At 31.0% G+C, this 57,671-nt stretch carries 53 protein-coding genes and 1 riboswitch (2 of these 54 cut by a window edge); of the genes, 9 read left to right on the forward strand and 44 right to left on the reverse strand.

The window, feature by feature from the left end; all coding sequences use genetic code 11:
* The 18 genes from P3X86_RS19000 to hpf form a co-directional block, all read right to left on the reverse strand.
* On the reverse strand, nt 1-399 hold the 5' portion of the coding sequence (locus P3X86_RS19000; protein ID WP_483294314.1) for a cytidylyltransferase domain-containing protein. Its footprint begins 342 nt before the window's first position; the window shows 399 of its 741 coding nt (coding positions 1-399); it begins with the start codon at nt 397-399; the stop codon falls past the left edge of the window.
* Nucleotides 400-412: 13 nt separating this feature from the next.
* Nucleotides 413-1,375 carry an N-acetylneuraminate synthase family protein gene (locus tag P3X86_RS19005; RefSeq protein WP_483294315.1) on the reverse strand — a complete coding sequence of 321 codons (963 nt, stop codon included), beginning with the start codon at nt 1,373-1,375 and terminating at the stop codon, nt 413-415.
* A 97-nt stretch (nt 1,376-1,472) separates the two neighbouring features.
* Nucleotides 1,473-2,147 carry a class I SAM-dependent methyltransferase gene (locus P3X86_RS19010; protein ID WP_483294316.1) on the reverse strand — a complete coding sequence of 225 codons (675 nt, stop codon included), beginning with the start codon at nt 2,145-2,147 and terminating at the stop codon, nt 1,473-1,475.
* A 2-nt stretch (nt 2,148-2,149) separates the two neighbouring features.
* The gene (locus P3X86_RS19015; RefSeq protein WP_483294317.1) at nt 2,150-3,337 is read right to left on the reverse strand and encodes an ATP-grasp domain-containing protein; all 1,188 of its coding nucleotides are present in this window, start codon (nt 3,335-3,337) and stop codon (nt 2,150-2,152) included.
* Between the two features lie 14 nt (nt 3,338-3,351).
* On the reverse strand, nt 3,352-4,353 hold the full coding sequence (gene pseB / locus P3X86_RS19020) for a UDP-N-acetylglucosamine 4,6-dehydratase (inverting) (RefSeq protein WP_483294318.1): 1,002 nt from the start codon (nt 4,351-4,353) through the stop codon (nt 3,352-3,354).
* A 14-nt stretch (nt 4,354-4,367) separates the two neighbouring features.
* A complete protein-coding gene (locus tag P3X86_RS19025) occupies nt 4,368-4,724 on the reverse strand; it encodes a DUF8042 domain-containing protein (RefSeq protein ID WP_483294319.1) in 357 nt (118 codons plus the stop codon).
* 14 nt (nt 4,725-4,738) lie between these two features.
* Entirely contained in the window at nt 4,739-6,616 is a 1,878-nt protein-coding gene (locus P3X86_RS19030) for a motility associated factor glycosyltransferase family protein (RefSeq protein WP_483294320.1), read from the reverse strand.
* Nucleotides 6,617-6,765: 149 nt separating this feature from the next.
* A complete protein-coding gene (locus P3X86_RS19035) occupies nt 6,766-7,914 on the reverse strand; it encodes a flagellin N-terminal helical domain-containing protein (protein WP_483294321.1) in 1,149 nt (382 codons plus the stop codon).
* A gap of 142 nt (nt 7,915-8,056) precedes the next feature.
* Nucleotides 8,057-9,178, reverse strand: a complete 1,122-nt coding sequence (locus P3X86_RS19040) for a cohesin domain-containing protein (RefSeq protein ID WP_483294322.1) — start codon at nt 9,176-9,178, stop codon at nt 8,057-8,059.
* 115 nt (nt 9,179-9,293) lie between these two features.
* Entirely contained in the window at nt 9,294-10,463 is a 1,170-nt protein-coding gene (locus P3X86_RS19045; RefSeq protein ID WP_483294323.1) for a trans-sulfuration enzyme family protein, read from the reverse strand.
* Nucleotides 10,464-10,479: 16 nt separating this feature from the next.
* Nucleotides 10,480-11,253 carry an MTAP family purine nucleoside phosphorylase gene (locus P3X86_RS19050; RefSeq protein WP_483294324.1) on the reverse strand — a complete coding sequence of 258 codons (774 nt, stop codon included), beginning with the start codon at nt 11,251-11,253 and terminating at the stop codon, nt 10,480-10,482.
* A 17-nt stretch (nt 11,254-11,270) separates the two neighbouring features.
* A complete protein-coding gene (mtnA, locus tag P3X86_RS19055) occupies nt 11,271-12,305 on the reverse strand; it encodes an S-methyl-5-thioribose-1-phosphate isomerase (RefSeq protein WP_483294325.1) in 1,035 nt (344 codons plus the stop codon).
* 13 nt (nt 12,306-12,318) lie between these two features.
* Nucleotides 12,319-13,602 carry an amidohydrolase gene (locus P3X86_RS19060; RefSeq protein ID WP_483294326.1) on the reverse strand — a complete coding sequence of 428 codons (1,284 nt, stop codon included), beginning with the start codon at nt 13,600-13,602 and terminating at the stop codon, nt 12,319-12,321.
* Nucleotides 13,603-13,803: 201 nt separating this feature from the next.
* Complete coding sequence (locus tag P3X86_RS19065; RefSeq protein WP_483294327.1) at nt 13,804-16,080, reverse strand: Tex family protein; 2,277 nt, start codon at nt 16,078-16,080, stop codon at nt 13,804-13,806.
* A 236-nt stretch (nt 16,081-16,316) separates the two neighbouring features.
* A protein-coding gene (gene prfB, locus P3X86_RS19070; protein ID WP_483294328.1) for a peptide chain release factor 2 occupies nt 16,317-17,430 on the reverse strand; the annotation gives its coding sequence in 2 pieces (ribosomal slippage) (nt 16,317-17,354 and nt 17,356-17,430; 1,113 coding nt in all).
* A 24-nt stretch (nt 17,431-17,454) separates the two neighbouring features.
* Complete coding sequence (secA, locus tag P3X86_RS19075) at nt 17,455-20,187, reverse strand: preprotein translocase subunit SecA (RefSeq protein ID WP_483294329.1); 2,733 nt, start codon at nt 20,185-20,187, stop codon at nt 17,455-17,457.
* 359 nt (nt 20,188-20,546) lie between these two features.
* On the reverse strand, nt 20,547-21,128 hold the full coding sequence (locus tag P3X86_RS19080) for a DUF5317 family protein (protein ID WP_483294330.1): 582 nt from the start codon (nt 21,126-21,128) through the stop codon (nt 20,547-20,549).
* Between the two features lie 237 nt (nt 21,129-21,365).
* Nucleotides 21,366-21,893: a ribosome hibernation-promoting factor, HPF/YfiA family gene (gene hpf, locus P3X86_RS19085; RefSeq protein ID WP_483294331.1), complete on the reverse strand. Its 528-nt coding sequence runs from the start codon at nt 21,891-21,893 to the stop codon at nt 21,366-21,368.
* A gap of 636 nt (nt 21,894-22,529) precedes the next feature.
* Here hpf and P3X86_RS19090 point away from each other — a divergent pair.
* Nucleotides 22,530-24,278, forward strand: coding sequence for an RCC1 domain-containing protein (locus P3X86_RS19090; RefSeq protein WP_483294332.1), 1,749 nt, complete (start codon nt 22,530-22,532; stop codon nt 24,276-24,278).
* A 101-nt stretch (nt 24,279-24,379) separates the two neighbouring features.
* On the opposite strand, the gene fabF is transcribed toward P3X86_RS19090, so the two are convergent.
* Together fabF and P3X86_RS19100 are read right to left on the reverse strand one after the other, a co-directional pair.
* A complete protein-coding gene (gene fabF / locus P3X86_RS19095) occupies nt 24,380-25,615 on the reverse strand; it encodes a beta-ketoacyl-ACP synthase II (RefSeq protein ID WP_483294333.1) in 1,236 nt (411 codons plus the stop codon).
* Between the two features lie 3 nt (nt 25,616-25,618).
* A complete protein-coding gene (locus P3X86_RS19100) occupies nt 25,619-25,852 on the reverse strand; it encodes an acyl carrier protein (RefSeq protein WP_483294334.1) in 234 nt (77 codons plus the stop codon).
* A 148-nt stretch (nt 25,853-26,000) separates the two neighbouring features.
* Here P3X86_RS19100 and bioF point away from each other — a divergent pair, with 148 nt between their 5' ends.
* Genes bioF through bioC form a run of 3 tightly spaced genes read left to right on the forward strand, consistent with a single transcriptional unit; the run spans nt 26,001 to nt 28,754 of the window.
* Nucleotides 26,001-27,164: an 8-amino-7-oxononanoate synthase gene (bioF, locus tag P3X86_RS19105; protein WP_483294335.1), complete on the forward strand. Its 1,164-nt coding sequence runs from the start codon at nt 26,001-26,003 to the stop codon at nt 27,162-27,164.
* Entirely contained in the window at nt 27,164-27,940 is a 777-nt protein-coding gene (locus tag P3X86_RS19110) for an alpha/beta fold hydrolase (protein ID WP_483294336.1), read from the forward strand. Before bioF ends, P3X86_RS19110 begins: the two co-directional genes overlap by 1 nt.
* Complete coding sequence (gene bioC / locus P3X86_RS19115) at nt 27,930-28,754, forward strand: malonyl-ACP O-methyltransferase BioC (protein WP_483294337.1); 825 nt, start codon at nt 27,930-27,932, stop codon at nt 28,752-28,754. The genes P3X86_RS19110 and bioC overlap by 11 nt, the downstream gene beginning before the upstream one ends.
* A 143-nt stretch (nt 28,755-28,897) precedes the next feature.
* On the opposite strand, the gene flgN is transcribed toward bioC, so the two are convergent.
* From flgN to P3X86_RS19205, 18 genes are all read right to left on the reverse strand, one after another.
* Nucleotides 28,898-29,377 carry a flagellar export chaperone FlgN gene (gene flgN, locus P3X86_RS19120; RefSeq protein WP_483294338.1) on the reverse strand — a complete coding sequence of 160 codons (480 nt, stop codon included), beginning with the start codon at nt 29,375-29,377 and terminating at the stop codon, nt 28,898-28,900.
* A gap of 9 nt (nt 29,378-29,386) precedes the next feature.
* A complete protein-coding gene (gene fliS / locus P3X86_RS19125; protein ID WP_483294339.1) occupies nt 29,387-29,767 on the reverse strand; it encodes a flagellar export chaperone FliS in 381 nt (126 codons plus the stop codon).
* Between the two features lie 21 nt (nt 29,768-29,788).
* Nucleotides 29,789-31,441 (reverse strand): flagellar filament capping protein FliD, encoded by a 1,653-nt coding sequence (gene fliD, locus P3X86_RS19130; RefSeq protein WP_483294340.1) that lies wholly within the window; start codon nt 31,439-31,441, stop codon nt 29,789-29,791.
* 23 nt (nt 31,442-31,464) lie between these two features.
* The gene (locus tag P3X86_RS19135; RefSeq protein WP_483294341.1) at nt 31,465-31,827 is read right to left on the reverse strand and encodes a flagellar protein FlaG; all 363 of its coding nucleotides are present in this window, start codon (nt 31,825-31,827) and stop codon (nt 31,465-31,467) included.
* A 37-nt stretch (nt 31,828-31,864) separates the two neighbouring features.
* Nucleotides 31,865-32,095, reverse strand: coding sequence for a carbon storage regulator CsrA (gene csrA / locus P3X86_RS19140; RefSeq protein ID WP_483294342.1), 231 nt, complete (start codon nt 32,093-32,095; stop codon nt 31,865-31,867).
* Complete coding sequence (gene fliW, locus P3X86_RS19145) at nt 32,095-32,547, reverse strand: flagellar assembly protein FliW (RefSeq protein WP_483294343.1); 453 nt, start codon at nt 32,545-32,547, stop codon at nt 32,095-32,097. Before fliW ends, csrA begins: the two co-directional genes overlap by 1 nt.
* 18 nt (nt 32,548-32,565) lie before the next feature.
* A complete protein-coding gene (locus P3X86_RS19150) occupies nt 32,566-33,123 on the reverse strand; it encodes a DUF6470 family protein (protein WP_483294344.1) in 558 nt (185 codons plus the stop codon).
* A gap of 7 nt (nt 33,124-33,130) precedes the next feature.
* Nucleotides 33,131-34,156, reverse strand: a complete 1,026-nt coding sequence (gene flgL / locus P3X86_RS19155; RefSeq protein WP_483294345.1) for a flagellar hook-associated protein FlgL — start codon at nt 34,154-34,156, stop codon at nt 33,131-33,133.
* Nucleotides 34,157-34,167: 11 nt separating this feature from the next.
* Complete coding sequence (gene flgK, locus P3X86_RS19160) at nt 34,168-35,700, reverse strand: flagellar hook-associated protein FlgK (RefSeq protein WP_483294346.1); 1,533 nt, start codon at nt 35,698-35,700, stop codon at nt 34,168-34,170.
* Nucleotides 35,701-35,723: 23 nt separating this feature from the next.
* The gene (flgK, locus tag P3X86_RS19165) at nt 35,724-37,748 is read right to left on the reverse strand and encodes a flagellar hook-associated protein FlgK (RefSeq protein ID WP_483294347.1); all 2,025 of its coding nucleotides are present in this window, start codon (nt 37,746-37,748) and stop codon (nt 35,724-35,726) included.
* Between the two features lie 15 nt (nt 37,749-37,763).
* Nucleotides 37,764-38,255, reverse strand: coding sequence for a flagellar protein FlgN (locus P3X86_RS19170; RefSeq protein ID WP_483294348.1), 492 nt, complete (start codon nt 38,253-38,255; stop codon nt 37,764-37,766).
* A gap of 14 nt (nt 38,256-38,269) precedes the next feature.
* On the reverse strand, nt 38,270-38,539 hold the full coding sequence (gene flgM, locus P3X86_RS19175) for a flagellar biosynthesis anti-sigma factor FlgM (protein WP_483294349.1): 270 nt from the start codon (nt 38,537-38,539) through the stop codon (nt 38,270-38,272).
* Between the two features lie 90 nt (nt 38,540-38,629).
* Entirely contained in the window at nt 38,630-39,043 is a 414-nt protein-coding gene (locus P3X86_RS19180; RefSeq protein ID WP_483294350.1) for a MerR family transcriptional regulator, read from the reverse strand.
* A 21-nt stretch (nt 39,044-39,064) separates the two neighbouring features.
* Entirely contained in the window at nt 39,065-39,811 is a 747-nt protein-coding gene (locus tag P3X86_RS19185) for a ComF family protein (RefSeq protein WP_483294351.1), read from the reverse strand.
* Nucleotides 39,812-39,829: 18 nt separating this feature from the next.
* Nucleotides 39,830-42,061, reverse strand: a complete 2,232-nt coding sequence (recD2, locus tag P3X86_RS19190) for an SF1B family DNA helicase RecD2 (protein ID WP_483294352.1) — start codon at nt 42,059-42,061, stop codon at nt 39,830-39,832.
* Nucleotides 42,062-42,206: 145 nt separating this feature from the next.
* Nucleotides 42,207-42,491 (reverse strand): hypothetical protein, encoded by a 285-nt coding sequence (locus P3X86_RS19195; protein ID WP_483294353.1) that lies wholly within the window; start codon nt 42,489-42,491, stop codon nt 42,207-42,209.
* Between the two features lie 95 nt (nt 42,492-42,586).
* On the reverse strand, nt 42,587-43,774 hold the full coding sequence (metK, locus tag P3X86_RS19200; RefSeq protein ID WP_483294354.1) for a methionine adenosyltransferase: 1,188 nt from the start codon (nt 43,772-43,774) through the stop codon (nt 42,587-42,589).
* A gap of 177 nt (nt 43,775-43,951) precedes the next feature.
* A riboswitch (SAM riboswitch) is annotated at nt 43,952-44,065 on the reverse strand.
* An 89-nt stretch (nt 44,066-44,154) separates the two neighbouring features.
* Nucleotides 44,155-44,598 carry a COG2426 family protein gene (locus tag P3X86_RS19205; RefSeq protein ID WP_483294355.1) on the reverse strand — a complete coding sequence of 148 codons (444 nt, stop codon included), beginning with the start codon at nt 44,596-44,598 and terminating at the stop codon, nt 44,155-44,157.
* A 403-nt stretch (nt 44,599-45,001) separates the two neighbouring features.
* Here P3X86_RS19205 and P3X86_RS19210 point away from each other — a divergent pair, with 403 nt between their 5' ends.
* Together P3X86_RS19210 and P3X86_RS19215 are read left to right on the forward strand one after the other, a co-directional pair.
* Nucleotides 45,002-45,712: a tRNA lysidine(34) synthetase gene (locus P3X86_RS19210; protein ID WP_483294356.1), complete on the forward strand. Its 711-nt coding sequence runs from the start codon at nt 45,002-45,004 to the stop codon at nt 45,710-45,712.
* Between the two features lie 28 nt (nt 45,713-45,740).
* The gene (locus P3X86_RS19215) at nt 45,741-48,563 is read left to right on the forward strand and encodes a phosphodiester glycosidase family protein (RefSeq protein ID WP_483294357.1); all 2,823 of its coding nucleotides are present in this window, start codon (nt 45,741-45,743) and stop codon (nt 48,561-48,563) included.
* Nucleotides 48,564-48,606: 43 nt separating this feature from the next.
* Here the strand turns inward: P3X86_RS19215 and P3X86_RS19220 are convergent, their stop codons facing one another.
* Nucleotides 48,607-48,798 (reverse strand): hypothetical protein, encoded by a 192-nt coding sequence (locus P3X86_RS19220; protein WP_483294358.1) that lies wholly within the window; start codon nt 48,796-48,798, stop codon nt 48,607-48,609.
* Nucleotides 48,799-49,004: 206 nt separating this feature from the next.
* On the opposite strand from P3X86_RS19220, the gene P3X86_RS19225 reads away from it, so the two are divergent.
* A complete protein-coding gene (locus tag P3X86_RS19225) occupies nt 49,005-49,160 on the forward strand; it encodes an aspartyl-phosphate phosphatase Spo0E family protein (protein WP_483294359.1) in 156 nt (51 codons plus the stop codon).
* A 107-nt stretch (nt 49,161-49,267) separates the two neighbouring features.
* On the opposite strand, the gene P3X86_RS19230 is transcribed toward P3X86_RS19225, so the two are convergent.
* A complete protein-coding gene (locus P3X86_RS19230) occupies nt 49,268-50,716 on the reverse strand; it encodes an S-layer homology domain-containing protein (RefSeq protein WP_483294360.1) in 1,449 nt (482 codons plus the stop codon).
* Nucleotides 50,717-50,951: 235 nt separating this feature from the next.
* Entirely contained in the window at nt 50,952-51,971 is a 1,020-nt protein-coding gene (locus P3X86_RS19235) for a GDP-mannose 4,6-dehydratase (protein WP_483294361.1), read from the reverse strand.
* Between the two features lie 323 nt (nt 51,972-52,294).
* On the opposite strand from P3X86_RS19235, the gene P3X86_RS19240 reads away from it, so the two are divergent.
* Both P3X86_RS19240 and P3X86_RS19245 read left to right on the forward strand, forming a co-directional pair.
* A complete protein-coding gene (locus P3X86_RS19240; RefSeq protein WP_483294362.1) occupies nt 52,295-53,134 on the forward strand; it encodes a hypothetical protein in 840 nt (279 codons plus the stop codon).
* The gene (locus P3X86_RS19245) at nt 53,135-55,336 is read left to right on the forward strand and encodes a DUF3160 domain-containing protein (RefSeq protein WP_483294363.1); all 2,202 of its coding nucleotides are present in this window, start codon (nt 53,135-53,137) and stop codon (nt 55,334-55,336) included.
* A 75-nt stretch (nt 55,337-55,411) separates the two neighbouring features.
* On the opposite strand, the gene P3X86_RS19250 is transcribed toward P3X86_RS19245, so the two are convergent.
* The 3 genes in view from P3X86_RS19250 to P3X86_RS19260 are tightly spaced (at most 49 nt apart) and all read right to left on the reverse strand, a layout consistent with a single transcriptional unit that may run on beyond the window.
* Nucleotides 55,412-56,068, reverse strand: a complete 657-nt coding sequence (locus tag P3X86_RS19250) for a hypothetical protein (protein WP_483294364.1) — start codon at nt 56,066-56,068, stop codon at nt 55,412-55,414.
* 18 nt (nt 56,069-56,086) lie between these two features.
* Nucleotides 56,087-56,968, reverse strand: coding sequence for a UTP--glucose-1-phosphate uridylyltransferase GalU (gene galU, locus P3X86_RS19255; protein ID WP_483294365.1), 882 nt, complete (start codon nt 56,966-56,968; stop codon nt 56,087-56,089).
* 49 nt (nt 56,969-57,017) lie between these two features.
* A protein-coding gene (locus tag P3X86_RS19260) for an ATP-dependent DNA helicase (protein WP_483294366.1) crosses the window boundary here: on the reverse strand, nt 57,018-57,671 show its 3' end. Its footprint extends 1,650 nt past the window's final position; 654 of the gene's 2,304 nt are visible here — the last part of the coding sequence; its start codon lies off the right edge, out of view; its stop codon occupies nt 57,018-57,020.

The raw sequence follows: 57,671 nt of genomic DNA on the forward strand, positions 1-57,671 counted from the left end.
GTGCATACTTCTAGGGCTCATATAATCATAATCCGAAGCTATAAACGTTTTTACAAGATTATCTATAAGTTCTGGGTCAATAAGTGGACAATCTCCAGTAATACGAATAATAACGTCAGCTTTTATTTTCTCTGATAAATCCATATATCTTTTTAGTACATCTTCTTCTGATCCCCTATAATATGGAATCCCTTTTTTATCCAACAATTCACATAATACATCATCTTTTTTAGAAGTTGTAGTTGCTATAATTACTTCATTTACTAGTTTTGTTTTTTTTGCTCGTGAATAAATATGTTCTATCATAGGTTTGCCACACAAGTCTTTTAAGATTTTACCAGGTAATCTGGTTGATCCCATCCTCGCTTGAATCACACATACTATTTTTTTTCTTATCATCACTCTACCTTCTCTACTTAAAATATTCCCATTTTAAAACAGTATTTTTTCTTAAGTCTTTATTTATCTTTAGCCCTATAATCTTTTCTTTATCATAAGGACTTATCCCATATCCCGGTCTTACAATTTTCACATGATCTTTAGTTATTTTTTCACCTTTCTTGACGTCTTTAGATAGACTAATTGATCTTATAGATTTATATCTTTCATCAATCTCACAATTCATAACTCTTTTTCTTGAATTTCCTAGTGCAATTTCCATATTTCTTATTTCAGCAACTAAATTTTTCATATCTTGTGGATCCATGCTAAACCAATGATCTGGACCTACCAATGTTTTGTCTAAAGTAAAATGCTTCTCTATAACTTTTGCTCCTAATACAACTGCACCTAGAGTAGCTGTAATCCCTAAAGAATGGTCTGAAAATCCAACTATACATTCTGGATATATCTTCTGTAAACTCTCTATAATTCTTAAATTCATTTCTTCCATTGGTGAAGGATACTGTGCCACACAATGCATTAATACTAATTTATCACATTCATTTTCAAGAAGTGTTGAGATTGCAATATCAGCTTCAGCTAGCGTACATTTCCCCAATGATAGCATTACAGGCTTTTTAGATTTTGCTGATGATTTAAGTAAATCTAAGTAATTTACATCAGATGATGCTATCTTTATGCAACACATTTCACATTCATCAATTAAATAATTAAGACCATCTATGCTAAATGGACTTGAAAAAGCTATCAGACCAAGCTTCTCTGCATATTCAAATAATTCCTTGAAGCACTCTCTTGGTAAAGAAATTCTATCAAACATCTCCCCAATTTTTTCGCTCTTTTCTTTCCCTTCTTTACCCCAAGTTATTATTCTATCATAATCACTTACTAATTCTTTACCTGTATAAGTTTGGAATTTTACAGCATCCACACCACATTGAGCAGCTGCTTCTATAGTTTTTTTTGCTAACATAATATCTCCATTATGATTTGCTCCTATCTCAGCAACAATAAATGTAGATTTCTTCCCTCCTATTTCTCTACTTTTTATATTAAATGTATTGATACTATTACCTCCCCACTGTGAAAATCCACCAACTATGCTTTTCTTTTAAATCATTTTTCCAAAAATCTACTCTTTCTTTATTTTCAATTGCAAACCCAATATCAGTTAGAAGTTTTTCTGCTTCATCTAAATTTAAAAAAGTATATAGCATATTCTCATATACCCCAGCTCTATCATCAAGAAGGTATGTATTCTCGCCAACCTGTTTTCCTTTTTTGAAGTAATCGTTGTCTTTAGTTCTAAAGTTAATTATCATCTTTCCATTAGGCTTTAATAACGAATAAATTTGCTTTAAATCCTTTATCATTTCTTTTTCTTCTCTTAAAAAAATAACTCCAAAGCATACAATTAAGTCAAAAAAATTATCTGGGTAAATTTCATCTCTTATATCAGCTTTTTCAAGTTTTATTCTATCTTTAAAATTGTCCAATATTTCACAGGCTATTTTGACGCACTCTTCACTATAATCTACACCATATACATCAAACCCGTAATCTAATAATAATTTTACATGCCTACCGGATCCAAATCCTATATCTAATGCTTTCTTCTTATTATTTTCTTTAACATTGCTAAAGTTTCTTGCCAAACAAGCTACTATTCTTTCATTTGGGTATAACATTTTATTTTTTATAATTTCATTACTCCATGCTTTGATATTAGATTTATCATAATTCATGGCTATACCTCCTTTATTATAAATTTGTCCACTATTTTCTCTACATTAGCTAACGCACATTCAATAGAATCACCAGTAGCTGCTATAAAACCCCTTTTAAGGATATCTTTACCTTCTTTTACTAGGCCTATATAATCTCCTATTTTTAAATTAATTTTATAATCGACGATATTTATATCATCTAAATCTTGATCTTTAGGTATTTCACTTATATATCCTTCTTTTAAGTTTAATAACTTATATACCAATGTTTGTGTATTTATGTTTTCTACAGAAGCTATTTTTTTACCTAAACTTAAATTAACACATTCTCTAATAAAATCTATTCCTGTTGCTTTTGGAATAAAATAACTACTCATACTATAGCCAGCAGGTCTCCCAGCTATTTCTATTAGATGTGGCCTTTGATTTTTATTAATAATTATATCTGCGTTTATAGCACAGTTATTTATTCCCAATACTTTGCATGAATTGTTTAATAAGTCTTTTATGCCACAAATTAATTCTTTACTTAAATTAGCAGGAGAAAAATAGCCTATCTCTTGCCTATAAGGCAACGGTGTTAAAATTTTTTCTCTTATTAGTACAATATGTGTTTCACCATCTTTGACAATACCATCAACGCCATATTCAATTCCATCGATAAACTGCTCTACAATTGTATCATCATCACCTTTTGTTTGGACATGTTTATTAATATTAATATTTATTTCCGTTTGGCTAAAAATTGTTATAACCCCTCTACTACCTGAACCAAATCTTGGTTTTAAGATACAAGGTATCCCAATCTTATTAATTGCTGTTTCTATTTCTTTTCTATTTTTACATATAATTTGCTTTGCACATGCTATATTATCTTTTTGTAATATATTGGTACATAATACCTTATCAGTACAATTTGTTGCTGCTTTAAAACTTATTCCCTTTAATCCAAGTGCATCATTTACCGCACCTACAACTGTCAAATACCTTCCTATTGGAGTTGGTATTATTGCATTTATATCATATTTCTTTGCAATGTCAATTACTTTTTTTATATCTTTTATATCTTGCACTATTCCTATGTTTGCTACTTGTAATCCTTTAGCATTTGGATTACCATCAATAGCTATTACTTTTAGTCCTTTCTCTTGAGCAATTTTTATACTATAACATTGCTCATCGCCAGCACCAATGCAAAACACATTCATTGTATCCCTCCGTATCATTTGAATTCTGTCAATAGTTTTCTTAACTCATCAATATCCAACCATGTATTATTTGAACCAGAATTATACTCAAATCCATCTTTTACTAACTTTCCTCCATTTGACAAATTATTGTTAGACCACCAGTTAAAATGTGGATATATTATATAATGTTTATCATATTCATATGTTAATCTTGAATCATCTCTTGTAACCATAACTTCATGTATCTTTTCACCTTCTCTTATACCAACCTCTTTTAACTTGCAATCTGGCAATAGTGCTTTAGCTAAATCTGTAATTTTAAAAGAAGGTATTTTGGATATATATGTTTCTCCACCTTTTGATTCTTTGATAGCTTTAAATACTAACTCAACACCTTGCTCTAGTGTTATCCAAAATCTAGTCATTCTAAAGTCAGTTATTGGTAATTCTATCTCGCCTTTTTCAATTAATGTTTTGAAAAATGGTATAACAGATCCTCTGCTACCTGCAACATTCCCATATCTCACAACCGAAAACACTGTTCCATCTTTTCCAGAGTAAGCATTAGCAGAAACAAACAACTTGTCTGAAACAAGCTTAGTTCCTCCATATAGATTTATCGGATTTACTGCTTTATCTGTAGAGAGGGCCACTACCTTCCTTACTCCTCTATCAAGTGCAGCATCAATGACATTCTGAGCACCATGTATATTTGTCTTAATAGCTTCAAAAGGATTGTACTCACATGCTGGTACTTGTTTCATAGCTGCTGCATGTATTACATAATCTATATCCTTAAATGCTCTATAGAGCCTATCTTTGTCTCTTACATCGCCTATAAAAAACCTTAGCTTTGACATTTGCTCCTTTGTGAACTGCTTTGAAAATGTATTTTTCATTACAAACTGCTTGTACTCATCTCTTGAATACACTACTATCCTTTTGGGATTAAACTTACTGAGTACCATTTTTATAAATTTTTTGCCAAAAGAGCCTGTCCCCCCAGTAATTAATATTGATTTATTATTTAACATTCTTATCTCCCTGTCTAAGTATTTTTTAAATGTTTAAAATCTATCCACTCTTCAAGTGTAGGTACAATTTCATAGGACAAAATGTCTCCAAATAATATATAATCTTCATTTTCCATTGCATCTAGTATCATTGGTAATTTATCTGTCAATTCTGATATCTGTATACTTTTATCATTGACTTCACTTGTCAATCTCATTGCATTTATTATCCAATCAAGACCTTCAACTATTAAAGGAATCATATTGATGTATTCTACTTCGTTTACATTTTGTAAGTGTTCATTGTATTTATATATTCCAGCTATCATCTTTAAAATATAATCTTTAGCATCTCTTAATGTTTCTTCTTTTAGGATTTTATCTTCAATCATATGTTTTCACCTTCTTAACTTAAAGTTTTTGTAAGATTGTTCATTATATTAACCAGTTCCAATTGCACCCCATAGCAACCTGTTATAATAGCCCCTGTCATTTTTTTTTGTATTGCTATATTCTTTTTTATATTTTCAGGGGTTAATTCATTACCCAACATTTTTATTTGAGTTAATGCCATCATCACTGGAGCTTGAAATAATGTTCTTGATATATCATTGTAGAGAACCATACTTTCTAGTTTCTGTGCTTTATTTAGTGAATCTAATGATTTTATAATCATTTTGTTACTTATGTTACCCTTTAATGAAATTTTCTTTTCAAGTTTATCTAGCCTTAATATATGTTTCCCTGCCTCTTTTCTAATATCATCAAACACTTTATTTAGCTTTTCTACTTCCTCTAAAGATTTATTTAATTTTGATACATCCAAAGTACCTTTAGGCAAAATTTCTCTTAAAGGTGTTACTTCGTCGTTACAATATTTGCTTATCGTTTCTTTAAGCGTCATTATCTTAGTGCCATTAATTAAAGCTCCACCCTCTGTAGCATCTATATATTCTCTCTTGCTTATATCTTCTGTTATCTCTATTTCAAACCATGTCAAAAAGTTCTTATATGAATTATAAGTTGGTAACATACTTCCATCTATTCCTTTAACAAATACTATATCATTTCTATTTTTATAATCCACTGTATCTAAAACTTCAACATCACTTTGATGTGTAATCCCTTCTTTAGTAAAAGCCAAATCCTGACCAATAAAAATTATTGGATTAGCCCCTATATATTTACCTAATGAAAACGCTATATGTGCACATGAAGTACCCATAAGTAACAGCCTATCTTCTTCTAATATATCATTATTGATCCATTCGTTAATCTTTTCACCTTTTTTTAAACATATTAACTTTCTATTATCTTTTAATTCGTTAAATATTTCTTTTCTTATAACAGGCGGACTTATTAATACTATATCTTTATCTATATCCTTGTCTTTGTAGAATTTCTCATATGTCAATAGTATCCTCTCTATACTTACAACTCCATCTGGCACTATACCATGCTTTCTAAGTGTTGTAAGTGTAGCATCTGTAGCTATAATTATAGCTTTACCGACTGCATTTTTTAATTCCTCTATATTCTTATCTAATGAAGGCCCCGCAGATACTATTATTAGAGGAGCATCCTTGTATTTATTCTTTATACAACTCAAATCTGAGCTTTTAATAATCTCCTCTATATTTTCAAAATTATTCTTTATACCTATTATAGTATCTTCCATATCATTTCCTAGCATAAAAAACGAATGCTTTATTACATCAGTTACTCTCATCGTAAAATCAACAATAATATTGCTGTATATTTTTTTGTAGGAGGGTAGTGTTACTATTTGCATATTTGAAAATAAAGGCATAATATTAAAAAACATGGTTTTTTTACTGAATTCAGCAATTATTTTATCTTCATCCCCAAAGAAAAATAATATATTATTTCCAATAATGTTTTTAATGTCTCTAAACTTGATAAAGTTTTTTATTATATTAAAATCTTTTTCTATAACAAATATCATACTTTTTGAACTAATCCTTTTTTTTAGCTCTTCTATATGATATCCCATACCTAATCCATAAACAAAGTAAATACAATCTTTGCTAAATTCTATATCTCTCAGAGTAGATTCAATCTCTCGTTTTACATCATATACACTGTGTATATAAACTTTTTTATTTGCTTTAATATCATATCTAAACGTCAAGTACCCATCTTTTGTTTCTTGGTTTATAATTTCTTTAGTCATACTAATGTTCTCAATATTCTTCATAACTTCTTTAGAAACTAGTTGTTGAAGTATATCCAGATTATGTTTATATAATTTATTATCCAACATTATCAGCCTCTCAATATAATTTACTACAACTATAATATCGAACTTTTTTATAGCATACTTTAGTGAATAATACTTTTTTATATATGTATTTTCTGCCAATATAAAAGCCAGAGGACAATCCTCTGGCAAAATTAAATCTAAGATTTTTACTATCTTAATAATTGAAGAACACCTTGTGGTGCTTGGTTAGCTTGTGCAAGCATTGCTTGAGCAGCTTGTTGTAAAATGTTGTTCTTAGTGAACTCCATCATTTCCTTAGCCATATCAACGTCTCTGATTCTAGACTCTGATGCTTGTAAGTTCTCAGATGATGTATCTAAGTTCTTGATTGTATGCTCTAATCTGTTTTGCATAGCTCCAAGCTTAGATCTCTCTTCTGATACTGAATTTATAGCATTATTTATAACCGTAATTGCCATATTAGCATCTTTCTTAGTATCAACTTTTATACCATTACCATTTTTAGAATCTGCTCCCTCAAATACAGCTGCTGTTAATACATTAGATGCAACTGCAGTCATTGCTAAAGAAGCTTTATCTTTTAATCCGAAAGCAGCATATTTCTCAGCATCTGTACCTTTTAATGCATCTAATGCTTGTTGTGCATTACTACCAGCTGATATGCTTACTCTTATAACTGTTTTTCCATCTACAGTCTCAACTTTTGCATTACTAGCGCCCGCAGTTGCTCCCATGCTAACAGACATAACAACTTCATCATCTGTTAAGCTTGTTGCAGTAATATTGCTTTGATCTTTAGCAGCAAAAGTACCTTTAGTAACATTTAATGCTTGCGCATCCATGTTGCCTATTGTTAATCCAATATTTTGGTTAGCATTTGCTCCTATATGGAAAGTTAGAGCTGTACTTGCTGAATCTTTATCTCCATTTAATAGCTTTTGAGTGTTGAACTCTGTAGTTTCAGCTATTCTTGTTATCTCTCTTGATAACTGGTCAACCTCTGCCTGAATCTTGTTTCTATCTACTCCAACATTTGTATCGTTTGCAGATTGTACTGCTAACTCTCTCATTCTTTGAAGTATAGCTTGTGTTTCTTGTAAAGCACCCTCAGCTGTTTGGATTAATGAAATGTCATCTTGAGCATTTCTAGAAGCTTGATTTAAACCTCTGATTTGTCCTCTCATTTTTTCAGAGATAGCTAGTCCAGCTGCGTCATCTCCTGCTCTGTTGATTCTGTAACCTGAAGATAATTTCTCCATAGCTTTTGAACCTGAAGTGTTTGTTAAAGTTAATTGACGATGAGTATTCATTGCCATAAGATTGTGATTAATTCTCATTATTTATTCCTCCTTGAATTTTGTTATTGGCATCCTTGCCAAATTATTTTAATACTTAGGCCTAAGTATTTTTAACCTCATATTATATCTCGGCTATTAGTAAATATTACTTAAACTTTTTTTAGTATTTATCTAAAAAATATTATTTCAATACATAGTTAACGTTAGCAAGCATTTGTTTTGCTATCTCTAGTAAGTCTTCGTCATCTATAGCATTATTTACAACAATATCTGTATTGTACTTATTTAGCTCATCTGACTTAGGATCTTTTCCAAGATGACGTGCATCTATCCCTAAATCTAGTAATGTAAACTCTCCAGAATGATTAACATCGTCTGGTTCTGTTATAGTAATTGTAGCTTCATCACATTCTTCCTTTGTTAAATCTTTTTCTAAAGCTATGCCATCTGTAACTTTACCTTTTGTGATGTCTACTAAGCCTTGTCCAGCTTTCTTTCCTTTAAACTTTAGCTTCAATAATGTTTTTTTAGCATTAACTATATTACTTTCTCCTTTACTTGCAGTAATCACTCTAAGTTTGCCATCTTCGCCTACATCTACTGTCTTTACTAATTTAACTCCCTCTACTTCTTCAAATCCTAAAAACTCAAGTTTTTCATGGTCATAATCTATTAATACATCCTCGGCTGTTATTCCTGTAATGTTATCTATAGTAAGATTTGCAGTGACTGTTTCATTTACCTTAATTTCATTTTTTTCAGGTTCAATGTCTAATATAATCTTTTTTTCATTGTATTCTTTCAGCTTTCCATTTGCATCTATATCTATAGCATCCAAGCTAAATCTTTTGCCGTTTTCAGGTTTTATCTCAACACTATGCTCTTTGTCTTCTAAGTCTAATTTTTCAAACAATACTCTTTGATAATAATTACTCGGATAATTACTTATTCCTTGTTTATATGTATATGTCTTATCATCAATACATACTTTTATATTTTCTGCATATCCTTTATCAAACAAACTAGAAATAATTCTAAGTTTTGACCCAGTAAAATTAAATTTTACACTTGCATTATTGGTATTTTTTGGATCAGCATTATGCCATGTCCCATTATAATATCTTTCATTAGTATCAGCATGAAGATTTTGATAAGTAAATCTTGAATCATTGTCGTCATACCTTGTCCAACCTGATTCTGGATTAAGCAACTGATCCCCCACAGTCACACCAAATACATTCATACTTAAAACGATTACTAACATTAAGGTAAAAACTATACCCACTTCAAATTTCCTTCTCATTACTTTCTCCCCTTTGTTATGATTTTTACCAATATTATATATTCACGCTACTTAATTAGTCAACATGATTTTACATATTTAGAGTAATCTAGTATATCATGAATAAAATACAAACTTATTTTTCTAATGCTTGCTCTAAATCTGCAATTATATCTTCTACATCCTCTAAACCAACTGATATCCTTATCATACTTTCTGTTAATCCAAATCTAATTAGTTCCTCTTTTGGATAACCACTATGAGTCATTGCTGCTGGAACTTCTATCAGTGTTTCACAGTCTCCTAAACTTACTGCCAGCTTTATCATATCCACATTATCTACTACCTTTATAGCATCGTCTATGTTTCCATCTATCTCAAAGCTAATTATCGCGCCATACCCTCTCATCTGTTCTTTTGCTATATCATGACCTTTGCAGTCTTCTAGGCCTGGATACATTACAGACTTCACTCTTGGATGCTTTTTTAGAAACTCTGCTACTTTTATTGCGTTTGCTTCGTGTTGTCTCATCCTAACTCCTAGAGTCTTTAATCCTCTAAGCAATAGCCAAGCATTAAATGGGCTCATTACTCCTCCAAATTCGCACATATATTCAAACTTGAGTGAATTTATATAGTCTATATCTTTAGATACGGCTATACCTGCAACTACATCACCATGGCCACATATGTATTTCGTAGCACTATGAACTACTACATCTGCTCCTAGTTCTAATGGGTTCTGAAAATATGGAGTTGCAAAGGTGTTGTCTACTACTACTTTTATATTCTTGATTTTTGCTATTTCCACTACTTTTTTTATATCTACTATACTTAGATTTGGATTTGATGGTGTTTCAAAGTATATAACCTTTGTATTATCATCAATTTTATCTACTAAATCTTCTATCTTAGTTAAATCAACTATCTTATAGTTGACTCCATACTGTGGTAAAAGCTTTGTAACTACACTATAACTTGACCCATACAATGTTTTATGAACTATTACATTATCGTTTGGCTTTAATAATGAAAACAATGCACTACTAATTGCAGCCATACCTGATGCAAAAGCTACTGCGCCTTTGCCACCCTCTAACTCAGCCATCCTATTTTCTAGTAACCTAAGTGTTGGATTGTTACCTCTCGTATACACATAATCATCACTTTCAAATGACATAACCTTTTTCACTTGTTCTATGTTATCAAATACAAACGTAGATGTTTGAAATATAGGTGGATTAAGTGCGTTGTTTGGATTATTTCCTTTTGATCCTGCGTGTATTGATTTTGTATCAAATTTCATAATTACCTCCATTTATTTATAATTCTATTACCGCTCTCGTGCATGTACAATTTTTTATATTTATTTCACCTCTAAATATTTCTATAAACGCTCTTGTTATCTTTTCTTTGTTATCAGCTAATGCTGCTTGCATATCATGTAGTGTTATATCGTCTCCTTTAAATCCTGTGCACCAGTTTGTTATAATCCCTACTGTGCTGTAGCACATACCAAGCTCTTTTGCAAATACCACCTCTGGTACATTTGTCATACCTACTACATCTACACCTATTTGGTTATAATATTTTATTTCTGCTTTTGTCTCAAACCTTGGCCCTTCGGTACAACCATATACTGCATTCCCCTTTATATCTATATCGTACTTATTTGCTATGTTCTTAAATAGATTTCTTAGATTTTTACAATATGGGTCACTCATATCTGTATGATATACGCTATTTTCACTCTCATCAAATATTGAAGCTGGCCTTGATTTGGTAAAGTCTACAAAATCATCTATTATCACTACATCACTAGGTGCATAATTATGGTTACATGAACCTACTGCTGCTGTTGTGTATATATACTTTACTCCTATTTGCTTTAACGCTAACATATTCGCTCTATAATTTATACCATGGGGAGGTACTGAGTGGTTTTTTCCATGTCTAGCTAAGAAAGCTATACTTTCTTCACCATTCTTTACTATGTTTAACTCAACATCACCAAATTTTGTGGTTACAGTTAATGTATCGCTATGCTTGCCTGTATTATATACTCCTGTTCCTCCTATTATTGCCTTTTTTATCATCTCGTCACCCTCTTTGATTATTTCTTTATTTTAATGATACTTTCTTTAAACGGTGGTTTTAGTATACCTTCTTCAGTTATGATACCTGTGATATTTTCATTAGGTGTCACGTCAAATGCAGGGTTGTACACATCTATTCCCATTGGTGCTACTCTGTTTCCAAACACATGTGTGACTTCCTCGCTACTTCTCTCTTCTATCTCTATATCTTCGCCTGTTTCTATATCAAAATCAATGGTTGTAACTGGAGCTACTATATAAAATGGTACGTTATATCTCTTAGCTATAACTGAAAGCATAAATGTTCCTATCTTATTAGCTGTGTCTCCATTTAGTGCTATTCTATCCGCTCCTACTAAGATAACATCAATCTTTCCATCTCTTATAAGTGTAGCTGCTGCATTATCCGCTACTAGTTTTGCAGGGATATTTTCTTTGACAAGCTCCCATGCCGTAAGTCTACCTCCTTGAAGTCTAGGTCTTGTCTCATCAGCATATACAAATATATCTTTTCCTGTATAATGTGCCTCCCTTATTACTCCTAGGGCTGTCCCATATCCTGCCGTTGCTAATGCTCCTGTATTGCAATGAGTTAGTATTGTTGCTCCTTTTGGTATTACTTCATTTCCATGTCTCGCCATCTGTTTATTTGTCTGGATATCTTCTTTTAGTATGATATCTGCTTCTTCTTTAAGCTTAGTATATATCTGCTTAGTATCTAAATCTTTGTACTCACTAAGCTTATTTCTCATTCTCTTTATCGCCCACATGAGATTAACTGCTGTTGGTCTTGATTTATTTATAAAATCTAGTGCGTCATTCATTTTTCCTAGGAAATCTTCTTTATTATCATTCATGAATTCTTTTGCTGCTAGTACTACTCCATATGCCGCTGTTGCTCCTATTGCAGGTGCACCTCTTACTACCATTTCTCTTATCGCATATTCTACTTCACTGTGTGTCTTGCACTCAAATAACTCTTCGTGTATTGGTAGTCTCCTTTGATCTATAAGGTAAAGTATATCTTCTTTAAAATCTATTGCTCTTATCATAGAATCTCCCCCTCTATTTTACTAATTCTTCTGCACATCTTGATGCATTATATTGTATTTTTTCTATATCTAAAGTCTTAAACTCTGTGTTTTCCATCAGAATCTTTCCATCTACAATAACTGTATCGACATCTGAAGCTTGAGCTGAATAAGCCATTGCCGATATTAGATTGAATTTAGGATAGAAGTGTGGTTTGTTTAAATCTACTAGAATCAAATCTGCTTTTTTACCTTCTTCTAATGTACCTATCTCTTTTTCTAGCATCAATGCTTTTGCACCGTTGATTGTAGCCATCTTTAATGATGTATAAGCTGATACTGATATTGGGTCTTTATTTACTCCTTTATTGATTAATGCCGCAAGGTTTATTTCTTCAAACATGTTTAGGTTGTTATTGCTAGATGAACCATCTGTTCCTAACGCAATGTTTACACCTTCTTTTAGTAGTTTATCTATTCTAGCAAAGCCATTACCAAGCTTTAGATTACTACCAGGATTATTAGCTACATGAACATTTTTGTCTCTTATTATTTCTATATCTCTATCTGACAAATGAACACAATGCGCTGCTAGTGTATGACAATCAAATAAACCCAAATCATTTACATGCTGTATCGGTGATTTGCCATAAGCTTTGATGCTATCTTCTATCTCTTTCTCACTCTCTGATAGATGTATGTGTATTCCTGTATTTAATTCTTTTGCTACTTCTATTGTCTTTTGTAAATAATATGGGTCGCAGGTATATGGTGCATGTGGACCAAACATTACGGTTATTCTACCGTCCCCTTTCTTATGATAATCCATGTATAATTTCTTGTTTATGTCTATCTTCTCAAGTCCTTCATTCTTGTTTCCTGCAAGCCCTCTACATATGCTCCCTCTTATACCAGTCTGATTTATAGCTTTTGCTGTCTCATCCATAAAGAAATACATGTCTGCAAAACATGTGATTCCTGATTTTATCATCTCTGCTATACTAAGCATTGAACCCCAATATGTATGCTCTGGTTTTAGCTTGTTTTCAACAGGCCAAATCTTCTCTGTAAGCCATTCCCAAAATGGCAAATCATCTGCATAGTTTCTAAATAGACTCATCGCTATATGTGTATGCGAGTTTACTAGACCCGGCATAGCTAGCTTATTATCTCCGTTTATAATTTTGTCTGCCTTGAAAGTCTCTGGAACATCCCCTATGTGTTTTATGATTTTATTTTCTATTGCTATATCACCTATTATTGTCTTATTCTCCTCTGCCATAGTTAATATGTTAACGTTTTTTATCAATATATTCATAAATCTACTCCTTTTTATTTATTCGTACTCGCCTATGTAATGATTATACCATATACTTTTATCAATTTATGGCATTTGCATTATTTTATTATAATTTTAAAACACACCTACTGAAAAGGTGAGTGTCAAATTTCTGCCCATAGAAAAAGAAGACGTCTCCAAGTAGCTTAGAGCGTCTTCTCAATTTAATCTGATATAAAACTATTTAGCCTGCTTTATACTAAGTGATACTTTCTTTCTCTCTAAATCAAGTCCTATTATCTTGACTTTCACTTCATCTCCAACTGAAACTACTGTCATAGGGTTCTTGATGAATTTGTTGCTTAGCTCCGATATGTGAACTAATCCGTCTTGCTTCACTCCTATATCCACAAATGCTCCAAAATCTACTACATTTCTAACTGTACCTGTCATAGTCATCCCTATTTGTAAGTCCTCCATTTTTAGTACATCACTTCTGAATATTGGTTTTACCATATCTTCTCTAGGGTCTCTTCCTGGCTTTACTATCTCACTTACAACATCCTTTAGCGTCGGGATACCAACTTCTAGTTCATCTGATAAAGAATTTAACCCCTTATTAAACCTTACGACTTTGGACTGGACAGGCTTTGTTTTTGATTTCATCATTGACTTTAGCTGTGATAAATCTTTTATAACTTCTTTTGGCTGATCCACTTTAGTATCTTCTACGCTTATTTCTGATATTTTTTCTTCTATGCTCACAACTTTTTTATTCGATATATCATCTTTGCTATAGCCTAACTTTCCTAACAATCTATTAGTTATTTCATATGATTCTGGATGGACAGATGTACTATCTAGCACATTGCTACCATCAAATATTCTAAGGAATCCTGCTGCCTGCTCGTAAGCTTTTGCTCCTAATCTTTTTACTTTTAACAGCTCTTTTCTATTACTGAATTTACCGTTTTCTTCTCTGTATGCCACTATATTTTTTGCTATACTTGCATTTATTCCTGATATATACTTTAGTAATGATACTGAAGCTGTATTCAAATCTACTCCTACGTTATTAACACAATCTTCTACTACTCCACTTAACGCTTCGCTTAGGTTTTTTTGATTTAAATCATGCTGATATTGCCCTACACCTATACTCTTCGGATCTATTTTTACTAGCTCTGCTAGTGGATCTTGTAGTCTTCTTGCTATTGATATTGCTCCTCTTATAGATACGTTTATATCTGGATATTCTTCATTTGCAAGCTTTGATGCTGAGTATACTGATGCTCCTGCTTCACTTACTATTGTGTAATAAACTTTTTTATCTATTTCTTTTAACATTTCAGCTACAAACATCTCAGATTCTCTTGATGCTGTTCCGTTACCTATAGCTATGATGTCTATATCGTATTTATTAATCAATGATATAAGGACTTTTTTAGACTGCTCTACTTTATTTTGTGGCTCTGTCGGATATACAGTTGTGTAATCTAATAGTTTTCCTGTAGCATCTACTACAGCGATCTTACAGCCTGTTCTGTATGCAGGGTCAAACCCCATTACTACGGATTTTTGTACTGGAGCTTGCATTAGTAATGGTTTTAGGTTCTTTGAAAACACTTTTATAGCCTCTGTCTCTGCTTTTTCGGTTAAGCTACTTCTAATCTCTCTTTCTACTGAAGGCAATAATAGTCTTTTATAGCCATCTTCTATGCTATCTATTAGGTATTTTGTTGTTATAGCTTTTTCATTTGTTATGGTTTTTGATTTGACGAGATTAAGGATTAAATCATCTGGAGACTCGATTTTTACTTTTAAGAATTTTTCTTTTTCTCCTCTATTAAATGCTAGTACTCTATGATTTGAGATGTTTTTTACTAACTCTTTATATGAATAATACATTTCATAAACTGACTTAACTTCTTTTTTTACTGCATTTGTTTCTATACAGCCTTCTCTAAATATTATATCTCTTATTTTCTTTCTAAACTCGGCATCATCTGATATCTTTTCTGCTATTATGTCCATAGCTCCCTGTAATGCTTCTTTAACATTTTTTACACCTTTTTCTTCATCTATAAATGATGAAGCTATATCTTCTATTGAGCCTTCTATTAATTCCTGTTTGTATATTATTTCAGCTAGTGGCTCTAATCCCTTTTCTTTTGCTTTTGATGCTCTTGTACTCTTCTTTTGCTTATATGGTCTATATAAATCCTCTACTCTTTGCAATGTTTCAGCTTTTAGTATTTCACTCTTTAGTTCTTTTGTTAATTTTTCTTGCTCATCTATTAGTCTTATAACTTCTTCTTTTCGTGACTCTAAATTCCTTAAATATTGCAATCTACTGTTTAGCTCTCTTAGTATTACATCGCTAAGTTCTCCTGTTTTTTCTTTTCTATATCTAGCTATAAATGGTATTGTGTTACCTTCGTCAATAAGCTGTAGGGTATTTACTACTTGAAATTGTTTTAGATTAAATTCTTTTGTTAACTGATCAACTATATTCATTTACATATATCACTCCTTTTGTATTTGATATTTATATATTTATAAATATTCATAAAAATAGACTACTGAATTATAACCTATTTACCTAACATACTACTTCTATACTATCGTACTTAGAATGTCTAAACTTTAGCTTTATTTATTTGTTTTACATGTTAATAGGGTGTCAGATGACACCCTGATGATTGTTTCAAAATATAACGAGTATAGTGCTTAATATTGCATTGAGCTTTAGTTTAACCTTTACCCGATAAACCTTGTTTTAAATAACCGTTGATAAATGTGTCTATATCTCCATCCATCACACTGTTGATATTCCCCATCTCTAGGTTTGTTCTATGATCTTTAACCATAGTATATGGGTGGAACACATATGATCTTATCTGTGACCCCCATGCTATTTGATTGTATTTTCCTTGTATATCTTCTATTTTTTCTTTGTTCTCTAGTTCTTTAAGCTCTATTAGTTTTGCCATTAGCATCTTCATGGCTGTTTCTTTGTTGCTATGCTGTGATCTTTGGTTCTGACATTGCACTACTATTCCAGTTGGTATATGAGTTATTCTTACTGCTGAATCTGTTTTGTTAATGTGCTGTCCGCCAGCTCCACTTGCTCTATAGGTATCAATTCGTATATCACTTTGGTTAATCTGTATATTGTTATCATCATCTAGTTCTGGTAATACATCTATGGATGCAAAAGAAGTATGCCTTTTACCAGATGAATCAAACGGTGATATTCTAACTAATCTATGAACACCTTTCTCAGCCTTCAAATATCCGTATGCATATTCTCCATCTACCATCATAGTAACGCTCTTAATACCACCTTCTGTGTCAGAGAGAATATCCAAGATAATAACTCTGCATCCTTTCCTCTCACTCCATCTTGTGTACATTCTCATCAACATTTCTGCCCAATCCTGTGCATCTAGTCCTCCTGCTCCTGAATGTATTGATAATATAGCGTTGTTTTTGTCATATTCACCATTTAGTAGTGTTTTAAGTTGCATATCTTTTACGTCTTTATTTAACTCACTTACATGTTTTTTTACTTCAATCAATGAGTCGTCATCATTTTCATCAATACAAAGCTCTAATAAGATATTCGCATCCTCTAATCTTGTACTCAAATCTTCTACGTTTTTTAGTTTTTCTTTTAATCTATTAGCACGCTGAGAAATCTCTTGAGCTTTCTGATTGTCATTCCAAAAACCATCTTCTAGCATCTTTCGCTCTAAATCTTTTATATCAGCTTTAATTTTATCGAGGTCAAAGAGAAGCCCTCAATTCTATAATTTCTTTGTCTAAACTTGTTAATTTACTTCCAAGCTCCTCGACGCTAATCATACTTCCACTCCTTTACATCTAAACCTATGCATCTTTCCCGCAACATTTTTTATATTTTTTGCCACTTCCACAAGGACATGGATCATTTCTTCCTATCTTCTTACCTTTTATTACCGTTTTCGGCTTACCACTTCCATGACTTGCCCCCGTAACTTCGGCTACTCTTTTTCTTTCTACATTTTGCTCTATAGATATGTTATAAAGAGTTCTAACTGTCTCTTCTTGTATAGTTTTAATCATATCTTGGAACATATCAAAACCTTCGTTTTTATATGCTAAGACCGGATCTACATTACCCATAGCTCTTAGACCAATACCTTGTCTTAATTGATCCATTGCATCTATATGATCCATCCACTTACCGTCAACTACCTTCAATAATATGATTCTTTCTATGTCTCTCATTCTCTCTGGAGTTACTTCTTTTTCTTTTGCCTCATAAAGCTCACTTGCAATATTTTGAATGTGTTCTATCAATGAGTCTACTGTAAGATCTTCAACGCTATCAAATTTTAGTGAACCCACTGGTAAGAATATTCTAGACAAATAAGCTTCTAGTCCATTTAAATCCCACTCTTCTGGGAACTTTGATGTGGATGTATACTGAATAACTGCATCTTTGATTAGCTCTACAACCATATTGAATACATGGTCTTTTAGATTCTCACCTTTTAAGACCTTTCTTCTCTCGGCATATATTACTTCTCTTTGCTTATTCATAACATCATCGTATTGTAATACGTGCTTTCTTATACCAAAGTTTCTAGACTCTACTTTTGATTGAGCACTTTCTATAGACCTTGATAATAATTTGTGCTGTAAAGGTTCATCATCTGGCATACCTAAACTCTCGACCATTCCTTTTATTCTATCGCTACCAAATAATCTCATTAATTCATCTTCTAGTGATATATAGAACATTGTTGAACCTTCGTCTCCTTGACGACCTGAACGACCTCTAAGCTGATTGTCTATACGCCTTGATTCATGTCTCTCTGTACCTATTATATGAAGTCCTCCAGCTTCTACTACTGCGTTATGTTCACTTTTTATATCTTCTTTTGCTTTTTCTAGAAGGGTTTCATAATCTTTTCTAACTTTTAGTATTTCTTCATCTGTTGTATCAAAATGACTGTCAGCTAGCGATATTAATTCCTCGCCGCATCCATTCTTTCGCATCTTAGCTTTTGCTATAAACTCTGGATTACCTCCTAGTGCTATATCTGTTCCACGACCTGCCATATTAGTAGCTATTGTTACTGCTTTATATTTACCTGCTTGAGCAACTATCTCAGCTTCTCTTTCATGATGTTTAGCATTTAATACTTGATGAGTTATTCCAGCTTTTTTTAGCATTTTACTTAATTTTTCAGAGTTCTCTATTGATATTGTACCTACTAGCACTGGTTGACCTTTTTCGTGCTTTTCTTTTATATCCTTTATTACTGCTCTAAATTTAGCTTCTTCATCTTTATATATAACATCTGAGTTATCTTCTCTTATAACTGGTTTGTTTGTAGGTATCTCTATTACATCCATACTATATATATGTCTAAATTCTTCTTCCTCTGTCTTAGCTGTACCTGTCATACCTGCAAGTTTGTCATACATTCTAAAATAGTTTTGGAATGTGATTGTCGCAAGAGTCTTTGATTCTCTTCTTACATCTAAGCCTTCTTTAGCTTCTATAGCTTGGTGAAGACCATCGCTATATCTTCTACCAAACATAAGTCTTCCTGTAAAATCATCTACTATAATTACTTCACCATCTTTTGTAACATAATCTTTATCCTTAAACATTAAATTATGTGCTTTTAATGCTTGATTTATATGGTGTGTTAACTCCATATTTGATGGATCTGCTAAGTTTTCTACTCCAAAGTAACTCTCTGCTTTTGCTACTCCTTTTTCACTCATTGTAGCAGTCTTCGCTTTTTCATCTATTGTGAAATCTGCTGTTTCTTCTACATATTCTCTATTAAATTTATCCACTACTTCGTTTGGATCAACTTTTCTTCCTTTTAATGTTTGTACAAATGAATTGGCTGTAAAATAAAGATGCGTTGATTTATCTCCTGCTCCTGAAATTATTAACGGAGTTCTTGCTTCATCTACTAATATACTATCTACCTCATCTATTATGGCATAATTAAGTTCTCTTTGAACCATTTCTTCTTTGTATATAACCATATTATCTCTAAGATAGTCAAAACCAAACTCATTATTAGTTCCAAACGTTATATCACTTCCATATGCTTTTCTTCTATCTACTGTATTTATTCCATGAGTTATACAGCCAACTGTTAAGCCTAAGAACTCATATACTTTACCCATCCATTCTCTATCTCTTTGTGCTAGGTAGTCATTAACTGTTATGATATGAACACCTTTACCTGTAAGTGCGTTTAAATATACTGGCAATGTAGCAACTAAGGTTTTTCCTTCTCCAGTTTTCATCTCAGCTATGTTTCCTTCGTGAAGTACTATTCCACCTATCAACTGAACTCTATAGTGTTTCATTCCTAATACCCTTACTGCTGCTTCTCTTACAACTGCAAAAGCTTCCGGTAATATATCATCTAATGTTTCACCTTTGTTTAATCTATCTTTGAATTCTATAGTCTTATTTTTTAACTCATCATCACTCAATGCTTGCATCTGGTCATCTAATACTTCTATTTTGTTTATCATTGGCTCTATTCTTTTTATTTCTCTTTCACTGAATGAACCAAATAGCTTTTCAAACAGTTTTTTCATTTTTTTCACTCCTTTTGCTCTTATTATTTATATGTTTTATCTTGTTCTCAAATTAATGAAGGTTTAAATTATAATTAACTCTCTATCATAACATTTTATCACTCTTGTCAATATGTTACAACCACAAATTTAAGGGGCTGTCTCACAGTGGTAAATTACTACGTTATGAAATATTACACTACTAATCATGAATATAGAATAAATAATCTACGATATCTAATAAACTACTTACTCATAAAACAAAAGATTATGAACGATTTTTTAATATTCGCTCTTATATGTGTAATTTTCAAAACCTTGTACTTTCCTGAAACAGCCCAATAGATGTTAAAAGCTAACACCAACCTATATCTAAATGTTTAATATCTTGATCTTCTTCCCATAAATCTAACCATATCACTATCTAGCATTACTACTTGCACTAATACAAATATACCAATGTATATTATTATATCACCTATACTAATCACCTGTGTGATTGGAAATGGTTTTTGTATTGTTATTATTTGAGCTAATTGCCCGTAGTCAGTATCTGACGTTAATGGTGTATAAAGCGCTACATTCCCTCCTTGTATTAAAGATACAAGGTTATTATATCCTGCTAGCTTCAAGCCTTCAACTGATATAGGTATTTTACCACCATTTGCTATAAAACAGAATATGTTCATCAAACCTCCTATGATGATTAATATCACTGGTCTATATTTTAGGTTCAAAAATAATCCTATAAATAGAATTACGTATGAAGCAATGTATAATTCTTTTATGTATTTTAATATCGTTGTATTTCCTGTAGCTCCAAATACTATTATTGACAATTGTATAGCCATAGATACTATAAATAGCCATACGCTTTTGAATTCTAGATAGCCTAATCTACCTATTTTACCGTTTCTAATTAGCCCTGTTAATATTGACAATACAAAGAATATGAGTATCACATATATCACTCCTTTAGTGTATTTTGCAGTTTTTTAGGACAATTTATACAAGTCTGTTTATGTTTTATATCATTTTATCATAAATATGTTATTTGTAGTTCAATATATCTAATTTTACTCAAAAAAATTGTGATTGTACAATAAAAGGGGCATATCAACATATCTAGATAGCCCCTTAATTATATTCTTTAATATATTTTGATTAGTTTAAGTGTCTGTATAAACTTAGTTGGATATTTAGAACAGTGGCTCTATCAATCCATATTGTCCATCTTTTCGTTTATACACTACATTTACTTCTTCTGTTTTTGCATTCATAAATACGAAAAATGAATGATTTAGTAACTCCATTTGTAAAACTGCTTCTTCTTGAAACATTGGTTTCATAGCAAATTTCTTGGTTTTAACTATTTTAGACTCTTTATCATTAAATAGTGTATTTGGGATATTTTCAAATCTTATTGTATCTCCATTATGCACCATTTTATGAAGTTTTGTTTTATGCTTTCTTATTTGTCTCTCTAATACATCTATTACTCTATCAAGTGATGTATACATATCGTCTGTTTCTTCTTCAGCTCTTATTATACCTTTTGGCAGTCTAATGGTTACTTCTATTATCTGGCGGTTCTTTTCAACACTTAAAGTAACTGTAGCCTCTACATCATCTTGAAAGTACTTTTCTAACTTTCCAAGCTTTTTCTCAATTGTGTTTTTCAAAGCGTCTGTTATAAATATAGATTTACCACTAATTATTGTTTTCATAAACTTCAGCTCCTTACTTTTTAGTGTTTATTAACTTATATTAATAAATTCTACAAATAATACTCTTTTACCTTCAATTTTATAAAAAATAATTCTTCAATATGTGTTAATAACTAGTCTTTATGGAATTATTTTTCTATTTTTCTTGCTTTCAAATTCCAATCTTTAGTATTGTTATCTAATTTACATGAAATTATAAGTTTATCCACAGGTTTTTTTATATTTTCAACATATAGATTATTTGCATGTGGAATAAATACTAATACATTTCTATAATCAGCTAATTATAGGTAGATTCAAAAATACTTCTCATCATCAAAACAGCTAATTTTCAACGTTTTATACTCTTTCATTATCCATATTTCCCCACTATTAAATATGTTAATTATCCACATAAATTGTTCAAAATAAATGTTGATATTTATATTGCAACCCTGTGGATAATGTGTATAAGTCTGTGGAAAACCCTTATATGGGTCATATTTATCTGTGGATAACTTTGGATCTTATCGCTAGATAATTAAATGTTTTAAATTATACATTTGAAAACTTTGTCCTATTTTCATAATTTTTGAAGGAATTTGTATTTGTTTTATAGAAATAGCTATAATGCTAAAAACAAAGGGGGAAAAATAAATGAATAAAAAAATTATTAGCTTTTTAACTTTAATCTTATGTATCACAATGCTCAGTACTAGCACTATCTTTGCAAGCAGTAAAGTATTCTTTACTAACGGTAGTACTTTTTATTTTGCTAGAAAAGACAACGGTACTACTTGGGGTTGGGGTTATAATGAAAGAGGATGCCTAGGAGATGGTACTAAAGCTAATAAAAATACACCGACTGAACTTTCTAATTTAGACGATATTAAGCAATTAGCAGGTGGTAATTCTTTTAGTATGGCTTTAAAAAATGATGGTACTGTTTGGGCTTGGGGCTATAATTTATGTGGTCAATTAGGTAACGGTACAACTACAGATAGCTGTACTACTACTCCTGCTCAAATTGAGAACTTAACAGACGTTAAAAAAATAGGTACGGGGCATTTTATTAGCTTTGCTTTAAAAAATGATGGTACTGTTTGGGCTTGGGGTCTTAATACTTATGGTTCAATAGGTGATGGTACCCAAGGTACTCATAAAAGCATTCCTACTCAAGTTGTTGGATTAACTGATGTTAAAGATATATGTGCTGGACAATATCATACGATAGCTTTAAAAAATGATGGTACTGTTTGGGCTTGGGGTGTAAATGGTTATGGTCAATTAGGTACTGGTAGTCCAAATGACAGAAACGTGATCCCTACACAAGTACCAGGTTTAACTGACATTAAATCAATAGGAGCTCATGCTGATGGAGGTATAGCTTTAAAAAACGATGGTACTGTTTGGACTTGGGGAAAAAATGATAACGGACAACTTGGTAATGGAACTACTAATAATAGTCGCGTCCCTGTCCAAGTATCTGATCTAAATAATGTTAAAGAAATTGCAGGTGGTTACTACCACTGTTTGGCTTTAAAAAATGATGGTACCGTTTGGACTTGGGGCTATAACGCTAAGGGCCAATTAGGCAACGGTACTACAGAAGATAGTCACACACCTATCCAAGTAAATAGTCTAACTAATGTGAAAAGTATAAGTGGCGGACAAACTATGAGTACTGCTCTAAAAGAAGATGGAACTCTATGGACTTGGGGTGGTAACGAATGGGGCGAAATAGGAAATGGTAATAATGAAAACCAACTAACACCTTACATGGTTATGGATTTAACTTCCAATGAAATACCGACTATAGACATTAATTCAGTAGATAAAACTAAAGTTGGCAAAGAAATAGTAGCTAATATTGAAATACATAATGTTACTAACATATGTGCCGAAGATATAAAATTAACTATAGACACAGATAAGTTTGATTTCGTAAGCGCAGAACCTGAAGAAGGTATGAAAATATTACACCAATCGTCTGAATCTGCAGGCTCTTACAGATTTATTGTAGCATGCCTTGGAGAGGAAAATGCAGCTAATGGTGATAAACGTTTATTAAAAATAAAACTGAAAGCCAAAGCTCGTGGCGAAGGAACCATAGATATAACTAAAACAAGAATAGCAGATAATAGTACATTAGAAATGAATATTGACTCTAAAAATTGTGGTGAAAAAACAATTTTAATAGAAGGTTATGCTGATGTAAATAGAACAGGTGACTTTACTTTATTAGATTTAGGTATAGATGCTTGGTACTATGGTAAAACAGCTGATGCTACTGATAAAACAAAATATGATGCTGATACTGTTGTAAATGGTAGTATTGATAATGAGGATTTAAAAGCAATTGTAACTGAACTATTGTCTAATTCAAACTATGAATTTAATAATTAATCTTTAAATTTAAAGTGCTTATCAAGGTATTTTCTTAATGATAAGCACTTTTACTTATATTGTAGACCTTTATGTTATTTGTATGCAAACACACTATACTTTTACTTAATATATCTCTTAAATATTATTGAAGCATTATGACCCCCAAAACCAAATGAATTTGATAATACGTAATTAAGTTCTAAATCACGACAACCTTCTACTACATAGTCAAGATCACACTCTGCATCTTTGTTTTTATATCCTATTGTCCCATGTATACAATTTTCTTGTATTGATTTGATACATGCTATTGCCTCGACTGCTCCTGCTGCGCCTAGCAAATGTCCTATCATAGATTTCGTAGAACTTGTGGGTATATTCTTTGCATAATCTCCAAAAACTTTTTTGATAGCTTTAGTTTCTGTTTTATCATTTATTTGTGTTGATGTACCATGTGCATTAATATATGATAAATCGTTAGGATTTATTGATGCATTACGAATAGCTAGCTCCATTGCTCTAGCTTCCCCTTCAACAGTTGAAGCTGTTAAGTGATATGCATCACATGTTGTACCATACCCTACCACTTCAGCATATATCTCTGCGCCTCTATTCTTTGCATGCTCCAGTTTCTCTAAAATCATCATCCCTGCACCTTCGCCCATGACAAATCCATCTCTGTCATTATCAAATGGTCGAGATGCTCTATATGGATCATTACTTGTTGATAATGCATTTAAGTTTGTAAAACCAGCTAGAACAAGTGGTGTTATACACGCTTCGCTTCCTCCTGTTATTACCACATCTGCATCCCCACACAAAATAGCTCTATATGCTTCTCCAATTGCATTTGTTCCTGATGCACAAGCTGTTATTATGGTGTTAACTATTCCCTTTGCCTGCAGATCAATAGCTATATTAGCTGTTGCTATATTAGGTATAAATTTAGGCATCAATAAGGGAGAAACCCCTCGCATGCCATCATTAATCAAATTATTAGCTTCTTCCTCAAGTGTAGTGACACCGCCAACACCGTTGCCCATGATAACGCCCAATCTATATTTATCCATATTCATAGAGTCTAACCCTGCGTCTATATATGCTTCTCGTGATGCAACTATCGCAAGTTGTGAAAAACGATCCAACCTAATAAGTTGTTTTGCACTGAAATGCTGCCCTGTATCAAAGCCTTTTACTTGAGCCGCTAACTTCACTTTGGACTTTTCTACATCAAACGTTTTAATATAGTCAATTCCACACTTGCCTAACTTCACATTTTTCCAAAATTCATCTACATTATTTCCTATAGGTGTTACTGCTCCTAACCCCGTAATCACTACTCTATCTTTTTCCATTTTTTATACCGCCACATTATGCTCTATAAAGTCCACAATATTGCTAACAGTTTTAAACTCTGATAGAACTTCTTCACTAATTTCTATTTCATACTGCTTTTCTAAAGCTAGTATTATCTGAGCCATATCTAACGAATCTAGATCTAGTTCGTTGTATAAATGACTATTAATTTCTATCTCATTTTTAGGAACACCTGAATTATGCTCTATTATATCCTTAACCTTCTCTAATACCATTACAAAACCTCCTAAATTATAAGTAGCTTTAGAACTTCTATTACTTAATACTCTCATGCATTGTCAACTAATTTTTAAAATATAGTTGACAATAGAGTTATAATACTATATTTTATATATAAATACAAGTATTTAAGGAGAAATAATTATGGTTAATCTCTCACAAAAATTATCCATTTTAGATAAAAATGGACTGTACCGTGATTGCAAATATATCTGCTCTGAGCAGAAACCAATTATAAATATAGACGGTAAGAATGTTATTGTATTAGGATCTAATAACTATCTTGGTCTTTGCAACCACGATGATATAAAGCAAGCTAGTAAAAAAGCTATTGATATGTATGGTGTAGGCTCAGGTGGCTCTAGGTTGACTACTGGTTCTTTTGATTTGCATAATGAATTAGAACAGAAAATAGCACAATTTAAAGGTACTGAAAAAGCCCTTGTGTATGGTACTGGCTATATGGCAAATATAGGCGTTATCTCCGCTCTTTGCAATAAAGACTGGGTTATTTTTAGCGATAAATATAATCATGCTAGCATTGTTGATGGTTGCTTATTAAGCGGTGCTAAGCTAGTAAGATATAAACATTGCGATATAGAGGATCTAAAGGTAAAAATAAAGACTCATATAGGCAAAAACAATTTGATTGTAACCGACGGTATATTCAGTATGGATGGTGATATAGCACCATTAAATGACATTGTAAAATTATCTTTAAAGTACAACATTATCACTATGGTTGACGATGCTCATGGAGTAGGTGTTTTAGGTGAAAATGGCTCTGGTACTATATCCCACTTTAATCTCAATGATAAAATACACATTCATATGGGTACTTTGAGCAAGTCTATAGGGTCAATAGGAGGATATATTGCTGGAAAAAAAGATTTAATAGATTACTTAAGAAACACTTCAAGAAGCTTTATTTTTACTACATCTTTGCCCCCTGCTAGTATTGTAGCTTCTCTTAAAGCTATTGATATCATCCAAAATAATAATAAAATGCGAGAAAACTTCCAACATATGATTAAGTGGTTTAGAAAAGAGCTTTTATCATTAGGCTTTGAGGTTGCTCAATCAATCACTCCTATTGTGCCTATAATAGTTGGCAGTGCTGAAAAAACTGTTCAGTTTAGTAATATATTATTCGATAAAGGTATATATATACCTGCTATAAGGCCTCCTTCTGTTCCTAGAGGAACAAGTAGATTAAGAGCTTCTCTTATGGCGACTCATACTTATGAGGATTTAAAATATGTACTCAAATATTTATATCAATATGGTAAGAAACTTGGTGTAATATAATGCACAAAAAAGTTTTATTAATATTATCTGGATGGGCTGTAGATTCATTTGTATGGACAGGTTTAGTAAATAAACTAGCGAAGATTTTCAAGATATATATAATATCATGGAATGATGTTTTAACAATGGACTGTTTTAAAAACAAGGTTATAAATATAATAAAGCAAAATAATATAGGAAGTTTTTCTATAATAGGTTGGTCTTTAGGATCTTTGGTTTCTATAGATATTGCTTGCTCACATTTAAAAAAACAAATAGAAGGTATGATTTTAGTTAGTCCTACTAAAAAGTTTATACAACAAGATCTAAGTAGTAAATATTTTGGATGTACAGAAGATATATTAAAAAATATGATTTTAAGCTTAAAGGAAAATCCCAAGCGGACAATTAATAGTTTTTATAAAAAACTCTTCAGTCTAGATGAAATTAAGAAAGGGTTCTATGGTAGTTTTATTAGAGAAAACCACCATAATAATTTAGGTAGCAAAAATAAAGCTAAAAAAAATGAAGCATTGATTTTGGGTTTGGAATATCTCTTACACAAAAATACTTGTGAGTATATAAATACTATAAATATACCCACTATGATTATACATGGCGTTGATGACAGAATATGTCCCGTTGAATATGGAAGAGATGTGGATAATCACCTTAAACATTCAATATTCAAAGAATTTAGCCAAACTGGCCATATGCCTTTTTTCACATACCCTGATGATTTTCTAAGAATAGTTACTAATTTTTTTAATAAGGAGATTGATTTATTTGATAGATAAAGAGAAATTAAAAAGAAGATTCAGTAGAAATGCTAAACAGTACAATAAATACTCTAATGTCCAAAAAATAATGGGAGATGAACTACTTAACAATATTCGTGATATGACTAATAAGGCAAATGTAAACAACATATTAGAAATTGGCTGTGGAACAGGTTATCTAACAAAGGCTATATTAAAACACTTTCCTAATGCACATATTACAGCTGTTGATATAGCTCCTGGTATGATTGAACATGTTAGAACTACTATAAATAGTAATAACATATCTTTTGTATGTGATGATATTGAAACTATAGCTTTAAAACAAAAATACGATTTGATAATATCTAATGCAACCTTTCAGTGGTTTAATAGTATGCATAAAACCATAGCAAATTTACTAGGAAATTTAAATAAAAATGGAACAATGATTTTTTCTACCTTTGGTAATCACACTTTTAAAGAACTACATCATTGTTTCCAAGAAACTAGACAATTACTAAATATAAAGGATATTGTAACTCCTGGTCAATCTTTTTTTTCTTTACAAAATCTAAAGAATATTTGTCATGATATAGTAACGAAAAGTAATGCTGAATATAATGTAGATTTATCTGAGGATTTCTATGTAGAATATTTTAATTCTTGTATGAATTTCTTATACTCTGTAAAAAAAATAGGTGCAAATAATTGTCTAGCGGATAGTACTCCATTGGCTCCTCAATTTATAGAAAAAGTTATGAGTTTATATGATGACTATTACTCTCAACATGATAAAGTGTGTGCTACATATCACTATATACTTACTAGTATTAAAAAATGTAGTGTGTAAAAATATTATAGCTTCATACTACCATCTCATCCACAATAAATTATTAGTTAAAATCAAAGTAGCAGTTATTTAGGGACTTTTCCCTAACAACCGCTACTAATAAAATCATCTTCATTATATGTTAATGGAATTTAGCTCCCACTCTATCTTTTTTGATCAATCATTACTGAATTACTAACATTTTTATAAGTGTTATAACCACTGACCATTTTCTTTCCTGTATTGATATTTTTAAGTTTTCCTTTTACGTTTTTAATTGCCTGATTCAATGTAATGCAGTTTTTCTGCTCTATATCTTTTATTTTTTTAAGGAGTGATAATATATCAGCTGTTGATGATTGTAGTTTTTTAGCCTGAGGATATTTTTCAGTATCTAAGTCCTCCATACTTTGTATTCCTTCTTTGTTTTTAAATTCATTAATTAAATTAAAGAATTCAAGATCTATATTATCTACTTTTTTTATTACAATCTCTTTTAATTCCACAAACGTTTCTATATCTTTTATATTATCATCTGATTGTACTGCTGTTGATTGCTTCTTTGTATAATCATATATCTGGTTTAAAAAATCTATTTTCTCTTCTAGTAATAAATTCATATCATTTATTAATTTCTCAGACATTTAACTCACCTATTTCTGTTTTTTAGCTATATTCATAGCTTCTTGCCAAGTATTTCTCATATCTTCAACTATAGGTATTATATTATCTAATAGCTCTGGTTTTTTTTCTATATTTGCATCTATTAATACTCTCAATATGAATTCGTATAAGTCTCTTAATCCCTGTGACAATTCGTACTTCATGTCTAATGTTATATTTAATTCTTGTATTATATTTTGTGCTTTTATATTAGTATTGTGTGCATTTTGTAAGTCTTTCTTCTCTATATACAACTTTGATTGCTTCATAAATTTTATAGCACCATTGTATAGCATCAGAGTCAACTCCTGAGGACTAGCTGTCATAACCGAGTTCTGCTGATATTTATTATAAGCATTATTTAACATCATAATACCTTCCTTTTCTGCTATTTATCCACCCATTTGTTGTGTAAGCCAATTACTCTGAGATTGCATTTTCTTTAATGCTTTCTCCATAGCTGTAAACTTACTCCAATAACCATCTTCTTTTGATTTAAGGTATCTTTTCATATTATATATGTCTTTTTCTATCTTTTTTTTGTCACTATCAAGGTCGCTTATACTTCCTTTTTTCGTTACAAAATCTACTAATATATTAATCTGTACTTTTCTAAAGTAATCATTATTACCACCTGTTCCTGCTTTGTCAATTACTTTTTTGATTCCATCTGTGATATCTGCTTGTATCCGAGTAAATATACCACTAGTCTTTCTAATAACCTTTTCGTCTTTTTCCAATGGATCAGGTTGTTTGAATAGCACTTCCAATACACCATCTACATTGTCTTTTATTGCTTCTTTTAATCTAGATTCATCTATTTTAAGCTTACCACCAGTTTGTCCTTGACTATATTTATCGGTTGTAATTCCAATATCAAATAAAAAGTTTATCCCATGAGAAGTACCTTCTATTTTCTCATATAATCCACTTCTAATATTACTCAATGTACTTGTAAACATACCATCATCTCTTAATAGACCACTTTTTGCTTTGGTTGTCCACATTTTAGCTTCTTCATCAGACATCCCTTTTCTTTGCTCCGTAGTAAGAGGTTTAAAATCTTTGTATTTCTTCTCTCCTAGCTTTAGAGAAAATTCGTCTACTAGTTTATTGTATTTATCTACAAAACCTTTTATTTTTTCATAAACAGAATCCACATCAGTGCTAACATTTACCTTAAAATCTACACCTTCTGCTTTCAGCTCCATATCTATTCCGTATATTTTTACGTTGTTATCTGTAATCTTTATATTATTTGCACCGTTAAAGTTTATTTCTCCATCTGCTCCTTTATATACAGTACCATAATCAATCGCTAATTTCAATTTATTATTTGTTCCTGCAATAAAGTTCACTGTAGAATTTACTCCCTGTGTTATTTTAAAACTTTCCTGCTCACCTGTTTTTTCTGTTTGAAAAAAGAATCTATTAATAGATGCATCGTATACTGCTTTTACTCCCAATCCTTTTTTATTACCATCTCTATAATTATTAATATCATTAGCAATATCAGCTATAGTCTTATCAGTCAAATCACTACCACTATACTTGAATGTATGCGATACCCCCTTACCATTTTCTATAGTGAATTCAATGATATCTGTATCTGATAAATTAAATTGGTTTTTTAGTGGAGCAAATTCATTGTCCAATTTTGCTGAACTACTAATAGATATATTTTTAGCTAACCTCGTAACATGAACATCAAAGCTTCCATTTACAGCACCAGCTGTTGCACTAACTTTAGCATAATCCTTATTTGATGATGTTGCTTTTTTTACCCAGTTAAAATTTCCTACGCTTGAACTAGAAAGCTTACCTGTTGATGAATAGCTATCCAACCCAAATTCTTTTCTCGCTTCTAATACAAAACTCGCTAGCTTTTTATTATATTCGTTGTATAGCTCTGTACGCCATTCATTTAATTTTTTATTTTGATTAAGGACATCCATTTTTGCATTTTCTGCTTTCATCAGATCCTTTATTATCTTATCTGTATCTATACCTGATGCCAAACCACCAATTCTTAGACTTGAATTCATTAATATCACCCTCTCTTAGTCTATTATATTTTTTCGTCTACTAATATCCCTGCAACTTCCAAGAATTTTGCCACCATGTCTAGTGTTTTCTCTGCAGGTATTTCTCTAATAACCTCATCCTTCACAGTATCTATAACTTTGACCATTATTTGCTTTGTCTTATCATGTATTGAAAACTCCAAGCGTCTATCGTAGACTATAACACTTTTATTCGCTTGCTCAATTGCATGAATTATGTCTTGTTCTTGTACTTTCGAGTTTTTAATGTTGTTTTCTTCTTTTGACGTGTTATTTAATCTAATATTGATATTCGGTTTACTTTCACTTTCTGTTACCTTTTGAACTCTATTAACATTATTAGTTTCTATAGAACCTGTTATTTTCATATATGATACTCCCCCTTCTACCTCATAAGTATTATTTTTATAACTTATTAAAAAAGTCACTCAAACTCTTAATATCCCCTTTGTCATTCTTTGCTGCTACTTTATTCATGTCCTTAATATCATCACATATTTCTTTTCTGTATATCTCTATATCTTTAGGAGCTTTAATCCCAAGCTTTACTTTGCCATCAACTACATCCATCACTATAACTTCTATGTTATCATTTATAATAATACTCTGGTCTTTTTTTCTAGTTAGTATAAGCATTATTTTGCCTCCTGTTTTGCTTCCTTTAAAGCCTCTACAACATAAAACTTCACAGGATAGTTTCTATTTTCAATAATTATTTGTTTTGCTAACTTTGAGTTTATATTGATAATCAATGGTGCAGCTAAATTAGCAGTCATTTTACTGACATCGTTAGGTATAACTATTATGTTATATACCTCTATGTCGTTTATACTATGTATCTCTAGTAAGTCGTCTACTTTTTTTGGTATATTAAAATCGTAGTCTTTCTTATATATAAATGGATTCATTATTACAAATGATAATTCTGTATCTTCTATTGATTGTAAATATTGAAATGGAGTTCCTTCTTCTGGATTTATAATTACAAACTCTTTTTTATCTTCAAATCCTATCAAGCCTTTTGGAAAGTGTATAACATCTTCCTCTTTTATGTCCATTTCTCCAAAAAATTTAGTTTGTATTTTCAATAATAACACCAGCTTTCTTTATTTTTGATTCTTCTCATCAATCCACTGTATGTCAATGTCAAATTCCCTCTCTAGATATATATCTACCTTACCTGGTTTATAATCCATTGTAGGTTTATTCACTTTATATGCTATCTGAGCCTCTCCTAGCTTCCAGTTTATATTCAAATGCCCAACAACATCTATCTTAGGTCTACTTCTTGGCATTGTCACTACATCAAAAACCCTCTGCTGTGGATAATAGTTCCTGGCTGCTATCTCTGACAATGCTTCTGGCATTCTTACTTTGATGTTTGCTAACCTATTGCCGTTTTCTACTCTTCTTCGTATACCTTCTATCGCTTTTTGCTTTGCTAATTGTGTATTTTCTTTAGATAAATCTGATGGAGACTTTAGCCCTGATTCAGCAAAACACTGGTATTGGTCGATTATAACTCTAGGTGTTTCACAATCAACTTCAAATCTAGGTGATATTTGCTTTATACTTTGTTCTCCTTTAGGTTGCCTTAAGTTCATCTGTGCATTTGTAGTTTTAATGCCTAACTGTGCATTTGTAGTTCTTATACTAAGTTTCATAATATCACTACCTTATAAAATCAACTAACGTAGGCATAATTACTTTCATCCCTACTGCAAGCGAAGCATTATATACGCTTTCTTCCATCTTTGATTGCATTATTGCTTCACTCATGTCCACATTTTCATTTTCTGACATTAATTTAGTAAATGTTAAATTTTCATCCGTCATTCTCTTTTCCGTCATATCTAGTCTATTGCATTTAGCTCCTATTTCTGCCCTTAATGATAAAACTACTTCGTTGACATTTGCAAGTCTATCTAAATCCTTGTTTAAATCCACATTATTATTTGTATCCATACATTTTTTTATGTCATCAAATAATGCTATCATATAACTCTTATTAGTATTAGTATCTATTTCTGATGTTTTGCTTGTCTTATCTACTTTATAACCATTCACACTACCTGTGTAACTAACCGTATCTAAATCGATTCCTTTTTTCCCAAATAATCTTATTCCTACTGTATTTATCCCTATTTCATCTGATACTCCAATATTGTATTTACTGACCTCTGTATCATTTAACTTTATTATATCTGACCCTCCAACTGTTCCTGCTTTATAATTAGTGAGCTTATAGTTGCCATCTTTGTCTAAAAGGTCTGTATCAGTTTTGTATCCTGTAAATATACTTCTTCCTGCATATGTTGCATTTGATATCTTTATCAATTGTTCTTTTAGTTGTCCGATTTCCTCTGATATTTTTTTCTTATCATCATCTGAGTTTGTACCGTTTAGAGCTTGTATTGTTAGCTCTTTTGCTCTTTTCATTATCTCTCCAACTTGCTTGATCGAATCTTCTGTTACCTTCATCCAAGACAGTCCGTCTTTCAGATTACTTTGATATTGCTCTATTCTTGATAAATCTGTATGAAACTTTAAGCTCTTTGAGACCCCTATTGGATCATCTGATGGTAATTGGAATTTTTTGCCCGATGCTATTTTTTGTTGAGTTTTATCTAATTTGTTTAGGTTCGAATTTAAATTGTTCATAAGATTCATCACAAGCATATTATTTGTTATTCTCATCAGTCTCCTCCTTATCTACCTACATAGCCTAGGTTATTAATTGTTATATCGTATATTTTATCCATTGTAGTTATTATTTTAGCTGATGCTCTGTATGCATGTTGAAATTTAACTAAATTAGCTGTTTCTTCATCCATTGAAACTCCAGATATAGACGTTCTTCTTTTTATTATACTTTTCAATATTATTGATTGATTCTTTTCCATTCTCGCTGCTTGACTGCTATCAACTGATAGAGTTGATATAATAGCTAATACAAAATCTTCTGGCTTACCCTTTGGAGCATCACTACTATCGAAAAAGTGTATATCATCTCTTGTTGCTAATAGCTTCTTTACAGTAGTACTGTCTTCCACTCCAGCACTTCCTTTTGCACCTGTAGCTATTGCATTAACATCTTTTTGGATATCAAGTGACACTGTTATATTATCTGCTCTCACATTGTTCTTTATATAGTCGTTCATTGCTGTAACTTTAGCAGTATCAGTATAATCCATACCAGTAAAAAACTCACTAGACGATTTATTGTCGTGTGTAAATAAGAATACGTCTTTATGCCCTTCTAAGCCTTGTCCTTGAAAGTGTATTTCATTCATTTTTTTGACCATTTGCTGTGCATATTGGTTTAGTCTCTTTATATAAAATGGTATACCTCTAATGCTTGATCCACTCCCATCACCATCCCTCATCTCGATTAGTGATTTGATTTCACCTGATTCTAAATGTACTGGTTCACCATTACTTTCCCATTCTACTTTAACTAATTTCTCTTTTGGATTCCATGGATTGTCCACTAAATTTGGTGGATATTTTAACTTATTAACATTTTTCCCATTTACTAATGTTATACCCTTGATTGAAACTGAGAATTCTCCATTCTCTTCATTAGCAGTCACATTTACAAGTTTTGATAGTTTATCTACTAATAAATCTCTCTGATCTCTGAGATCATTTGCCATGCTACCGTCTAGTTCTAAAAATTTTATTTCTTTGTTTAGATTACCTATCTGCGATGCAAAATCATTAACTTGTTTTATCTTCGTCATTACTGAAAAGTTCAGTTCTTTCTGTGAATTATATAACTTGTTAACTGTTTGATTTAGTTGCTTTGTAAGTGTAATTGCTGCTTCTTTTACTACTTTTCTTGTTTCTGCCGCCTGTGGATTTGTACTTAGTGTACCAAGAGCTTTGTAAAAATTATTTAAATCAGTACTCAGTTTATTGTCACTTACTTTTCCAAATATATTCTCTAATTCATGCATATTATCTTTTTTTATTTCCCAGTCACCATGACTTGCATTTTCAGTCCAATATTTAAAATCCACAAACTCATCTCTAATTCTTCTCACATCTTCTACAGTTGTACCTGTTCCTACGTAACCTAATCCCTTTAAATACAATGCTGATTGTGCATTTTGAGTTCCTTTTTGTCTTGAATAACCATCTGTTTGTATGTTAGCTAAATTGTGGTTTGTAGTGTAAAGGCTTCTCTGACTTGCTAATAACCCTGATACTCCTGTACTAAAGCCTAACCATCCTGACATATTTTACACCTCTTTTATCTATATTATCTTCCTACTATTCCAACTTTGTTTATTATCCTATCAAGCATATCATCTACAGCATTAACTACTCTTGAGTTTGCTGCATATGAATGTTGGTATTTTAACATATCGGCCATTTCCTCATCTAATGATACCGACGAAAGTGCTTTTCTCTTATTATCTACTTCGTTTCTTAATGTTGTTTTATTTTTAAGAAAATTATTGGCTGTCTTTCCTACTACCCCTATATCAGACACAATATCTCTAAAATAATTGTCTGGGTTAAGGTTTCCAAATATATAATCATCTCTTATATCGTATATTTTTTTTGCTATCTCACCATTATCAGCTTCATGTGGTCTTGATCCTATTGCTATATTGTTTAACTCTGCTAAGTTATCGTTTAGTTTAATATTTCCTGCCTGTAATGGTAAAGTAGGATTAATAGCTACGAAAAAGTCTTGCCCGGGATTGCCATCAAATGTAACTCCTTGTCTATGAATATAATTTACATTTCTTACTATAGTGTTTACAAATGCATTCAATCTCTGTTTTATTGATGGTATAATTTCATTGTATGATTTAACTTGTCCCATCTTCGAGCTTATGTCGTTAGTTGTAAGCTGTGATATTTCTACTCCTAGCTTACTAGCTGGTGATTTATCTATATCTATAAAACTACCACCTGTCTTTTGTGCAAGATATTCCCAACCTATCTCTCCAGTGTCACCTATTTTCTTATACTTTTCTTTTGAAACTACACTTGTCGAGACATCAAGTGCGTTTAATCTTTTGATATAATCTTTAGCATTAGCTAGACTTACTGGAGTACCATCTCCACCTATACTTTCATCGGTAATAACTACCAGTTTTCTTAATGATTTAGGATCAAAGGTTGTGCTTTCAATTAAATTTACAACATCTTCAAAGTTTTCTGCTACTTCTGGTTCTGTACTAAGTGAATTAAGCATAGCAGTAGTGATATCTGTCTGGAAATTAGGATTTACTGCTCCTATACCAGTTCCCCCAAATCTGACTAGTTTGAATACTGGCTCTAAACCTCTCTTTTTCATGTCTTCTTTGTAAGCTTTAATAGTCTCTTTTATTTTAGTCATATCTGCACTTGTCGTGTCAACTGCTATAACTATCTCTACTTTCTGCTTTACTGTACCATTATTTTTACCTAATATGGTCTTTGCCACATCTCCTCTAGCTGTTATAATACCTGCTATCTCTCCACTCTTTATATCAACTTTTATATTATCATCTGACCAATATACATCGTAAAATGCTGATCCGTTTGTTCTAAGTTCTAAGTCTGTCACATTATTATTCATCACAACATGTTTCCCACAAAGTCGTACATTAACCATGCCATTCTGAGTTTCATAGTAGTCTATATCTGCTATTTCAGATAATCTATCAAGCAATGCATTTCTTTCGTCTCTAAGGTCATTAGCTTTTATTGCTGTAGTTTCTTTTCCTTGTATAGCAATGTTTAGATCTCTTAATCTATGAGTTATTGTGTTTATTTCATTAACTTTATCCTTTAACTGTTTGTTGAGATTTACTTGTAGATCATCAAGCTGTTTTGCATAATGGTTTACCGTATCTACTAATGCGGTTGCATTTTGTTTGAGTAATCCTCTTTTTGTTGAGCTTGATGCATCCTTCGATAACTCATCCCAAGCATTCCAAAACTTAGTCATTACGTCTTGAAGCCCGCTTCCTGAAGTTTCATTGATTATTCCTTGCACCTGTTCTAGTATTTGATTTCTAGAATTATAATAACCTAAACCTGTTGAATGTTCTCTATATTTTATATCTAGAAATTCATTACGTATCTGCCGGATTTGTTGTACTGTGACACCTGTGCCTGTTTGAAATCTTGACGTCCTTTTATAAAATGAAGTTTCTTGTATAGCTTGTTGTCTAACATAGTTTGGGTTATTGACATTAGCAATGTTATGAGAAGTTGTTTCTAATGCTTTGTTATTAGCATATAATCCAGAAATAGCTGTTGATAATGTCCCCATTATATTTGTCATATTCTTTCCTCCCACTTATGCCTTTACATCAAAGATACTTTTGTTTTGCTGTACGTAGTTGTTATCTTTTTTATTGTATACACTTCCTTGTTTAGTATTAGTCAAAAGGTTTATATTTAAGTTAATATACTCTAATACATCACTAATCAAGGTATTGTTAAGTTCATTTTTTTGTTTTATTTTATCTAAAACATCTATTAATTTTAATCTTATCTCTTCGAAATCTTTTTTATCCTCTAGACTAAGTTTATCTATAATATCTGTCATATTGCTATCTTCTGCAAGCTTTAAACTGTTCCTTAGCCCTATTGCTATTTCTTCTCTCTTTTTTTCTAGTGTTGCTATCATAAGTATGTGTTTTTCCTCTTTTTTTGTAATAGCATCTAATTCTTTGGTTTTTCCTTCCATAATTACTTGAGTCTTATTATCTGTTAATTCTAAGAGTTCATTATATATATGACATTCCTCTGCTAATATTTTTTTTAACTCGTCTAAATAAATCTTCACTGTTTCACCACCTACTACGAAAATATTTTATCTACTATCTTTTGGATATCTATTTTGTACGTTCCGCTTTCTATTCTTTTTTTAATCTCGTTTACTTTTTGCTCTCTCACTTCTGGAAGTTCTTTAAAGGCTTTCATTGCATATTGATATTCTACAGCTTTGGACGATAAACTGACCTCATCCCTCTTACTCAGCTTAGCTATACTGTTAGCTTTCTTTATGTTATTATTTTTTGAATATATCTTATAAGCCTTTTGAACCTGCGAACTATTAAATATTTTCATAAAAACACCTCATCTTGACAATATATTCTATACATAACATCGTCATAGATGAGGTCTTACTTTAATTATTATTTAATTTATTAATAGTAACTACTTCTTAAAACGGTTTGATATAAACATTCTATCACTTTTAGTATCTTTTTTCTCTACTTTTTTAGGATTGGAGTCTCTTATCGCTTGTTGAAAAACATTACTCATTTCTACCGCACATCTATCGCAATATCTACCTGTTGATATGGGTTTGCCACATCTCTCACAGTTTAATAGTAAATTGTTGTCAGCATTTCTAATCTCCAATCTACCTTCTTTTAGATACCCTAATATTTTCTTTACTGGCACCTCTGTATCTTCTGAAATTTTTTGTATTGATGCAGTCGGATTTTCATATATATAATCTCGTACTACCTTGAAAACTTCTTCCTCTTCTTGTCTACAGCTAAGGCAAAGCTTAAAGCCGTCAAAGTTATAAATCCTACCACACTTTTTGCAATTTCGTATATCCATATCAATTCTCCTCCCTTTAGTTTAACCTGAATATTGTTCGTTGTATCCTATAGCTAATGTCAATACGTATATGCTCTTAGCTCCTGATTTCGTTAATTCTTTACAACATTCATTGATTGTTGTACCTGTTGTATATATATCATCTACTAGTATTATGTTCTTATTCGCAATCACTTCTTTGTTTCTAACTGTAAACGCACCTTTTATGTTCTTTAATCTGTCTTTTCTGTTTAGTTTATTTTGTCTTCTTGTATTCTTTGTTCTAACTAGAGATTTAGTAATGACCCGGCTGTTTGAATGTTTTGATATGCACTTACTCAATAGCTCTGCTTGGTTAAACCCTCTTTCTAGTAATCTTTTTTTATTGAGTGGAACTGGTATTATTATATCAAAGTCTAAGTCTAGACTATTTAAATAGTCTAGCATAATGCTTCCTAGAGCTTTATACATATATGGTTTTTTGCCATATTTAAACTTGTGAATACAATCTCTTATGTATCCTTCATATATTAGTGGTGATATTCCCTTCTTGAATATTTGTTGTTTGTTATTGCAATCATGACATAAAGAAGGTAGATAGCTTTGTTTTAAAGGTCGTCCACATTTCTCGCATGTCTTGATATTATAGACTAATTTATTGTAGCATTTTGGGCAAATTCCACTCTTGATTTCTTCACTAAATTCATCACATAATAAGCATATATTTCTTTGTGGGTATATTACGTCTATGATTGTTATGATAAAATCTTTTATTAACTTTATTACCATAATTACCCCTCACTATTATTATACATTATCATTCATGAATAATTCAAATAGTCCTTTTATCCTATCTTTCAACGAAGAATACCTAGTTTTTATTCTGTTATTTTCTATCATTATATTCATATACTTTTTAATTCCTACTAGAACAACTAACTCTTTACTTCTAGTAACCGCTGTATATAGCAAGTTTCTTGTTAGTAACATAGGTGGTCCCCAACTTATAGGAATAATCACAACTGGAAACTCACTTCCTTGACTTTTGTGTATCGTAGTTGCATATGCTAACCTTAGTTCATCTAGTTGGTTGTACTTATACTTTACTCTCTTATTTTCATCAAATACTATTGTTATAGTGCTATCTTCATCATCTATATCAACTATATATCCAAAATCTCCATTAAATATGCCTTCTCCTTCTGTAATTTTACCAAAATTATTTATCTTCCATTTTATCTTGTAATTGTTTTTTATCTGCATTACTTTGTCCCCTACTCTATATATTACATCGGCATGTTTTTTTTCTGGTTTATCTTTAGAATATGGATTTATAACAGATTGTAATCTGGTATTAAGCATATTGACTCCAACATCACCTTTTTTCATCGGTGTTAATATTTGTATATCTTTTAGTGTGTCATAGCCATTATATTTGGGGAGTCTCTTTGTACATAGTTCTAGTATAGTATCTGATATATGATTTGTATTATCTCTTGTCATGAAGAAAAAATCTTTATCTTTGACGTTTACTAGTGGGTGCTCTCCTTTGTTAATTCTATGTGCATTTACTACTATCATGCTTTCTCTTGCCTGTCTAAAAATTTCATCAAGTTTTACCACTTTTACTATATCACTATCTATAATATCTCTTAAAACATTCCCCGGGCCTACTGATGGTAGTTGATCAACATCTCCTACTAATATAACTCTAGTACCTACTAGTATGGCTTTAAGCAAGTTATTCATAAGAAGTATATCTACCATTGAGACCTCATCTACTATCAATACATCACATATTAGAGGTTCTTCATCATTTTTCGCAAATGACATCGCTACATCATCGTCAATATACCCATACTCTAACAATCTATGTATGGTTTTTGCTTCTTTATTTGTTGCTTCTGACATCCTCTTTGCAGCCCTGCCTGTTGGTGCAGCTAATAATACTGTCTTCTTACATTCTTCAAATATTTTTATGATGCTGTTTATGGTTGTAGTTTTCCCTGTTCCTGGTCCACCAGTTAAAACCATAAATCCATTTTTGATAGCCTGTTTTATTGCTTCTTTTTGTTTTACTGCAAAATAAAATTTTTCGTTATCTTGGATCGACGCTATTTCTTTATCTATATCTATGTCTATATTATCAACCTTTGCTCTTGATAACTCTATTATTTTTTTACTGACGTTCATCTCTGCTATATAAAATGGCATATAATATACTCTTGTATCTTTATCACTAATCTCAAGTTTTATCTCTTGGTTTATTGCTAATGAAGTAATGCCTTCTTCTACTAACTCAGTATTTACTGTTAATAATTCTGAGCTTTTTGCGATTAATTCCTCTTTTGGCACATATGTATGTCCTGATGATGAATGATTCATTATTACATACTTTATGCCTGCAGAAATTCTATATATAGAAGTTTTATCTATACCCATATTTGTGGCTATATTATCCGCTAGTTTAAACCCTATACCATGTATAGTTTCTGTAAGCTGATACGGATTTTCTTTTAGAATTGCTACTGCTTCTTCTCCATATTGTTTATATATTTTCACAGCGTAACCTGTAGTGATATTGTGTTTCTGCAAAAACATTATAATATTTTTCAAGTTCCTTTGCTCAGCAAATGCTTGGGAAATTTTCTCGGCTTTTTTCTTCCCTATACCTTGTATCTGCGTAATTTTATCAGGACTATATTGTAATACATCTAATGCATCTTCACCAAAATGCTCTACTATTTTCTTTGCCATTTTAGGTCCAATACCTGGTATTAAGCCTGAAGCGAGATATTTTTCTATACCACTCGTTGTTGTAGGCTGAATTTTTTCATATGATTGTACTTTCAATTGCTGCCCAAATTTTGAGTGGTAATCCCATTCGCCCTGTACATTAAGGGTATCTCCTATATTTATTATGGGTATACATCCAACAATAGTTACTATATCATCTTCTGTTTCTATTACAGCTACTATATATCCATTTGATTCGTTCTTAAAAATAATTTCCTCTACAGTACCTTGTAAGCTTACCAAATATAAAACCTCCAAAAGCTCTTATCATTTTTCTTCGTTTTAAATTATTATACCATAATTTAGCTTATAGTATTTTTTATTTATACATATACCTATAAATAAAAAAACCTAGAGATACAAATATAACTGCTCTCTAGGTATAAACCTATTCATTGTCTATATACCTTATTTCCAATCTATTTTCATCAATCAATTTCCTTGCGATTTCTTCTGTTAAATCATCTTTTTCTTCAAACACTAAGCAAATATATGAAAATTTATCTTTAACCATTCTGAGTGTATACTCAATAGTTTCTGGTTCTTCTACGTATATACATATTTTATCTTTTATATGTTTCTTATATGCGAAATTACAGCCAACTTCCATAATAAATTGTATTATTCCGTAAACAAAAAAAACGTATATAAAAACAGAAACCAGTAGAATCAACAATGTATCACCTTCATTCTAAAGCTATCGCTTAATAATAAAATATATGGTTAATACATTGTACTCAATCTACTGATCTTTTGTTACTTAGCTATTTATAAATTTGCTTCTTTCTTTAATACATCTACTTTATCTGTTTTTTCCCAAGGTAAATCTATGTCTGTTCTTCCGAAATGTCCATATGCAGCTGTTTGCTTGTATATCCCTCTTTTTAATTCTAAGTCTCTAATTATTGCTGCTGGTCTTAAATCAAAATTATCTTTGATTAATTGTTCTATCTTTTCCTCATCAATTTTTCCTGTGCCAAAAGTATCTACATATATTGAAACAGGATATGCTACTCCTATAGCATAAGCTAGCTGTACTTCACATTTGTCAGCAAGCCCTGCTGCAACTATGTTTTTAGCAACATATCTAGCTGCATAAGCTGCAGATCTATCAACTTTTGTAGGATCTTTTCCTGAGAAAGCTCCTCCTCCATGACGAGAGTATCCACCATAAGTATCTACTATAATCTTTCTTCCTGTTAATCCTGCATCTCCTTGAGGTCCACCTATTACAAATCTTCCTGTAGGATTGATTAGGAATCTAGTGTTATCATCTAAGAATTTAGTTGGCACTACTTCTTTTACAACTTTTTCTATCAAATCTTTTTCTATTGTCTCTAATTCAACATCAGGACAATGTTGTGTAGATATAACTATTGTATCTACTCTATGAGGTTTATCATCATGATACTCTATTGTAACTTGTGTCTTTCCATCTGGTCTTAGATATTTGAGGGTACCATTTTTTCTTACCTCTGCAAGTCTTCTAGCTAATTTGTGTGCCAATGAAATAGGTAATGGCATAAGCTCAGGTGTTTCGTTACACGCAAATCCGAACATTATACCTTGATCCCCTGCACCTGTAGCATTTTCAGAATCATTTATTTCTCCTTTTTTACTTTCAAACCCTTCATCAACGCCCATAGCTATATCTGGTGATTGCTCGTCTATAGATGTAATAACTGCGCAAGTATCTCCATCAAAACCATATTTAGCTCTTGTATAACCTATATCTTTTACTGTCTGCCTAACTATCTTTGGTATATCAACATAGCAACTTGTTGATATCTCTCCAGACACTAATACTAATCCTGTCGTTACGGATGTTTCGCATGCAACTCTAGAATTTGGATCTTTTGATAAGATTGTGTCTAGTATTGCATCTGATATCTGATCGCACATTTTATCTGGATGGCCTTCTGTTACAGATTCAGATGTAAATAACCATTGTCTCATAATACAACCCCCTAATTTTATTTTTTAAACGAATAGTAAGTGGAATCAACTCCCATCGTGACCCAAGATTTGCCTGTTATAGCAAATCTCAAAGGAACTGCTATATGTATCTATGTCATATCTAAAGTTGTTCAAATTAAAAAATCTCTTCCTTAAGGAAGAGTTGTCTATAGCACTTCCTCATCTTTCAGATGTAATATCTGTAGGATTTAGCACCTTTCCTATTATTGCTAGTAATAGTCGGTTGCTGGACTTCATAGGGCCTATTCCCTCAGTCACTCTTAATAAGGTTACTTATTTAGTTTTACGTTCTCTCTTATAATAGCATATGTTCATAAATGTTGCAATACTTTTTTACATTTTTTTGGTTTTTTGTGTCTTTAATTAATAATAACGACGCTTAAGACGTAAACAATCATTCCAGATGTTATTACTCCTGACAAGATAGCTTTTAATGCATCTTTGTATTTAATCCTAAGTAATGTTGCGACCAAGCAACCTGTATAAACCCCTGTAGATGGAACAGGTATTGCCACTAACAAAAATAAACCAAAGACCTCGTATTTTTTTACTCTTTCGCTCTTACTCATCGTTCTTTTATGTACCCAAATAACATATTTCTTAAAATATTCTATTCTATAAAAAAACCTCAGTATTGGTAATATTGTTTTTAGCAATATTGGCACTAACAGGCAATTCCCTACAATACTTATAAACAAGCTAAGGGTAGGATCTATTCCCATTGATACACCAACTGGAATTGCCCCTCTTAACTCTACTATTGGAACCATCGACATTAAAAAAACTAAAACATATTTTTTCATGTAATTATCCTCGTTCTTTGTGATTACTGTATAGTTATTAAATATACCTATTGTTAGCTAATTATATTAATTGCAATTAAATAAATAACATGCGTAAACGCGGATATACTAATTATCGTAATCACTATGTAATATTAGTTACCCCTAAGTAAATAATTATATATAATCAATCTGATAACTGTTAAATAAACAATCTTTTTTAATACTTTACATCTTATATATAATATCACACATTTATATTATCATTAATACTGTCCGATGTCTATGTGTACCGCCCATATTCTTAAAATTCTATGTAATTACTACCATGTTAATTAATTCTTTTGTAATTTATTTGTAATGCTTATATAATAATTATATATTATAATTAATGCTATACGCTGTATATGAAAGGAATGGAATATTGAAGAAAGTTTTAGGTGCTATAAGAAAAGCAGTACAAGATTATGAAATGATTAAAGATGGAGATAATGTAGCTGTCGGAGTTTCTGGTGGAAAAGACAGTATGGTTTTACTATATGGACTAAAATTATTTCAACATTTTAGCCCCGTTAAGTATAATCTGAAGGCCTTTAGTGTTACCTTAGGTTTTGATGATTTTGACCTAACTGCTGTTAAAGATTTTTGTAAAAAAATAGATGTTGAATTTGAAATAAAAGAAACGGAGATTGGAAAAATAGTGTTTGATGTTAGAAAGGAAAAAAATCCTTGTTCTCTGTGTGCTAAAATGAGAAGAGGTGCCCTTAATGATCTGATATCTGAAAGTAACTATAACATATTAGCACTAGGCCATCATTTGGATGATGCTATAGAAACACTGTTTTTAAATATGTTTTACACTGGTAGAATAAGTACATTTTTACCTAAGACGTACTTATCTAGGAAAAATATACATGTTATTAGACCTATGATATATCTTCCAGAGCATGAAGTTAAAAATGCTCTAGTTAGGCATAATATACCTGTAGTTGAGAGTGTATGCCCTGCTGACAAAAACACTAAGCGAGAGGAAATTAAAGAACTTTTCTCACATATGAATAAGCTAATTCCGGATGCTAGGGATAAAATTTTAACTTCTTTACAAAATAAAGAGCAGTTTAAACTATGGTTTTAATAAAAAATAATATAGCAAAGGATGTGATATGATGAACAATGCTCTTAGAAAGTTTTTGTCTACTGTAGCTATATCACTTGCCGTACTTATATGCACATCTAGTACATATGCAGTGGATCAGTTTATGATATATCAAGATAAAGACAAAAAAACTATATCTAGTGGTTTATCTCATGAAACCATTAGAAGATTTACCTCTACTGGCTGGGTTAATATAAATGTTTTAAGGGTTAATTTGTCAGATGAGTATACTAATATTAAACCGTTATTTAGTAAAAAAGGAATAATACATAGAGATACTATAGGAAACATGGTCAAAGACTGGAATGCTATAGCTGGTATAAATGCCGATTTCTTTTATACAACACACTTCTCCACACCTATTGGTCCTGTCATAAAAGATAGTGAATTTGTATCATCTCCTAATAACTCGGATAAACCTTTTCCAATTCTATTTCTAAATAATCAAAAAGTTCCGTTTATAGATTTTTTGACTTGGAATATGCAGATAATACCACAAGGCAAGCCACCTTTGAGAGTTTATTCAATCAATAAAGATGGTGGAAAATATGAAGGAATTATGATGTTTGATAGCAATTGGTCCGATAAGACAGTAGGAAATAGATATTTTAAAGATCTAACTGAGGTTGTGGTTGTGGATAATACTGTAGTAAACATACAAACTGGACATGCTCCACTCCAGATGCCTCAAAATGGTTATGTTCTTACTGGAAGAGGCTTTGCAGGAGAACAGCTTATACAGCATTTTAAGATAGGCGATACTGTTTCTTTGCAAATGAATACTTCTAGAGATATTTCTGATATCTCTGCCGCTGTAGGAGGTGGCTCTGTACTTATAAAAAACGGGGTAGCAGTAAAAGATTATGCTATAAATATGCGAGGAAAACAACCTAGAACTTCTGTAGGTATAACTAAAGATGGTAACGAACTAATCATTGTTACGGTTGACGGTAGACATACTTCTTTTAAAGGTCTCACCCAAGCAGAAATAACTGAATTAATGAGTGAACTAGGTTCATACAATGCTATTAACTTTGATGGTGGAGGCTCTACTACTATGGTATTATCTCCTCTAGACAAAGATACTACAAAGTTAATTAATTACCCTTCTGATGGAAGCCAAAGAAGAGTAATTAATGGTCTTGGAATATTTAATAATGCTCCTATAGAAGCACTAAATAGAATTGAGATATCATCAGATAGCAATAGCATGTTACTAGGAACATCTAAAAGTTTTTTTGTTAAAGGATATGATATACACAATAACCCAATACAAATTAAACAAGATGATGTTATATATTCTTCCAATATAGATGGCGTTATATCTTCCAACAAGTTTACTCCTAAAAAAGTTGGGTCAGGTAAATTATATGCAAAATATAAAGGTATCAAATCTGAAGTCGATATTAAGGTACTAGATAGTGTAAAGGAAATACAATCAGATAGATATGATTTTGACGTTGATATAAACGGTAAAATAGTATTAAAAGATTTAATAAAGAAAGTTTATGGTTTAAATGACAATGGATTTTCTACGATAATAGATCCTAATGATATAACATGGAAAGTTTATGGGAATATCGGTGAAGTTAAAGATGGAGTTTTATATACTAACAAAACACCTTCTAGTGGAATTTTAAATGCTCAGGTAGGTGGTGCCTCTAAAAATTTCTATTTTTCTGTTGGTTATATAATGAAAATGCTAGATGCTTTTGAAAGTGCTAATGGTGTAACCTTTGACAGTTATCCTAAAACAGTGGAAGGTAGTGTGATTAGTAGCCCAAAAGAAAAAGATGGTCAAAATTCGTTAAAACTTAACTATGACTTTACAAAAGCTGAAGGTACTTCTGCAGCTTATGCGGTTTTAAGAGATGGTGGTATAACACTAAAGAATAAAGCGGACAAGCTAGGTTTATGGGTTTACGGAAACAATGATAATCACTGGCTTAGAGCTGAAATATTGGATAACAAAGGAAAGACTCATAGATTGACTTTAGCTAATCATATTGATTGGAGTAAATGGAAATGGGTAACTGCAAAGATTCCTTCTTATATTAGTTATCCAATAACTATTAAGAAAATATACGTAGCTGAGACAAGCCCCGTGAATATGAACAATAGTTTTATCATTATAGATGGTCTAAAATCTCTCTATCATACACCATATTCTTATGAAAAAGCAAATGCTCCTAATGAAACTGAAATAGTCGATAGCAAAAAGCAATTGGTTGATAAAACTGAAAACGGATATAATATTGCTATTACATCAGGTGTTGCAAGTCTTAACAACCTATTAGATTACCAAATAGCTAATAGATTGAATCTTGCTTTAAATTCATTTGATATAAGTATTATACTAGACAAGATGCCAGGTGATTTTGGAAATATAAAAAGCAAGCAAGTTCTAAAGCCTAAGGATGGCTTTTCAACACACACTATTGGCACTACACTTTTTATGCAAATTAACGATACTGAAGGTGGAATAAGACAAACAAATCCTTACCAATGGACAGAGTTTTTAAATAATATTAAGAACTCAAATGCAAAAAATATAATAATTTCATTACCTAAACCTGTGTTTGGATCAAATGGTTTTTCCGATAACCTTGAGGCAAATCTATTTCATAAAATACTTAAGGATAATAAAGATAATAAGGATATATGGGTAGTACAAACAGGAAATGAGGATAAAACTCAATTTAAAGATGGCATAAGGTATATTCATATAAATAATAACTATACTGCTAATAATTTTATGAAAATGAAATATCTAATGTTTACTGTAAATAATGATAAAATAAATTATTCTTTTAAGAAATTATTTGAATAGAACAAACTAGGAGATCTAAACACTGTTTTAGATCTCCTACAAACTATTTTAATATAAGTCCATTCTTCTTAATAAAACTATTTTCTTCTTTGTTTTCGTTTGTATTTTCTGTAATCTGCTCCTTAGAGCTATCTTTTATATCAATGTTATCTTCTTGTTTTTGTATATAAACTATAACACATATTGCTAGAATAGTTAAAAATATAACGCCAATTGAAAGTATGTTTTTCTTCATATAAACACCTCCTTGGCTTTTATTTTTACCACTTGTTACTTATTTATGCATTTTATCAAGTATAACCTTGGGATTACTTGAATAATTTGAAATTTAGTCCCATTTTACTATATAAACAACACTTTTATTATGGTATATTTATTTTTTGATGGGCTATTTGCACGTATAATATCTAAATTTTTAAGGTTAACTATTAGGAGAAAATCATGAAAAAAAATTGCTCGGAAAACACCACCAAAGATAAGATAAACAAACTACGTTATACTTTAGAAAAAGCTATTGACGAAAATCTTCCAGCTAATGAATTACTCAGGATAAGTCAAGAACTTGATAAATTAATACTTATGTTTTACAAGAATTAAACTGTTCTTTATCCTACTACATAGAAATGACTATTATGTTTTAATTGTTAAAGACCTAAATCACAATTATCGTTGTGATTTAGGTCTTTAATATCTTATAGCTAATATTATTTTTTAACTTTATCAATATAATCTAAAAGCCCCACTATTATTTTACATGCTTCTTGTCTAGTCAACGGCTTATTTGGGTTAAAGTTGTTTTTAGTATCGCCATTCATTAAATTCTTGCTATGAACATTCATAATATACTGTACATTTTTTGGTGAAGCTTTATCTAAATCTTTATAATTAAGTTTTATGTCAAGATCGTCTAGTCCAACAATAGTACTTAATATTTTTGACATTTCTTCTCTTGTTATATTATAGTTTGGTCTAAACTTGTTATCCTCAAAACCATAAAAGAAATTCTTTGCTGTAACAGACTTAACATATTCTAGTGCCCAAGGTTTTATTGTATCCTTATCTTCATATGTTAGTTCAATATCCATTTTGCCAAGTTTTAATGCCTTAGCAATCATAACACTAAATTCTTGTCTAGTTATCGTCTTGTTTGGATAGAAGTGGTCACTAGCTCCACTAATTATCCCCATGTCTTTTAGTTTAGTGATATACTCTAAACCCCATGCCTTTGACACGTCTTTAAATGGCGCATTTTCATCACACGTTTCTTCTTTTACTTCACCTATTTTTGTTATCCAGTTTCCTGCCACATATCCCTGCAAATCTGAATCTTTAAGCTTAACTTTATACCAATAGTAACCAAACTGCAAATTGGGCTTATCAATTACGTATAGTACATCATCTGGGTTTAAGCTTCCAACTTGCTTTCCACCGGCAGAATCTCTTATTTTTAGAGAATTTTCACAGCTCACTGCTACAATATCCCCAGTATCATATTTATCTATGTCTCCATAGTGAAAATCTTTAGGTGTATCTAATATTAACCCTTTTGATGGTAATCCACGTTTTGGTAATTGCTTAGTGTTAATTTTAGCTATCGGTTGCTTATACTCCCTCTCTGCAATCGTAAACACTAGTTCCTGATATGAATATTTCTTTACTCTTCCACTTGAATATTTATATGGGATCATGTTTGGGTTATTGCTCTCGCTCCAACCATTATATGCCCATAATGCAAAATACCAATGCTCTAAAATATTAGGATCCATATTTTTAAATTGTGGGAGCTTTCTAACACATGTATCCCACTTTCTTAAAAGCATTGTCGCCCCAGCTTCAATGTTGTAAGGTATATCATATTTTAACCTTCTAGTATCAAATCCAGCACCTCTATTATTAATCTGCATTATTCCTATACTACCTCTTGATCCAGTGTATACACTACCATCTGAGTTGTACTGTTTGAACACACTTTCAACTCTAGCAACAGATTTTAATATAACTGTTGGTATACCTCTCTTTCTTGCTACTTCATCTATTAATCTTTCTACCTCTTGTCTTGATGGATTTTGTCTGTCATTTGAAGCTAACGCTACATTTGCCAAGCAAGTTAAAAGAAAGAATGCAATGAAAACTATTGCTACCTTCTTATACATTGTCTTCCTCCATTTCATTTTTATTTCACATAGTGTTATTTTATTAAATCTAATTAAATTTGAAAAGTCCTATTTTACAAAACACACAAATTCACATATTATTTAATATTGTTGTCATTTAATTGTTATAATATACCCTATATAGAATATTAATGTTATCTGTATAGGTTTGTCTTGCATTACTAATTTATAACACTATAATATAAGACTAATGTCAATCTGTCAAAATTTCTGTTTATTGATTCTTATTATTGGTATAATCTTTATACCATTTTATAAAGTAATCCAGCCCTTTATTAATTGTAACTTTAGGCTTATAATCCACAGCTTCTGTAATTTTGGCTGTATCTGCATGTGTCTTTTTTATATCTCCTAAATGCATTGGTAGATACTTTATGTTAGCTTTCTTACCAAGTTTGTCCTCTATCATGGATATTAATTTCATTAAGTTAATTAATCTAGAACTACCTATATTATATATCCTATACCTCGCAATGCTTATTGATGGGTCTTGACTAGATAGATTTTTGTCATTAATGCCTACTGGAGGTTTGTCAATAATCTTCATAACTCCACTTACTACATCATCTATATATGTGAAATCCCTATCTATGTGACCAAAGTTATATACTTTAACTTCTTTGTTATTAGCTATTAAATTTGTAAATTTATAAACTGCCATATCTGGCCTTCCCCAAGGACCATATACAGTAAAAAATCTTAATCCTGTTACTGGTAAACCATAATTATAGCTATAAGCATGAGCTATAAGTTCATTTGCTTTTTTTGTAGCTGAATACAAACTAGCAGGATGGTCTGTGTTGTCTTTTTCTGAAAATGGCAACTTTTCGTTTAAACCATACACCGAACTTGACGATGCAAATATAAAATGTTTTACACTATGGTTTTTACACTCTTCTAATATATTAACAACTCCTGCTAAATTAGATTTTATATACACATATGGATTCTTTAAACTATATCTTACTCCTGCTTGAGCCGCTAAATTTATAACTACTGAAAAATCAAATATTGCAAAAACTTTTTTTAATGTTTCCTTATCACTAATATCGACATGAGTGAAACGGTAATTTTTATATTGTTTTAGAATTTTTAGTCTATCTTTTTTTAGATTTACATCATAATAATCGTTCATATTGTCTAAGCCAACTACCATATATCCTTCATCTAATAATTTTCTACTAACATGGAAACCTATAAATCCTGCACTTCCAGTAACTAAAATTGTTTTCATATAATCCTCCTATATTTAATATATACTTGAAGTTTATAATTTGTTATGTTCGCTGATTGTCCAAGCTTATTAAATATATATGCAATAGATTTAGGATATATTTGTGAATTTGTTAGATATCAATAGTTCTTTCATTAATATATGTCGATAAGAAGGTCAAAAAACAACCTAAACTAATAAAAAAAATTAAATATTAATAATAATATAGCTGTCCCAGCTACCGTGGATAATTGATATATATATAATATTGCAGGAATTGTCATATGAATATATAATTATATTCTTATAGCCTTAAAGACTAATTCATGAGAAAGGAAACGAAAATGATAAAAAAATTGAGATATTTAAAAATTTTTCTATCCCTGTTAATAATAATGAGTATCTTATATATCTCCTATAACAATGTAGTCTATAAAAATAAAAAATATATAAAGTTAAATAATAATTTATTATTGAGTATATATCATAACAAAATATGTATACTTAAGCCCAATAAAAAACTCATATCTAAATACGAAATAGGCGATGAAAATACTGAAATACTAAGCTACGATATAAATGATATCAACAACGATAAAAATCTAGATATAATCATATTGACTCGCAATAAAAAAGAAGCATATGGAAATGAAATAAAAATATTCTCATATAGTAATAATTTGAACGAAATATTTAGTATAGATTTCAAAAGATTCAACCCATGGAAAGTACAGTTTTGCGACGTTGATGGGAGCAATAATATTGAAATATCAATCGGGGTCTATAAAAAAACTAAATTTCATCCAGTAATGGCTAAAAGACCATTTATATTTAACTATGTTGATGGTCAATTAATTCCTAAATGGAGAGGCTCAAGATTATCTAAGCCTTTTGATGATTATATCTTTGTAGATATAGATTATGACCAGGAGGACGAACTTATATCAATAGAACACTTGCGAGATGGGCAAAAAGTAATTAATTCATATAATTGGAATGGATTTGGTTTTGAAGGCAAAACTCAAAGTAAACCTTTTACAGATATATTATCTATCTCAAAAGCAAATGACAATGAATTCATGGTTTCACTTAAAAAAGGAAATCAAGAAGAAATGTTGAATGTAAAATATGATAATAACAATCGTAGATTTATATATACTAAAAATAAAAAGGAGGGATTCTAATTGTTTAGAAAAATCATATCAATACTTTTATGCTTTGTTATATTGTTTATAAGTACTACTGGATGTAACAAAGACAAAGTAACAACCAATGTTAATAATAATAAAACACCACAAATTAAAGAACGCAAAAAGTATACCTTGGAGACAAAAAATCAACCAACTAGAGATTCTATAAGTGTGACGTATACTGTTCCTAATTATAATGCTAAAGTTAAGCCCTATAAAATCAAGAGTGATTTATCTAATATAGTTAATGTGAATCAATTCGGAAAATTTACAAGAAAACAAAAAGCTCTATTATGTAAAAATGGTTTTGTTGTAACACCTCGCAAATCTGAACAGCTATTTCATATATATGAATACAACGAATATAGCAGTATACCTAGTTTTATAACTACAGACTCAGTACTACAAACATATCACGTATTTTATGGTCATACATTAAGAAAACTCGAAAAAGAAATTTTCTTAAAGGATTTGGAAGCTCTCACTAAAAGCATGTTAATGAAATCTGCCTATTTATATAATAAAGTCAACAGTCCCTATGTAAAAAAATTATTAGAAAAAAACATTACATATTTTACGGTTGCATATATGCTTTTAGATAAAAATGATTTTCCTAAGGATGCTCCTACAGAATCCATAGAACTAGCAAAAAAAGAAATTCAATTAATAGAAAAGCATGAAGGTGTTAATAAGTCGGTTCTCTTTCCATATCAACTTGACTATAGCCAGTATAAGCCTAGAGGTCACTACACAAGAACTGATGAATTAAAAAGATACTTCAAAGTCATGATGTGGTATGGTCAAGCTCCATTCCCACTTTATGTGATGAAAAATGATGAAACTGTTAAGAGTAAAGATCAGACTGTTCAAGCTTTATTGATGACGTACAGTATGTTTTTAGTTAATTATAAAACTGATGATATAAAGCTTTGGGAAAATATATATGACATTACTAATTTCTATGTTGGTTCTAGCGATGATTTGAATATTTATCAATATAAAGATATACTTATAAAAGTATTCGGGAAAAATCCTGATATCAACGATTTTGAAGATGATAATAAACTTAATGAAGTTTATGAAGAGGCTAAGAAACTACCAGAGCCTAAAATAAAAAATAAATTTGTAGGATATACAATACCCGTTGGCAAACAGTTCAGATTTATGGGGCAAAGATATACCCCTGATGCAGAAGTACTTCAGCGTTTATGCGAACCACTCAAAAGACCCATCCCTTCAGCAATTGATGTAATGGGCGTATTAGGATCAAAAAGGGCTTTGGACATACAAACTAATATCAATAAAGTTCCTGATTATTGGGAAAGATATGCTGAATCTTTTAACAAGCTAAAAGATGAATTTGAAGAATTAGAAGAAAGCAAATGGCAGTCTAATATGTATTATGGTTGGCTTTGGACTTTAAAAGGTTTATTAAAAGAATTTAATGAAGGTTATCCTAGTTTTATGACTAATGTAGCATGGCAAGATAAGTCTTTAATTACGTCCATGAGTTCATGGGCTGAATTAAAACATGATACAGTTTTATATGGCAAGCAAAGTGGAGCTGAATGTGGCGGTTTTGATGAGCCTCCTACTACCAGTGGATATGTAGAACCAAATATTGATGTATATAATAAACTACTTTGGTTGACTAAATACTCAAAAGAAAATCTAAAACATAGAAATATACTTTCAGAATCAACGAAAGAGAATATCGGATATTTTGAGGACCTGCTAAAATTTTTAATTAAATGTTCTGTTAAAGAATTGAACAATGAAAATCTAACAGAAATAGAAAATGAAAGAATACGAACTTACGGTGGATGGTTAGAATCCTTAACTTTAACATTCATTGAAGATGGTCTAAGTCATTGGTATGAGATAACATCTGATGCAGATAAAAATATGGCATGTATTGCAGATATCCATACATCAAAAGAACTATATTTAGAAGCAGGTGTAGGACCTGCATATGAAATATATGTAGTAGTTCCCGTAGGCGATAAGTTACAACTTAACAGAGGAGCAGTATTCAACTACAACGAATTTATTAGTCCTAAAAGATTAACAGATGAGGAATGGCAACAAATGATAAAAGATGATAAGGTGCCAGAACAAGAAATCTTAAAGTGGATAGATAGTTTTTTTGTCAATCAACCTATAAAAAATCCAAATGAATCAACCTCTAGATGGTAGATTTAGCTCCTTTATAAATCATTATAAAACAGCTTGCTCTAATTTGAAGATCAAGCTGTTTTATTATATAATTTATTATTTATCTATAGAATAATGTATAACTTTAGGACTTTGTATGTTTTTTATTGTTATATTTGTTGTGTTTAATTCTTGTGTTTTACCTGTGTCTTTGCCATCCTTAATAACACTATATATATTGTATCTACTTATCTTGAATTCATATACATCATGATTTATAGCACAATAGAAGTGTCTTGATGAAAATACCGAATCGCTATTAGGTCCCCTAAGCGTAGCTTTACGTTCTCCTGTTCTTGTAATTATTCCTTCCTCATTGCCTGTTAAATATAAATTTATTAACTTTATTATATCTGAATTACTAGTGCCGAAATTTAAGACTTTTCCCGATATCTTCTTATCGTAACTGAAATTTTCTCTAGTCACTCCTTTTGCCACACTTTCAAGAAACATGCTATCTTCTTTACCAATATCATATTTAGTTATAATGCTTTCTTGTATGATGTAATAAGATTTTATATATTCTAATCTATCTAGACCTATTGTAGATTTTAGCGCATTTTCCATTAATATACTTTCGTCTATGAAAAAAAGTTTTCTTTCTGCCTCTATATATTTATCTGTTGTCTCTTTTGGCGAAATCTTATTACATGCACATAAATATAGACAAGTTATCAATAACATAACAGTTTTTATCATTAATGATTTTTTCATGATACTCTCTCCTTTGTTTTAATGGCAGAAGTTATTTTTAATAAATGTATTTAAATATTCTCTAAAATCTTTTTCTAATTTTTTATTTCTAAGTGCAAATTCAACTGTTGCTTTTAGAAAACCTAGTTTGCTACCTACATCATATCTTAAACCTTCAAACTCATATGCATAGACATCCTGTTTTTTGCATAACGTATTTAAAGCATCTGTGAGCTGTATTTCTCCTCCACTTCCTTCTTTTGTATGTTCAAGTATATTAAATATTTCTGGAGTTAATATATACCTGCCTAATATAGCTATATTTGATGGTGCTTGTTCTATTTCAGGTTTTTCTACCAAACTCTCTAGATTATAAAGTTTTTCTTCTATCCTATTACCCTGTACTATTCCATATTTATTTACATCATTAGATGGTACTTTTTGAACACCAATAATTGTACTATTATATCTTTTGAAAACTTCAATTAATTGACTTACACATGGCACTAAAGGTGAGAATACTATATCATCACCAAGTAATACTGCAAATGGCTCATTTTTGATGAATGATTTACCACAATATATTGCATGACCTAAGCCCCTTGGTTCTTTTTGTCTAATGTAATGTATATTGGCTAAATTTGATATGTTTTTCATAGCTGTTAATAGTTTTTCTTCTCCCTTTTGTTTTAACTTCATTTCTAACTCTAGGTTTAAATCAAAATGGTCCTCTATTGTTTTTTTGTTTCTACTCGTTATTAGGAGAATATCTTCTATTCCTGCTTTTACTGCTTCTTCAATTATATACTGTATAGCAGGTTTATCAACTATAGGTAGCATTTCTTTTGGTTGAGCTTTCGTAGCTGGTAAAAACCTAGTCCCCAATCCCGCTACTGGTATAATTGCTTTTTTTATTTTCACATAATCACCTCGAAAAAGTATATGTTTATTTCATGGTAACTATGTTATTTTAGTCTATATATTTGACATTCCAATGCTTAGGGAACAACCTTTTATAGCTGTTATATGCAAATCGTTGTCCTATCAAAAGAACTACTCCTTTGTCTTCTTCTGTTCTTATAACTCGCCCAGCTGCTTGTAATACTTTGTTCATGCCAGGATACATATATGAATACTCAAATCCTTTGCTGTTCTTTTCATTGAAGAAATCCCTGATTATATCCCTCTCTATGCATATTTGAGGTAGTCCTACCCCTACAACTATTGCTCCATTTAACCTGTTGCCCTTTAAATCAATTCCTTCGGAAAATAAACCACCTAGTACACAAAAACCAACTAATGTCTCTTTATTTTTTTCATCAAATTTACTTAGAAAATCTTCCCTCTCTTGTTCGCTCATATTATTATTTTGCATTATTATTTTGGTTTTAGGGCTATAATCTGTAAATATATCTACTACATCATTCATGTATTTAAAAGATGAAAAAAATACTAAATAATTACCCTTGTTTTTTACTATACTCGCTATTTTGGAAGCTATTATCTGCTTTGTGTCTTCTCTATCTTTATATCTTGTAGATATGCCTCTAGCTACTGATAAATCAAGGTTATTTGGGTCATAAGGACTATCTAAATACATAGTATAATCTTCTTCTTTCCCTCC

It is taken from the genome of Abyssisolibacter sp. ZYX002 (assembly GCF_056892235.1).

What these genes read in the sequence shown, in the direction of transcription:
- P3X86_RS19005 (WP_483294315.1), bottom strand. Translation starts at nt 1,375, where the DNA reads ATGTTAGCAAAAAAAACTATAGAAGCAGCTGCTCAATGTGGTGTGGAT.
- P3X86_RS19010 (WP_483294316.1), bottom strand. Translation starts at nt 2,147, where the DNA reads ATGAATTATGATAAATCTAATATCAAAGCATGGAGTAATGAAATTATA.
- P3X86_RS19015 (WP_483294317.1), bottom strand. Translation starts at nt 3,337, where the DNA reads ATGAATGTGTTTTGCATTGGTGCTGGCGATGAGCAATGTTATAGTATA.
- pseB (WP_483294318.1), bottom strand. Translation starts at nt 4,353, where the DNA reads ATGTTAAATAATAAATCAATATTAATTACTGGGGGGACAGGCTCTTTT.
- P3X86_RS19025 (WP_483294319.1), bottom strand. Translation starts at nt 4,724, where the DNA reads ATGATTGAAGATAAAATCCTAAAAGAAGAAACATTAAGAGATGCTAAA.
- P3X86_RS19030 (WP_483294320.1), bottom strand. Translation starts at nt 6,616, where the DNA reads ATGTTGGATAATAAATTATATAAACATAATCTGGATATACTTCAACAA.
- P3X86_RS19035 (WP_483294321.1), bottom strand. Translation starts at nt 7,914, where the DNA reads ATGAGAATTAATCACAATCTTATGGCAATGAATACTCATCGTCAATTA.
- P3X86_RS19040 (WP_483294322.1), bottom strand. Translation starts at nt 9,178, where the DNA reads ATGAGAAGGAAATTTGAAGTGGGTATAGTTTTTACCTTAATGTTAGTA.
- P3X86_RS19045 (WP_483294323.1), bottom strand. Translation starts at nt 10,463, where the DNA reads ATGAAATTTGATACAAAATCAATACACGCAGGATCAAAAGGAAATAAT.
- P3X86_RS19050 (WP_483294324.1), bottom strand. Translation starts at nt 11,253, where the DNA reads ATGATAAAAAAGGCAATAATAGGAGGAACAGGAGTATATAATACAGGC.
- mtnA (WP_483294325.1), bottom strand. Translation starts at nt 12,305, where the DNA reads ATGATAAGAGCAATAGATTTTAAAGAAGATATACTTTACCTTATAGAT.
- P3X86_RS19060 (WP_483294326.1), bottom strand. Translation starts at nt 13,602, where the DNA reads ATGAATATATTGATAAAAAACGTTAACATATTAACTATGGCAGAGGAG.
- P3X86_RS19065 (WP_483294327.1), bottom strand. Translation starts at nt 16,080, where the DNA reads ATGAATATAGTTGATCAGTTAACAAAAGAATTTAATCTAAAACAATTT.
- secA (WP_483294329.1), bottom strand. Translation starts at nt 20,187, where the DNA reads ATGAAAAAACTGTTTGAAAAGCTATTTGGTTCATTCAGTGAAAGAGAA.
- hpf (WP_483294331.1), bottom strand. Translation starts at nt 21,893, where the DNA reads ATGAAAACAATAATTAGTGGTAAATCTATATTTATAACAGACGCTTTG.
- P3X86_RS19090 (WP_483294332.1), top strand. Translation starts at nt 22,530, where the DNA reads ATGAATAAAAAAATTATTAGCTTTTTAACTTTAATCTTATGTATCACA.
- fabF (WP_483294333.1), bottom strand. Translation starts at nt 25,615, where the DNA reads ATGGAAAAAGATAGAGTAGTGATTACGGGGTTAGGAGCAGTAACACCT.
- P3X86_RS19100 (WP_483294334.1), bottom strand. Translation starts at nt 25,852, where the DNA reads ATGGTATTAGAGAAGGTTAAGGATATAATAGAGCATAATTCAGGTGTT.
- bioF (WP_483294335.1), top strand. Translation starts at nt 26,001, where the DNA reads ATGGTTAATCTCTCACAAAAATTATCCATTTTAGATAAAAATGGACTG.
- P3X86_RS19110 (WP_483294336.1), top strand. Translation starts at nt 27,164, where the DNA reads ATGCACAAAAAAGTTTTATTAATATTATCTGGATGGGCTGTAGATTCA.
- flgN (WP_483294338.1), bottom strand. Translation starts at nt 29,377, where the DNA reads ATGTCTGAGAAATTAATAAATGATATGAATTTATTACTAGAAGAGAAA.
- fliS (WP_483294339.1), bottom strand. Translation starts at nt 29,767, where the DNA reads ATGATGTTAAATAATGCTTATAATAAATATCAGCAGAACTCGGTTATG.
- fliD (WP_483294340.1), bottom strand. Translation starts at nt 31,441, where the DNA reads ATGAATTCAAGTCTAAGAATTGGTGGTTTGGCATCAGGTATAGATACA.
- P3X86_RS19135 (WP_483294341.1), bottom strand. Translation starts at nt 31,827, where the DNA reads ATGAAAATAACAGGTTCTATAGAAACTAATAATGTTAATAGAGTTCAA.
- csrA (WP_483294342.1), bottom strand. Translation starts at nt 32,095, where the DNA reads ATGCTTATACTAACTAGAAAAAAAGACCAGAGTATTATTATAAATGAT.
- P3X86_RS19150 (WP_483294344.1), bottom strand. Translation starts at nt 33,123, where the DNA reads ATGAAACTTAGTATAAGAACTACAAATGCACAGTTAGGCATTAAAACT.
- flgL (WP_483294345.1), bottom strand. Translation starts at nt 34,156, where the DNA reads ATGAGAATAACAAATAATATGCTTGTGATGAATCTTATGAACAATTTA.
- flgK (WP_483294346.1), bottom strand. Translation starts at nt 35,700, where the DNA reads ATGTCAGGATGGTTAGGCTTTAGTACAGGAGTATCAGGGTTATTAGCA.
- flgK (WP_483294347.1), bottom strand. Translation starts at nt 37,748, where the DNA reads ATGACAAATATAATGGGGACATTATCAACAGCTATTTCTGGATTATAT.
- flgM (WP_483294349.1), bottom strand. Translation starts at nt 38,539, where the DNA reads ATGAAAATATTTAATAGTTCGCAGGTTCAAAAGGCTTATAAGATATAT.
- P3X86_RS19180 (WP_483294350.1), bottom strand. Translation starts at nt 39,043, where the DNA reads ATGGATATACGAAATTGCAAAAAGTGTGGTAGGATTTATAACTTTGAC.
- P3X86_RS19185 (WP_483294351.1), bottom strand. Translation starts at nt 39,811, where the DNA reads ATGGTAATAAAGTTAATAAAAGATTTTATCATAACAATCATAGACGTA.
- metK (WP_483294354.1), bottom strand. Translation starts at nt 43,774, where the DNA reads ATGAGACAATGGTTATTTACATCTGAATCTGTAACAGAAGGCCATCCA.
- P3X86_RS19205 (WP_483294355.1), bottom strand. Translation starts at nt 44,598, where the DNA reads ATGAAAAAATATGTTTTAGTTTTTTTAATGTCGATGGTTCCAATAGTA.
- P3X86_RS19215 (WP_483294357.1), top strand. Translation starts at nt 45,741, where the DNA reads ATGATGAACAATGCTCTTAGAAAGTTTTTGTCTACTGTAGCTATATCA.
- P3X86_RS19220 (WP_483294358.1), bottom strand. Translation starts at nt 48,798, where the DNA reads ATGAAGAAAAACATACTTTCAATTGGCGTTATATTTTTAACTATTCTA.
- P3X86_RS19225 (WP_483294359.1), top strand. Translation starts at nt 49,005, where the DNA reads ATGAAAAAAAATTGCTCGGAAAACACCACCAAAGATAAGATAAACAAA.
- P3X86_RS19230 (WP_483294360.1), bottom strand. Translation starts at nt 50,716, where the DNA reads ATGTATAAGAAGGTAGCAATAGTTTTCATTGCATTCTTTCTTTTAACT.
- P3X86_RS19235 (WP_483294361.1), bottom strand. Translation starts at nt 51,971, where the DNA reads ATGAAAACAATTTTAGTTACTGGAAGTGCAGGATTTATAGGTTTCCAT.
- P3X86_RS19240 (WP_483294362.1), top strand. Translation starts at nt 52,295, where the DNA reads ATGATAAAAAAATTGAGATATTTAAAAATTTTTCTATCCCTGTTAATA.
- P3X86_RS19250 (WP_483294364.1), bottom strand. Translation starts at nt 56,068, where the DNA reads ATGAAAAAATCATTAATGATAAAAACTGTTATGTTATTGATAACTTGT.